At 70.8% G+C, this 47,179-nt stretch carries 39 protein-coding genes and 2 pseudogenes; 18 read left to right on the top strand and 23 right to left on the bottom strand.

Annotated features, from left to right (window positions below):
• Positions 1–187 precede the first annotated feature (187 nt).
• The 3 genes from sbnA to ACTH43_RS13210 are packed head-to-tail and all read left to right on the top strand — an operon-like array spanning position 188 to position 4,669.
• Positions 188–1,297: a 2,3-diaminopropionate biosynthesis protein SbnA gene (gene sbnA, locus ACTH43_RS13220; RefSeq protein WP_441445365.1), complete on the top strand. Its 1,110-nt coding sequence runs from the start codon at positions 188–190 to the stop codon at positions 1,295–1,297.
• Positions 1,298–1,313: 16 nt separating this feature from the next.
• The gene (locus ACTH43_RS13215; protein ID WP_441445364.1) at positions 1,314–3,191 is read left to right on the top strand and encodes an FAD/NAD(P)-binding protein; all 1,878 of its coding nucleotides are present in this window, start codon (positions 1,314–1,316) and stop codon (positions 3,189–3,191) included.
• A complete protein-coding gene (locus ACTH43_RS13210) occupies positions 3,188–4,669 on the top strand; it encodes a Y4yA family PLP-dependent enzyme (RefSeq protein WP_441445363.1) in 1,482 nt (493 codons plus the stop codon). The genes ACTH43_RS13215 and ACTH43_RS13210 overlap by 4 nt, the downstream gene beginning before the upstream one ends.
• A 19-nt stretch (positions 4,670–4,688) precedes the next feature.
• Here ACTH43_RS13210 and ACTH43_RS13205 read toward each other — a convergent pair whose 3' ends face one another.
• Together ACTH43_RS13205 and ACTH43_RS13200 are read right to left on the bottom strand one after the other, a co-directional pair.
• A complete protein-coding gene (locus tag ACTH43_RS13205; RefSeq protein WP_441445362.1) occupies positions 4,689–5,600 on the bottom strand; it encodes a TolB family protein in 912 nt (303 codons plus the stop codon).
• 42 nt (positions 5,601–5,642) lie between these two features.
• Complete coding sequence (locus tag ACTH43_RS13200; protein ID WP_441445361.1) at positions 5,643–6,530, bottom strand: helix-turn-helix domain-containing protein; 888 nt, start codon at positions 6,528–6,530, stop codon at positions 5,643–5,645.
• Between the two features lie 9 nt (positions 6,531–6,539).
• Here ACTH43_RS13200 and ACTH43_RS13195 point away from each other — a divergent pair.
• A pseudogene (locus tag ACTH43_RS13195) lies at positions 6,540–7,289 on the top strand (zinc-binding dehydrogenase); the annotation flags it as partial.
• 62 nt (positions 7,290–7,351) lie between these two features.
• Positions 7,352–8,560, top strand: a complete 1,209-nt coding sequence (locus ACTH43_RS13190) for an MFS transporter (protein WP_441445360.1) — start codon at positions 7,352–7,354, stop codon at positions 8,558–8,560.
• Positions 8,561–8,759: 199 nt separating this feature from the next.
• Here the strand turns inward: ACTH43_RS13190 and ACTH43_RS13185 are convergent, their stop codons facing one another.
• Positions 8,760–9,809 (bottom strand): NAD(P)/FAD-dependent oxidoreductase, encoded by a 1,050-nt coding sequence (locus ACTH43_RS13185; protein WP_441445359.1) that lies wholly within the window; start codon positions 9,807–9,809, stop codon positions 8,760–8,762.
• Positions 9,810–9,857: 48 nt separating this feature from the next.
• On the opposite strand from ACTH43_RS13185, the gene ACTH43_RS13180 reads away from it, so the two are divergent.
• The 3 genes from ACTH43_RS13180 to ACTH43_RS13170 all read left to right on the top strand — a co-directional run bounded on the left by ACTH43_RS13180 (position 9,858) and on the right by ACTH43_RS13170 (position 12,161).
• Positions 9,858–10,424, top strand: coding sequence for a helix-turn-helix domain-containing protein (locus ACTH43_RS13180; RefSeq protein WP_441445358.1), 567 nt, complete (start codon positions 9,858–9,860; stop codon positions 10,422–10,424).
• Positions 10,425–10,589: 165 nt separating this feature from the next.
• Positions 10,590–11,456, top strand: coding sequence for a PrsW family intramembrane metalloprotease (locus ACTH43_RS13175; RefSeq protein ID WP_441445357.1), 867 nt, complete (start codon positions 10,590–10,592; stop codon positions 11,454–11,456).
• A gap of 459 nt (positions 11,457–11,915) precedes the next feature.
• On the top strand, positions 11,916–12,161 hold the full coding sequence (locus ACTH43_RS13170) for a hypothetical protein (RefSeq protein WP_441445356.1): 246 nt from the start codon (positions 11,916–11,918) through the stop codon (positions 12,159–12,161).
• A 273-nt stretch (positions 12,162–12,434) separates the two neighbouring features.
• On the opposite strand, the gene ACTH43_RS13165 is transcribed toward ACTH43_RS13170, so the two are convergent.
• Positions 12,435–12,716, bottom strand: coding sequence for a hypothetical protein (locus ACTH43_RS13165; protein WP_441445355.1), 282 nt, complete (start codon positions 12,714–12,716; stop codon positions 12,435–12,437).
• A gap of 164 nt (positions 12,717–12,880) precedes the next feature.
• On the opposite strand from ACTH43_RS13165, the gene ACTH43_RS13160 reads away from it, so the two are divergent.
• From ACTH43_RS13160 to ACTH43_RS13150, 3 genes are all read left to right on the top strand, one after another.
• Positions 12,881–13,330 (top strand): FAD-dependent monooxygenase, encoded by a 450-nt coding sequence (locus tag ACTH43_RS13160; RefSeq protein WP_441445366.1) that lies wholly within the window; start codon positions 12,881–12,883, stop codon positions 13,328–13,330.
• Positions 13,309–14,538, top strand: a complete 1,230-nt coding sequence (locus tag ACTH43_RS13155; RefSeq protein WP_441445354.1) for an FAD-dependent monooxygenase — start codon at positions 13,309–13,311, stop codon at positions 14,536–14,538. Before ACTH43_RS13160 ends, ACTH43_RS13155 begins: the two co-directional genes overlap by 22 nt.
• A gap of 190 nt (positions 14,539–14,728) precedes the next feature.
• Positions 14,729–15,001 carry a type B 50S ribosomal protein L31 gene (locus tag ACTH43_RS13150; protein ID WP_441445353.1) on the top strand — a complete coding sequence of 91 codons (273 nt, stop codon included), beginning with the start codon at positions 14,729–14,731 and terminating at the stop codon, positions 14,999–15,001.
• 25 nt (positions 15,002–15,026) lie between these two features.
• Here the strand turns inward: ACTH43_RS13150 and ACTH43_RS13145 are convergent, their stop codons facing one another.
• From ACTH43_RS13145 to ACTH43_RS13105, 9 genes are all read right to left on the bottom strand, one after another.
• Positions 15,027–15,809, bottom strand: coding sequence for an NAD-dependent epimerase/dehydratase family protein (locus ACTH43_RS13145; RefSeq protein ID WP_441445352.1), 783 nt, complete (start codon positions 15,807–15,809; stop codon positions 15,027–15,029).
• An 85-nt stretch (positions 15,810–15,894) separates the two neighbouring features.
• Positions 15,895–16,911, bottom strand: coding sequence for a GDSL-type esterase/lipase family protein (locus ACTH43_RS13140; RefSeq protein ID WP_441445351.1), 1,017 nt, complete (start codon positions 16,909–16,911; stop codon positions 15,895–15,897).
• A gap of 145 nt (positions 16,912–17,056) precedes the next feature.
• Complete coding sequence (locus ACTH43_RS13135) at positions 17,057–18,229, bottom strand: Gfo/Idh/MocA family protein (protein WP_441445350.1); 1,173 nt, start codon at positions 18,227–18,229, stop codon at positions 17,057–17,059.
• 181 nt (positions 18,230–18,410) lie between these two features.
• Positions 18,411–20,366 (bottom strand): glycoside hydrolase family 35 protein, encoded by a 1,956-nt coding sequence (locus tag ACTH43_RS13130; protein ID WP_441445349.1) that lies wholly within the window; start codon positions 20,364–20,366, stop codon positions 18,411–18,413.
• Between the two features lie 89 nt (positions 20,367–20,455).
• Positions 20,456–22,471, bottom strand: a complete 2,016-nt coding sequence (locus tag ACTH43_RS13125; RefSeq protein WP_441445348.1) for a beta-galactosidase — start codon at positions 22,469–22,471, stop codon at positions 20,456–20,458.
• Positions 22,472–22,551: 80 nt separating this feature from the next.
• Positions 22,552–23,901: a serpin family protein gene (locus tag ACTH43_RS13120; RefSeq protein ID WP_441445347.1), complete on the bottom strand. Its 1,350-nt coding sequence runs from the start codon at positions 23,899–23,901 to the stop codon at positions 22,552–22,554.
• A 146-nt stretch (positions 23,902–24,047) separates the two neighbouring features.
• Positions 24,048–24,980 (bottom strand): carbohydrate ABC transporter permease, encoded by a 933-nt coding sequence (locus ACTH43_RS13115; protein WP_441445346.1) that lies wholly within the window; start codon positions 24,978–24,980, stop codon positions 24,048–24,050.
• A complete protein-coding gene (locus ACTH43_RS13110) occupies positions 24,977–25,861 on the bottom strand; it encodes a carbohydrate ABC transporter permease (RefSeq protein WP_441445345.1) in 885 nt (294 codons plus the stop codon). The genes ACTH43_RS13115 and ACTH43_RS13110 overlap by 4 nt, the downstream gene beginning before the upstream one ends.
• Positions 25,858–27,096 carry an ABC transporter substrate-binding protein gene (locus tag ACTH43_RS13105; protein ID WP_441445344.1) on the bottom strand — a complete coding sequence of 413 codons (1,239 nt, stop codon included), beginning with the start codon at positions 27,094–27,096 and terminating at the stop codon, positions 25,858–25,860. The genes ACTH43_RS13110 and ACTH43_RS13105 overlap by 4 nt, the downstream gene beginning before the upstream one ends.
• Before the next feature lie 459 nt (positions 27,097–27,555).
• On the opposite strand from ACTH43_RS13105, the gene ACTH43_RS13100 reads away from it, so the two are divergent.
• From ACTH43_RS13100 to ACTH43_RS13090, 3 genes are all read left to right on the top strand, one after another.
• Positions 27,556–29,253, top strand: coding sequence for a sodium:solute symporter family protein (locus tag ACTH43_RS13100; protein ID WP_441445343.1), 1,698 nt, complete (start codon positions 27,556–27,558; stop codon positions 29,251–29,253).
• Positions 29,254–29,275: 22 nt separating this feature from the next.
• Entirely contained in the window at positions 29,276–29,614 is a 339-nt protein-coding gene (locus ACTH43_RS13095; RefSeq protein ID WP_441445342.1) for a hypothetical protein, read from the top strand.
• A gap of 375 nt (positions 29,615–29,989) precedes the next feature.
• Positions 29,990–31,537 (top strand): S10 family peptidase, encoded by a 1,548-nt coding sequence (locus ACTH43_RS13090; RefSeq protein ID WP_441445341.1) that lies wholly within the window; start codon positions 29,990–29,992, stop codon positions 31,535–31,537.
• A 189-nt stretch (positions 31,538–31,726) separates the two neighbouring features.
• Here ACTH43_RS13090 and ACTH43_RS13085 read toward each other — a convergent pair whose 3' ends face one another.
• On the bottom strand, positions 31,727–33,220 hold the full coding sequence (locus ACTH43_RS13085; protein ID WP_441445340.1) for a dihydrolipoyl dehydrogenase family protein: 1,494 nt from the start codon (positions 33,218–33,220) through the stop codon (positions 31,727–31,729).
• 51 nt (positions 33,221–33,271) lie between these two features.
• Between ACTH43_RS13085 and ACTH43_RS13080 the strand changes: the two are divergent.
• The 3 genes and pseudogenes from ACTH43_RS13080 to ACTH43_RS13070 all read left to right on the top strand — a co-directional run bounded on the left by ACTH43_RS13080 (position 33,272) and on the right by ACTH43_RS13070 (position 37,947).
• Positions 33,272–35,243 (top strand): annotated as a pseudogene (locus ACTH43_RS13080) (glycoside hydrolase family 15 protein).
• Between the two features lie 90 nt (positions 35,244–35,333).
• Positions 35,334–36,812 carry an NAD-dependent succinate-semialdehyde dehydrogenase gene (locus tag ACTH43_RS13075; protein ID WP_441445339.1) on the top strand — a complete coding sequence of 493 codons (1,479 nt, stop codon included), beginning with the start codon at positions 35,334–35,336 and terminating at the stop codon, positions 36,810–36,812.
• Positions 36,813–36,969: 157 nt separating this feature from the next.
• Positions 36,970–37,947 (top strand): hypothetical protein, encoded by a 978-nt coding sequence (locus ACTH43_RS13070; protein WP_441445338.1) that lies wholly within the window; start codon positions 36,970–36,972, stop codon positions 37,945–37,947.
• Between the two features lie 50 nt (positions 37,948–37,997).
• On the opposite strand, the gene ACTH43_RS13065 is transcribed toward ACTH43_RS13070, so the two are convergent.
• The 4 genes from ACTH43_RS13065 to ACTH43_RS13050 all read right to left on the bottom strand — a co-directional run bounded on the left by ACTH43_RS13065 (position 37,998) and on the right by ACTH43_RS13050 (position 40,686).
• Positions 37,998–38,585: a PTS sugar transporter subunit IIA gene (locus tag ACTH43_RS13065; RefSeq protein ID WP_441445337.1), complete on the bottom strand. Its 588-nt coding sequence runs from the start codon at positions 38,583–38,585 to the stop codon at positions 37,998–38,000.
• A gap of 167 nt (positions 38,586–38,752) precedes the next feature.
• Positions 38,753–39,601 carry an aldo/keto reductase gene (locus tag ACTH43_RS13060; RefSeq protein WP_441445336.1) on the bottom strand — a complete coding sequence of 283 codons (849 nt, stop codon included), beginning with the start codon at positions 39,599–39,601 and terminating at the stop codon, positions 38,753–38,755.
• 63 nt (positions 39,602–39,664) lie between these two features.
• A complete protein-coding gene (locus ACTH43_RS13055) occupies positions 39,665–40,138 on the bottom strand; it encodes an NUDIX domain-containing protein (protein ID WP_441445335.1) in 474 nt (157 codons plus the stop codon).
• Entirely contained in the window at positions 40,135–40,686 is a 552-nt protein-coding gene (locus ACTH43_RS13050) for a PTS sugar transporter subunit IIA (RefSeq protein WP_441445334.1), read from the bottom strand. Before ACTH43_RS13050 ends, ACTH43_RS13055 begins: the two co-directional genes overlap by 4 nt.
• Positions 40,687–40,810: 124 nt before the next feature.
• Here ACTH43_RS13050 and ACTH43_RS13045 point away from each other — a divergent pair, with 124 nt between their 5' ends.
• Entirely contained in the window at positions 40,811–41,767 is a 957-nt protein-coding gene (locus ACTH43_RS13045; protein ID WP_441445333.1) for a sugar-binding transcriptional regulator, read from the top strand.
• Positions 41,768–41,947: 180 nt separating this feature from the next.
• Here ACTH43_RS13045 and ACTH43_RS13040 read toward each other — a convergent pair whose 3' ends face one another.
• The 5 genes from ACTH43_RS13040 to ACTH43_RS13020 form a co-directional block, all read right to left on the bottom strand.
• Positions 41,948–42,844 (bottom strand): aminodeoxychorismate lyase, encoded by an 897-nt coding sequence (locus tag ACTH43_RS13040; protein WP_441445332.1) that lies wholly within the window; start codon positions 42,842–42,844, stop codon positions 41,948–41,950.
• A 153-nt stretch (positions 42,845–42,997) separates the two neighbouring features.
• A complete protein-coding gene (locus ACTH43_RS13035) occupies positions 42,998–44,062 on the bottom strand; it encodes a hypothetical protein (RefSeq protein ID WP_441445331.1) in 1,065 nt (354 codons plus the stop codon).
• A gap of 169 nt (positions 44,063–44,231) precedes the next feature.
• Positions 44,232–44,714 (bottom strand): hypothetical protein, encoded by a 483-nt coding sequence (locus tag ACTH43_RS13030; RefSeq protein ID WP_441445330.1) that lies wholly within the window; start codon positions 44,712–44,714, stop codon positions 44,232–44,234.
• A 75-nt stretch (positions 44,715–44,789) separates the two neighbouring features.
• Positions 44,790–46,127 (bottom strand): DNA/RNA non-specific endonuclease, encoded by a 1,338-nt coding sequence (locus ACTH43_RS13025; RefSeq protein WP_441445329.1) that lies wholly within the window; start codon positions 46,125–46,127, stop codon positions 44,790–44,792.
• Between the two features lie 152 nt (positions 46,128–46,279).
• The gene (locus ACTH43_RS13020) at positions 46,280–47,074 is read right to left on the bottom strand and encodes a hypothetical protein (protein WP_441445328.1); all 795 of its coding nucleotides are present in this window, start codon (positions 47,072–47,074) and stop codon (positions 46,280–46,282) included.
• Positions 47,075–47,179: the final 105 nt, after the last annotated feature.

The following is a 47,179-nucleotide window of genomic DNA, read 5'->3' as shown; positions in this document are numbered from 1 at the left end:
CGGCGTCGCGGAGCGTGTCCACGACGTCCTCCAGGGCCAGGGTGTCGTCGGTCATCTGGGATCCTCCCGTGTCGCCGGTGCTGTCCCCTCCGACGGTACAAGCCTCCTCCTGCCCCGGGTGCGTAACCGACCGTTCGGTACCGATCACCCCTCGTCGTGAGACCCGCGATGCCGTACTTTGACAAAAGTGACCACAGACTTCGCGCAGCCAGCCCCGGAGCCCCGCCTTGGCGCATCCGGCGCCGTCGCCCTCGGCATCACCGTCGGCATCTCCGCCGCCGTGGGCCGCACCCCCCTGATCCGTCTCGACCATCTCTTCCCGGACTCCGGGATCGAGATCCTCGCCAAGCTCGAGTCCGTCAATCCTGGCGGCAGCACCAAGGACCGTCCGGCGCTGGCGATGGTGCGCGACGCCTTCGCACGCGGGCACCTCGTGGCCGGGGGCACGGTGGTCGAGTCGAGCTCCGGCAACCTCGGGGTCGCCCTGGCACGGGTGTGCTCCACGCACGGCGTGAACTTCGTGTGCGTGGTCGATTCCCGCACCAATGCCACCACGGTGGCCACCATCCGGGCGCTCGGCGGGCAGGTCGAGATGGTCTCGGAGCCCGACCCAGAGACCGGCGACCTGCTCACCGCCCGGCTGCACCGCGTCGAGCAGCTGCTCGAGCAGGTCCCGGACGCGGTGAACCTCTACCAGTACGGCAATCCTGAGAACCCCGGCGCTCACGCGGCCGGCACCATGGCCGAGATCGCCGAGGCCACCGGCCATCGCCTCGACGTGCTGATGGCGGCCGTGAGCACCACCGGCACGATCGCCGGGTGCACCGCGTACCTCCGCGAGAACTCCATGGACACCCGCACGGTCGCGGTCGACGCCGAGGGCAGCGTCCTGTTCGGCGGCACGGCCGCACCGCGCCCGCTGCCCGGATTGGGTGCGGGCGTGGTCACCGACATCTCCCGCACGGTCGATCCGGATCGCGTGGTGCGCGTCAGCGGGCTGGACTGCGTGGTCGGGGCGCGCCTGCTGGCCCGCCGCGAGGGCATCCTCGCCGGCGCCTCCACCGGCGGCATCGTCCACACGCTGGGCTCCCTGGTTCCCGAGCTCGCACCAGGCTCGCGGGTGGCGTTCATCGTGCACGACGGCGGCGTGCCCTATCTCAGCACGGTCTACGACGACGACTGGGTCGAAGGGACCCTCGGGGCCGACGCCGACGCCCTGGCCGACGCCACCGCATCATTGCAGGCCACGGCATCCCGGCAGGCCACCGCGCGACGTGGCGGACCAGGGCGTCCATGAGCACCCAGGACGCACCGTGACCGGCGCCGACGCGACCGGTCCCCGGCGACGGCTGGCCGTGGTGGGAGCAGGACCGAAGGCGCTGTTCGCCCTCGAAGCACTCGCGGCGCACCTCACCGCAGACCTCGCCGCCGGGGCCGGCGCCGGGGCCGTCAGCACCGAGAGAGCCGGCGCCGCCGTCGTCGACGTGACGGTGCTGGACCCCGCCGGGACTCCCGGGACCGGCGCCGCCTACGCCCTCGACCAACCGCCCTACCTCCGCCTGAACGTCTCCGCGGGGATCCTCGATGCACCCGCCACCGGGACGGGGACGTCGTTCCCCTCCTGGGTGCGCCGAGAGCACCCCGGGCTCGCCGAGGATCCGTATCCGCCGCGTGCCGTCGTCGGCGCCTATCTCACGCAGCGGTGGGGATGGATGGAGGACGCGCTGTCCCCGGCCGGCACCCTGTGCCACCACCGCTGCCAGGTCGTCTCGGTGGAGCCCCATGCTGGACGGTGGCGGGTCGGGATCGAGCAGCCCGCCACGGCCGACGGCGCGGAGTCATGGGACGCCACGGCCGACGGTTCGTCGCCCGGGCGCGCGGCGCCCACCCTGCTCGATCGGTTCGACGAGGTGCTCCTGGCCACCGGCCACGCTGCCCGCCACCTCGGCGCGCTCGCGAGGTCGTGGACCGGCCCGCTCCCCCTCCGACCTGCCGTGCTGCCGGTGGAGGCCATGCTCGGCCCCGAGCAGGTCCCGCCCGGTTCCCGGGTGGCGGTCCGAGGCGCGGCCCTGACCTTCCTCGACGCCGCGCTCGCCCTCACCGAAGGGCGGGGTGGCAGGTTCGACCCGCATCCCCGTCATGAGAGGACGATCGTCCACCTCCGGGGAGCGGAGGAGCCAGCCACCATCCTCCCGACCGCGCGCCACGGCCTGCTGCTGGACGCGAAACCCGATCCCGGCACGCCGCTGCCTCCCGCAGGCGCCGCCGTGATCGAGGACGGGAAGCGGCGTCTCCGGGCAGCGACCAGCTCCCAGGGGGAGATCGCCCCGGATGTGGTGCTCGATGTGGTGCTCGATGCCGCGACCGCCATGATCCGGGGAGCGGGCGCCTCCGCCGCCGAGCGGTACCGCGCGGTCGAGCACACCCTCGCCACCGGTGCCGAGCCCGATCTTCCCTCCGGCCCGGGCCGCGCCGAGCGCGCCCTGCGCCGCAGCGTGGCCGTGGCGGAGGGGGCCCGTGCGCCGGGCCCCGCCTGGGCGCTGGGCCGCACCTGGTCCGCGCTCTACCCGCTGCTCACCGCCGGCCTCCGCGGCAGCGACATGACTGCGGGCGAATGGGAAGCGTTTCGCCGCACCGCCCAGGTGCTGGAGCGTTTCGCCTTCGGTCCGCCGCTGGTCAATGCCCGCAAACTGCTGGCCATGCTCGATTCCGGTGCGGTGGACCTGTCCTGGCTCGATGCAGGCACCGCGATCGATACCCGCGGTCTCCAGGGGATCCCGCAGGGTGCCGGGGCCGCGGACCTCGTGGTAGATGCGGTGCTGTCCCCGCCCGGGGTCCTCGGGATCACCGACGAGCTCACGGAGAACCTGCTCCGATCGGGTCTCGTGAGCGTCCGCCCGGGACGACGCGGGGCGGTCGTCGATCCCGACGCCACCGCGCGCCGGGCCGACGGGAGCCGCGCGGAGGGGCTCGCGCTGCTCGGCCGCCCGACGGAGGACCACGTGATCGGCCACGACACCCTCAACCGGCACCTGCACACCGAGATCCGGCACTGGGCCGCTCGCCTCGCACGCACCCTCGTCTCACCCGTGGGCGAACCTGCGGCCGAGGCCGGTGTGCCGGGAGAATCCACTGCATACGCCACCGCGGCGAAGGTCGCCGCCGGAACGCACCGGGAGACCAGGGAATGACGACCGCACCGCGCACAGATGGCCTCCCGACGAACGACGCCCTGCATGAGGGGGACGACCTGCGCACGGGGTGCCAGGGCATCCCGTCCCTGTCGGCACGGCTCGAGCCGTGGATGCAGGAGCTGCTCGCGGATCCCACGGCGTGCGCGGCGCTGCTCGAGGAGCACGGCAGCCCGCTGAACGTGCACGACTTCAGCGCGCTCGCGCGCAACGCGGCCGAGCTGTCAGACGTCGCCGAATCCGAAGGCGTCGCCCTGCGGATCTTCGTGGCCCGCAAGGCCAACAAGACGCTCGGGCTGGTCCGCGCCGCGCACGCGGCCGGGCTGGGACTCGACGTGGGCAGCCATCGCGAGCTCTCCCAGGTCCTCGACCTCGGCGTGCCCGCCGGCGACGTGGTCGTCACCGCCGCCATCAAGCCGGCCCCGCTGCTGCGCTTCGCGCTGGATTCCGGAGCGATGCTCGTCCTCGACAACCTCGACGAGGCCGCCGCCGTCGAGGCAGAGATCGCCCGCGAGCCGCTCGCCCCGCCGCGGCCCGTCGCGCTGCGTCTCGCACCGACGCCGAGCGACGTCGTGGGTCCCACCCGCTTCGGCGAATCCGCCTCCACCTGGCAGGGCTGGGCCGGGTCCCGGGAGGTCTCCCGCGGCGGACTCCAGATCCAGGGGATCCACTTCCACCTGCACGGCTACGACCCTCTCGCTCGGGCTCACGCCCTCGGCGAGGCCCTCGGCCTGGTCGACTCGCTGCGGTCGAGCGGACACCCCGTGAGCTTCATCGACATCGGCGGCGGGATCCCTATGTCCTACCTCGATGATGCCGAGCAGTGGGCGGCGTTCTGGGAGGCCCACGACCAGCAGAGCGACGATCCGACGGATTCTCTGACCTGGCGCGGGGAGCCGCTGCGGCAGGTCTATCCCTACCACCAGCAGGTGGTGCGCGGTCAGTGGCTGCGCACTCTCCTCGGAGCGGAGGTGCAGCCCGGAGTCCGCGCCGCCGACGCGCTGCGGGAGCGGGAGCTGGAACTGCGCTGCGAGCCCGGTCGGTCGATGCTCGACGGCTGCGGGATGACCCTCGCCCGCACCGTGCAGCGCACCACCACCAGCGACGGGATCCCGCTGATCGGGCTGGAGATGAACCGCACCCAGTGCCGTTCCACCTCCGACGACTTCCTGGTCGACCCGATCCTGGTGAGGACCGGCGGGGAGCCGTCGGCCCCGGTGGAAGCGTTCCTCGTCGGCGCCTACTGCATCGAGGCCGAGCTGATCCTGCGCCGGCGCCTGAGCTTCCCGGGCGGGGTGGCGATCGGCGACGTGGTGGCGCTGCCGAACACCGCCGGTTATCTCATGCATATCCTCGAGAGCGCCTCGCACCAGATTCCGCTCGCCTCGAACGTCGTCAGCGGCCCGGACGGGATCCGGCGGGACCGCATCGATGCCGTCGCGCCGCAGCGCCCGTGGACGGACGCACCGCGCGACTGACCGGTCGCCGGGTCAGGGATCAGCCCTGCAGCGGATAGTCCACGTAGGCGATCCGGCGGGAGTCCGGGGCCCAGCTGTTCACGTTCATGGTGCCCTGCCCACCGAACACGGCGGTCAGATCACGGATCCCGTTGCCGTCGGCCGCGGCCAGGCGCAGGATCACCTCGCGATCCGCCGGGTGCCCTTCGGTGCCGGGCGGGAAGCTGACGTAGGCGAGGCGGGCACCGTCCGGGGAGAGGTGCGGGAACCAGTTCACGCGCTCATCATCGGTGAGCTGCTCCATCCCGGTGCCGTCGGGGCGCATGCGGAAGAGCTGGGCGTGCCCGGCCACGGTGCGGGACCGCTCGGAGTTGAGGTAGATCCAGGCCCCGTCCGGGGAGTACTCCGGGCCGTCGTCGGGGAACTCGTTGTCGGTGAGCTGGGTGCTCTCCCCGCCCTCAGCGCGGATCGTGAACAGGTTCGGAGGCACCCAGGACCCGTCAGAGCGCCGCTGGACGCCGGTGTAGGCGAGCGTGGCACCGTCGGGACTGACGCCATGCAGGTAGTGCAGGAGCCCGTCCCCGAGGGTGATCTGCTCGGCGGGGCCACCGGTGAGCAGGGCTCGGTAGATGTGGCTGTCGTCGGCGGAGACGAACACGTGCTCCCCGTCGGGATCGAGCACGTGGTCGTTGTTCAGGGGTTCCATGCCCTCGAGCGGGATCCGCTGCGGTGCACCGCCGGTCCGGTCCGGGCGGTCCAGGTCCCCACCGCCGTCCAGGTCGAGGCGGAACAGGTGGCCGTCGCCGTTGAGGATCAGCGCTGCACCGTCCAGCGTCCAGTTGGGTGCCTCGTACAGCACCTCCTCGGACTCGTGGAGGATCTGGTCCTCCCCGGTGTCGACGTCGAGCACGTGGATCCGTGAGCGCTGTCCGGGGGCGAAGGTGCGTGGCATGGGAGTCCTTGTCGTTGACGATTCGCGCGAAGCAGGAGGGCTCTATCTTCCCTGGCCCTGCTGCGCCACCCCGTGGCCTGCGGAGGCCTGGCGCTCGGCGCGCTGGGTCGCGGCCCAGCTCGCGAGCAGCCGCATGCGCTGCGCGGACTGCGAGCCGGGCTCGGTGGAGTAGACGATCACGGCACGGCCGGGCTCCGCCGTGATGGCGAGCTCCTCATAGGTGACGGTCAGCTCGCCGACCACCGGATGCTCGAACCGCTTGAGGCCGGAGCCGTGAGTGCGCACGTCATGTGCGCCCCACAGTCGACGGAAGGTATCGCTGCAGGTGGAGAGCTCTCCGACGAGGTCCTGCAAGGTCGCGTCATGCGGGATCTTGCCCGCTTCGACCCACATGCTGCTCACGCACATCTCAGCGAACCGGTCCCAGTCCGGGTAGAAGTCCCTCGATGCCGGATCGAGGAACTGGAAGCGGGCGAGGTTCGGGGAGCGCCCGCCCTCGCCGTCCCCGATCAGCGGAGCGTAGAAGGCGCGTCCCAGCTCGTTGGTCGCGAGCAGGTTCTGGTACTGGTCCCGCACGAAGGCGACGCCGTCGGTGAGGGAGTCCAGTGCCCATTGCAGGCCGGGCCGCACCGGGGCGGGCGTCGCGGCGCTGCGCCGTCGAGGCCTGCCGGAGGTGGGGATCCCGTCGGCCGCAGGTGCCAGATCCAGCAGGTGGATGCTCTCGGTCTCATCGAGCTGCAGGGCCGTGGAGACGGCGTCCAGCACGGAGGCCGAGGCGCCGGCGATCGCGCCGCGCTCGAGCTTCGCGTAGTACTCCACGCTGACCCCGGCGAGCATCGCGACCTCGCTGCGGCGCAGGCCCGCCACGCGCCGGTTGCCGTCTGCGGGCAGTCCCGCCTGCTGCGGGGTGACCTTCGCGCGGCGGGTCATGAGGAACTCGAGATCTGCCTCGAGGGCCACCCCTCCCGCTGTGTGAACGCCATCTTCGTGGACGGCGCGATCGGCACCCAGGCCGAGAAGGCCCGGATCCCCTTCGCCGACGGCACCCTGGTCGCCACCCCCGGCCGGCCCGACGCGGACCTCATCCCCTCACTGCTGGCCACCTCCGACGTGCTGGGCACCGGCTGGTTCGCGGCCGACGCCGCCCAGGCCGGCCCCGGAAGGATCGTCGCCGTGGTCGGTGACGGCGCCGTGGGCCTGATGGGAGTGCTGGCCGCGCAGCAGATGGGCGCCGAGCGCATCATCATCTTCAGCCGCCACCCGGACCGGAAGGCGCTGGCCCGCGAGCACGGTGCGACCGACATCATCACCGAGCGCGGTGACGAGGGCGTGACCCGGCTGAAAGAGCTCACCGGCGGGCTCGGCGCGCACTCCACGATCGAGGCCGTCGGCACCCAGGAGTCGATGATGCAGGCGATCCGCTCGACACGCCCCGGCGGCTCCGTGGGCTTCGTGGGCGTCTCGCATGATGTCCAGCTGCCGGGCGGTGAGCTGTTCTTCTCCGCCGTCCATCTCCATGGCGGGCCGGCTCCGGTGCGCCGCTACCTGCCCGAGCTGATCCAGCTGGTCTGGGACCGGAAGATCGACCCGGGCAAGGTCTTCGACCTCACGCTGCCGCTGGCCGATGCCGCCGAGGGCTACCGGGCGATGGACGAGCGGCGTGCCACCAAGGTGCTGCTCACCCTCTGACCTTCCGCCCATTCCCTGCTCTCTCCGCCCTCGGACTCTCTCCGCCTCCGAAAGGCACCTCCTTGACCGCGACGCTCCCGCCCGCCTCGACCTCTGCCGCACCGACCGCCCTGCCCCCGGTGATCTACGTGCTGACCGCCGGGACCTTCCTCATGGCCACCACCGAGTTCGTCTTCGCCGGCCTGCTCACCTCGGTCGCCGGGGACTTCTCGGTGACCGTCGCCCAGGCGGGCCTCGCGATCACCGTCTTCGCGGTCGGGATGATCCTCGGCGCGCCGACGATGGCGCTGGCCACCCTGCGCGTGCCCCGTCGCGTCACCCTCACCGCAGCGCTCGTGATCTTCTCCGCCGGCCACGCCGTCGGTGCGCTCACCGGCAGCTTCGGCGTGCTGCTGGGCACCCGCTTCGTCACCGCCGTGGCCACCGGAGCGTTCTGGGCGGTCGCCTCGGTCGCCGCCGTCGACGCCACCGGACCTCGGATCCGCTCCCGCGCGCTCGGCATCATGCTGGGCGGCGGCATGCTCGCCAACGTGCTCGGAGTGCCGCTCGGGGCGCTCGTCGGGCAGTTCATCGGCTGGCGCGGCACCTTCTGGCTGCTCGCCGTGCTCGCTGCCGTGCTCGCCGCGGCAGTGGCCCGGATGGTGCCGGCCGCGAGCAGGTCCGGGGCCCTCCCCTCGGTGCGGGCCGAGCTCGCGTCCCTGCGCTCGGGAAGGCTGTGGCTGGTGCTGGCGACCTGCGCGATGGTCACCGGCGGAGCGTTGTCGATCTACAGCTTCATCTCCCCGATCCTCACCGACGCCGCCGGGATCCCCGAGCTGGGGGTGCCGGTCGCACTGATGGGCTTCGGCCTCGCGGCACTGGTCGGCTCGATCCTCGCCGGCTGGATGGGCGACACCCGTCCGTTCGCCACCCCCGTGCTCACCGCGGCAGCGACGCTCGTGATCGCCCTGGCCCTGCTGCTGCTCCCCGCGCAGCCGGCGCTGATGCTCCTCCTGTTCGTGCTGCTGGGGCTGGTGAGCCTCTCGGCGAACCCGGTGCTGGTAGGGCTCGCGAACCGCTACGGCGGCGAGGCCTCGACGCTCGCCACCTCGATGCCGACGGCGATGTTCAACCTCGGCACGGCGATCGGCACCGGACTGGCGGGGACGGCTCTCGGCAGCGGGCTCGGGGTGCAGGGGCCGCTGCTGGTCGGTGTCGTGGGCGCCGCGCTGGTCCTGGTGCCCCTGGGCCTGCTGGTGCTGCGTGAGCGGGGCCTGCGCCGGGTGCGCTGAGCTCCCCCGGTCACGCTGAGCACCCCGGTCACGCTGAGCACCCCGGTCACGCTGAGTTCACCCGGTCACGCTCCACCGTTGCAAAGGCGGGGGAATGGGTCCCGCGTCCTCCAATCCGCCAGCTCTGCAACGTTCGACCGTGCGCACCGACCGCGCGAGCGCTCTACGGGGCGCGGCGTGCTCAGGCGGCGCGCCGGGCTCAGGCGGCGCGGCGCGCCCGGTGCGCGGCGATCGCCGCGTCGGCGTCGGCCATCACGAGCATGCCCTGGATGTGCCCGCCGGCGAGCGCACCGCCCGCGGCCGAGGCCCCGACCTGCGCCATGGGGTCCGCAGCGTTGCCCGCGACCCACACCCCGGGCACCTCGGTCGCTCCGGCGAAGCCGGTGGCGATCTTCTGGCCCATCCCGCCGGGCAGCTCCTCGATCTCGAGACCGAGGTCCTCGAGTCCGTCCAGCCGCGGGGTCATGACCGTCGCGACCGTGAGCACGGAGCGCGGCACCAGCTCGCCGCCCTCGAGCCGCACCCCGGTGATGCCGCCATCCTCGCTCGCGACGATCTCCTGGATCGGGGACTCGCGCACGGTGATGCCGAGCGCCTCGCAGCGCTCGCGGGCATCGTCGTCGATCTCGATCCCGGGCGCGAACACGGTGACGTCCTCGGTGAGGGCGCGGAACATGAGCGCCTGGTGGAGGGAGGCGGGCCGGGTGGCGATCACGCCGATCGCCTGGTCGCGCACCTCCCAGCCGTGGCAGAAGGGGCAGTGCACGAGTCCGCGCCCCCAGTGCTGGGCGAGTCCCGGGATCTCGGGCAGCTCGTCGCGGATCCCGCTGGCCACCAGCAGCCGGCGCGCGGTGAGGGTGCGGCCGTCGGCGAGGACGAGCTCGAAGCGCAGGTCGCCCTCCGCCGACGGTGCGGCGGCGCGTGCGGAGGCGACCTCCCCGGCGACGACGAGCCCGCCGTACTGCCGCACCTCGGCGCGGCCGCGGGCGAGGTAGTCGGCCGGAGGGGTGCCCTCGTTGCCGAGCAGGGCGTGGATCCCTTCGGCCGGGGCGTTGCGCGGGGTGCCGGAGTCGATCACGACGACACTGCGGCGGGAGCGGGCGAGCATCAGCGCGCCGTTCAGGCCGGCGGCCCCGCCGCCGATCACGGCGAGGTCGACGAGCTCGGCGGGCAGACCCTGGGACTGGGACTGGGACTGGGACTGGGACTGGGACTGGGACTGGGACTGGAGAGCGTGAGGTGCGTTCATGCTCGCCACGCTAGACACGCCTTGCCGCGCCTGCATAGCATCTTGCCCATGACGCAAACTTCTGAGGGTGTGGATGGCCTGGTGCGCCAGCGGCTGCGTGCCCTGCGCCACGCCCAGGGCCTCTCGCTCGGCGAACTCGCCGCCCGTGCCCACATCAGCCCCTCCACGCTGTCGAGGATCGAGAACGGGCAGCGCCGCCTGGCGCTCGATCAGCTGGTCACGCTCGCTCGGGCGCTGGACACCGGCCTCGATGAGCTGGTCGAGATGCAGACCGAGGAAGTGGTCTCCCACCCGAGCTCCGACCACGGCCTGGACACGCTCCGCTGGCGCATCCGCCACTCCCCCGACTCGGTGATCCTGCGCAGGCGAGTGACCGGTCCGCCGCCGGAACTGTCCCGGATGCGCGCCCATCCCGGACACGAATGGCTGGTGGTCCTCTCCGGGACGCTGACCCTGCTGCTGGGCGAGCGTCGCTACCGGGTCGGCACCAACCAGTCCGCCGAGTTCGACACGATGCTGCCCCACGCCTTCGGCGCCGAGGGCGGACCGGCGGACGTGCTGATGCTCGTGGACCCGGAGGCGCGAAAGGGGCACCGGGAGGACGATGCTCCCTGATCCCCCCTGGGCTCCCCGACTCGCGCCACCACGTTTCCCGGCTCACACGCCACAAGGCGCTCAGGACAGGAACCACAGGCGCATACTGGCCTTGACGCCGCCGCGATGACGACGCCTCACCCCGGGTGAGCGAGAGCCTCCCGCGACTGGACGAAGGATCTGGCGATGTCCACCCAGCCCATTGACGCATCACGGCCCACCGTCACAGCGCCGCACCCATCGGCCCCCGTCGCATACCCCTGGTACCTGCGGTTCTCGTGGCTCCTCACCCTGGGCATCGGGATCCTCGCCTATCTCGCGACTTTTACGATCATGCTCCTGACCAGGAACCCGACCATGCTGCCCACCATCTTGCTGGTGGGCGCGGCGACGATCCCGCTCACGGTGCTGCTGCTGGCGCAGTCCAGCAAGGTGGGCGCGCTCGTGCCCACCCGGATCGTGCTGCTCACCGCCGTGCTGGGCGGACTGTTCGGGATCTGCGCCGCCGGTCTTGAGGAGGCCATCGCCGGACTCGTGCTCGGCAGGGCGTCGATCCTGCTGGTCGGCATCATCGAGGAGTCGGCGAAGCTGGTGGTGCCGCTGATCGTGCTGGCGCTGGCCCACCGGGTCACCCGCGGCGGCGGGATCGTCATCGGCATCGCCTCGGCCACAGGCTTCGCAGTGCTCGAGACCATGGGATACGGCTTCAACGCGCTGCTGTCGAAGAACGGCGGCCTGGGGGCGCTGGATGCGACGCTGGTGCTGCGCGGGATCCTGGTGCCGGCCGGTCACGTGGCCTGGACCGGCTCGATCTGCGCGGCGCTGTGGTACCTGGTCGAGACCACCCACAAGGGTCGCGGTGTGCTCGCCCTGGTCGTGTCCTACGTCGGCGCGATCATCCTCCACACCGCCTGGGATGCGACCACAAACGGCGTGCTGCACATCGCCATCGGGCTGATCAGCGTCGGGGTGCTCCTGTGGCTGATCATCGCCGCGCACCGAGCCTTCGTGCGACGCGCCACTGGCGAGGAGTCATCGCTCCGCCAGGGGTGATTGCAACATCAGATCCCGCCACGGATATGGCGTCGGGAATAAAGCACTGGGCTTCCCGGTTGTTCCCTGGTAGCGTCCTACGAGTTCATGGGTGGTCGAGCCTGTGAGCCGGACCGACGACGTGTCGTCACCTGGCGGAGAATCCCGCCACCTGGACGTGAGACCCGTCCACTCGATCACTGCGAACCCCGCAGCTCGCGCACTGCCATGACGGCAGCACACCCCGAGCTCGCCTCGCAGGGCCTGCGCCCTCGCGTCGCCTCCATCCCGCCGACTCGGCGGCCTCCCGTGGAGCTTCGCGACCGGTGCGCGCCACCGGCCACGGCCCGCCCCAGCGGCGCCCGGCCAGCGAACGTCCGCCCCAGCGGACAGCTCGCATCCTGCGCACCTCGCGCATCCCGGCACCCTGCCGGACCCAGACATCCGTCGGCCCAGGGCCGACTTCGAAGGAGTAGTCCCATGCAGTACCAGACCATGAATCCCGAGCATCGAATGCAGTCCCCCCAGCCGCATCTCGTCGTCTTCCGTGACCAGAGCGCGGGCCTGCGCTACCTCACCCGCTCCACGCGCACGTCGGAGCACACCACCACCTGGGAGGACGGGAACATCTATCCCGTCGTCGAGGTGGACCTGTCCTCCGCGGCGCACCTGGCGCGCCAGCAGGCGCGTCACCCCCAGCGTGAGCTGGCCGGCGCCGCAGCCTGAGTCGGGCCGGCTGAGCTGACCGGCTGAGCTTGGCCGGCTGAGCTTGGCCGGCTGAGCTGACCGGCTGAGCTGAGCTTGGCCGGCTGAGCCGGGGCCCCAGGGGGCCGAGCCCCGAGCCGAGCCCTGAACAGAAGAGCGAGCCGTAGGTTGCGTCCCCCATAGAGCCGTATGAGGAGAGCAACCTACGGCTCGCTCGCCGTGGGCCATCCGAATCGGCCCCGGCCCGCCTGTTCAGGCGGGCCTGGGCCGAGTCAGGGTGCTGTGGGGGCCGGTTCAGGCCGCCGCGGCCCCGCGCTTCTTGGAGACCAGGTCGAAGGCGACTGCAGCCAGCAGCACCAGGCCCTTGATGGTCATCTGCCACGAGGGATCCACGGCCAGGATCGAGATGCCGATGTTCAGCACACCCCTGATCAGCGCACCGATCATCGCGCCCGAGATCTTGCCGGCGCCGCCGGTGACCGCGGCGCCGCCGATGAAGCAGGCGGCGACCGCCAGCACGATCGGGAGCCCGCCGGTGGGCTTCGCCAGCAGGTAGGCGAAGAAGCCCAGCACCACGACGCCCGCGGCGGCCTTGGCCCAGTAGACCTTCGCCGGCTCGACTGCGACCCGTGCTTGCGCATCTCACCGCGACGGCGCAGCCCGGACAGGATCAGGCCCGCGGCGCCGAGAGCGTCGATCAGCAGGGTGACGCCGTCACAGCAGGGGTCTACCGTGGCATCATGGCCCGCTCTCGGGCCGCCGCGAGACGAGGTGCCACCGTGATGAGCACGCCGGAACCACCACTGACAGAGACCGACGTGCTGATCGTCGGCGCCGGGCCGACGGGCGTGATGGCGGGCCTGGTCCTCGCCCGACGCGGAGTATCCGCCCTGGTCATCGACCCGAAACCGGGGCCCACCCGGGAGTCGCGGGCGATTGTGGTCCAAGCCCGGAGCATGGAGATCCTCGATCAGCTGGGACTTGCCCAGCATGTGCTGCAGGACGGCCAGAGCGCCGTTGCCCCCGCCTGCGCGGCGGGCGAGACCCGGCCGGGATCGAGTTCGCCGCCCGGCAGCAGGGATGGACCCCGTTCCCCGGCGCCCAGATCTTCGAGCAGAGCCGCACCGAGGCGCTGCTGGGCGAGACGCTCGCCACGGAGGGTCGACCGGTGCTGTTCGGGCACCGGCTGATCTCCTTCGAGGTGCAGGCCGCAGAGAGCGCTGTCAGACCGGAGGGGCTCGCCGAAGGGCCGGTCGAAGGGGCCGCCGAACGGCCGGTCGAGGCGCTCGTCGACGGTCATGCCGAGGGTCCGGTCGAGGCGCTGGTCGAGGGGTCGGACGGCCCGCTGCGGATCCGCTGCCGTTGGCTGATCGGAGCCGACGGGGCGAGCTCGCCGGTGCGCCACCAGCTGGGCCTCGACTTCGAGGGCGTGACCGACGATGCGACTTTCTGCGTCGCCGATCTGCGCGGGGTCGAGGACGCCCCGCCCGATGCATTGTCGGTGCGTCTCGGCCAGGAGCGTTTCGCGCTCCTCTTCCCGCTGGGGCCGAACGGTCATGTGCGGCTGATCTGGCTGCACGGCGATGCCCACCCCGAGCAGGAGGAGGCTCTGGCCGGCGCACGGGAGGATCTCGGCATCCGCTATGAGCGGGTCGACTGGTTCTCTGCCTACCGGGTCCATCACCGGGTCGCCGCGGAGTTCCGGACGGGCCCGGTGTTCCTCGCCGGGGACGCGGCCCATGTGCACTCCCCCGTGGGCGGTCAGGGTATGAACACCGGCCTGCAGGATGCCCATCACCTGGCGAACCTGCTGGCAGATGTCACCGCAGGGCACCTCGACGAGGCGGCGCTGGACCGCTACGAGGACGAGCGTCGACCGGTCGCACTCACCTTGATCCGGGCGACCGACCGTGCCTTCGGGGCGATCGCCCGGACGGGCCGGCGCACAGCCTTCCTGCGCCGACGAGGCCGGGATGTGCTCGCCGTGCTCGCGCCGCGGCTGCTGCGCACCCCGTTCGGTCCGTACGCCGCGGGGCTGCTCGGCCAGTACCGGATCCGGTACCACGCGGTCCCGAAGGGACAGTCGCCGCCGCGCTGGGCGCGCGACCGGGCCGTCGGCCTGCGACTGCCGCCGACGCAGGAGAACGCGGCAGCCCTGGGCGCAATGGCCTGGCAGCTGCACACCTACGGGATCGTGGCGGCCCGGCCCACCTCCGCGCCAGACTGGATCGAGGGACCGCTCACCTTCCCGCCGGACTCGCTCGGACGACTGCACGACGACCACCTGTACCTGGTGCGACCGGATGGTTACGTCGCCGCGTCCTGGCCCGTCCATGCCGGAGCGGTGGCAACAGCCGACGTCGACGCGGCGCTCGCGGCATACTGCGCGATCCGCTGAGCGGCGCTCACGGCGCACTGCGAGATCCGCTGAGCCGCTCACTCCGCAGCTGCGCTGAACGGCCCAGCCTCCCCATGACGACCGGTCCGAACCACCCCGGACCCGGTCGGCTGGAAAAGTGCTCCCCCGAGCGGGAATACTCAGCCCCGCCCCACCGTTGAACTTTCAGTCATCAACGGAGGAGATCCTCATGCAGAAGAACATCCACCCCGACTACCGCCCCGTCGTCTTCCGTGACCGGAGCGCCGGGACCGCCTTCCTCACGAACTCGACTCGCACCTCCGAGCGCACCATGACCTGGGAGGATGGCCGCGAGTACCCGGTCGTCGACGTCGAGGTCTCCTCGGCCTCGCATCCCTTCTGGACCGGACGCGGTGGCGTGGTAGACACCGCAGGCCGCATCGAGCGCTTCCGCCGCCGCTACGCGGGCAAGGTCGTCACCGCCCACGGCGCCACGGCCTGAGGCCCGCGCACAGAGAGCGACCTGGTCAGGCCCCGGCACCGAGCACGTGCCGGGGCCGCCAGTCGAGCAGCTGCTGCGCCGCGTCGTCATCGATCGCGTGGGGCGCTGAGGTCACGGCGATCGCCTCGTAACGGCCACCGCGGTCCCGGTGCAGCGCAGCCCATACGGCGGCGACCAGGTCCTCGGGATGCATCGCTGCGTGCACCGTGCCATCGCCCATGCGCATCAGCTGCGCGTCCTTCTCCGGCTCGACCGGGGTCTTCCAACGCGGCCAGTCCTGCGCGGTGGTCGGGAACGCCAGCCGTAGAGAGGTCACCGCGATCGGCCCCTCCTCCGGAGTGGGCGCCTCACCCTCGGCCGAGATCCGCAGTGCGCTCTCGGCGAGGCGCTGGGTGAGCCCGTACAGCAGAGTCTCGTCCGGTGCCGCACCGGCCGGGACCGGGTCGATGCAGTAGCGGGAGAAGACGGACAGAGAGCTGATGTGCACGAAGGACCGGGCTCCGGACCGGCGGGCCATGCGCAGAGCGAGCAGCACCGCTCCGACGTTGGTCGAGATCGCCTCCGCCGTGCCGGGCAGCTGCTCGGCTTCGGTCCCCCGCGGCAGATGAGCGGCCAGATGGACCACCGCCTCGACCCCCTCGAGCGTTTCGGCGAGCGCGACAGGATCGTCAGCCGGCGCGACGATGTCGCGGACCCCGTCGACAGGTTCAGTGCTGCGGTCCAGGACGGTCAGCTCGTGCTGGTGCCGCCATGCCGCGACCAGGGAGCTGCCCACGCCGCCCTTGCCGCCGATGAGTGCGATGCGCATGGGGGCATCGTGCCACGACGGTTCCGACGGTTCTGACGGTTGCGACGGTTGCGACGGTTGCGACGGTTGCGACGGGGAGCGTGCCTCAGTCGAGCAGGCCCGCCAGCCGCGGCGCGAGCCGCTCGGCCATCACCCGATAGCCCTCCGCAGTGGGATGCAGCAGGTCGCCGAGGAGCTCCATCTCGTCGAAGCCGAGGATCTCGGTGCCGTCGATCAGGCTGATCAGCGGATCGAGGCGCTGCAGCACCTCGACGCTGCGATGGACCAGGTCGCGGATCTGACGCTGGGTGAGACCGACGGCGTTGGGCTGGTCCTCGCGGTGGGGACCGGCGGCGATCGAGCTCATCACCACGATCGGCGCCTCGGTCAGACGGCGCACGTAGTCGACGAAGCCGATCATCGCCGGGGGCAGGCTGCGCTCGGAGAAGGTGTTCGCGCCGTAGACGTTCGCACCGAGGCACAGGGTGACGAGATCGGGACGCGAGCGGCCGATGGTCTCGGCCAGCGGCGGGTCCAGGTGGCACTGCCCGGACATGCCCAGTGCCGTGAGCTCGTAGGAGTTCTGGGCGGCGACCAGCGCGGGCCAGGTCCCGGTGGGGCTGTCTGCCTGGTTGCACTGGGTGATCGAGCTGCCGTGGACAGCCCAGCGGGGGCCGCGGGGCGGGGCCGGGGCCAGCTGGGTGACGGAGTGCAGGAGCACCTGTTGGACAGTGGTCGGGGCGGCGTGAGGCAGCCGGAGCTCCACCCGGGCGAGCTTTCCCGGCAGCTCGATGCGAGCGGTCACGTTCCCACCGGCCTCCCGGGTCGCCACCAGCTCACCGTCCACCACGACATCCAGGCACCGCGCCGAATTCGCATGCGCCTCTGTGGTGGTCAGCTCGACCTCGAGGGCGCTGGCATCGGTGTCGACCGCCAGGCGCACCCCGTTGGGGATCCGTGCCAGCTCCTCGACCTCGGCGTTCATGATCCGCTCGAGCTGCGCCGGGGCCACCCGCCAGGGCTGGGCGCCGGCGGCCGTCTGAGTCCAGGTCGCGGCACCGGACCACGCTTCGGGAAGGTCGGTCGGCATCACGCGACGAGTGGTGGGGACGGCACTGGTCATCGGGGCTCCTTGCACGGCAGCGATGCCGTGGGCGGCGGGCTGAGATCCGACAGCGATGCTACAAGCCACGGTGCCGTCACGACCGCCTGCGCGACGACCGGAGCAACAGCGAGCGGGACCGCCTGCGCGGAGGACCTGACCGGGCTCAGACCTGCCCGTCGTCGAAGTAGTCGCGCAGTTCCTGCGGGACCGGCGGCACGTCCAGCGGCACCCCGCCGCTGCGGATCGACTCCGCGCCGTACACCCCGGTGGCCACGGCCTCACGTGCGGCAATGGCGGAGACCTCGGTGGTCCCGCCGGAGCGGGCGAAGCGCAGGAACTCGGCGACCAGGCTGGGATCGGCGCCGCCGTGGCCGCCGTCGGCCCGGGCGATGACCTCGACGGCGTCGGGCCGGCCGGGGCCCGAACGGCGCGATTCCCAGATATGGATCTGGTCCCCGCTGCCGTCCCCCATGTTCTCGATCCTGCCCGCGTCCCCGATCACCGTGTAATTGCGGAAGTAGTCGGGCGTGAAGTGACACTGCTGGTAGGAGGCGAGCACGCCGTTGTCCAGCGTCATGTTGAGCATCGAGATGTCCTCGACATCGATGACGGGGTTCAGCTCCTTCTGAGCCGTGGGTGGCCAGATGTCGGCGTCGTACCAGTCGCGCATCAGGCGGTCGGAGTTGTCGCGCCGATCGGTAATGTCGCCATAGACGGCGAGGTCACCGATGCCGGAGACCCGGCGGGTGTAGCCGCCGGCGAGCCAGTGGATCACGTCGATGTCGTGGGCGCCCTTCTGCAGCAGCAGGCTCATCGACTTCGCACGCTCGGCGTGCCAGTCCTTGAAGTAGAAGTCGCCGCCGGCACCCACGAAGTGCCGGCACCAGATCGCGCGCACCCGGCCGATGCGGCCCGAGTCGACGATCGCCTTCATCTGGCGCACCACCGGCATGTGGCGCATGTTGTGGCCGATGTACAGCCGAGCCCGCTTCTCCTTCGCGAGCGCGAGCATCGCGTCGGTGTCCTCGACGCTGATCGCCATGGGCTTCTCGCAGAAGGTGGGGATCCCCGCCTCGAGGGTGGTCAGCGCGACCGAGGCATGCGCGAAGTCAGGGGTGAGGATCATGACCGCGTCGACCTCATGGTCGGCCAGCAGCTGCTCGACGGTATCCACGGTCGGGATCTCCTCGCCGAGCGCTTTGCGAGCGTTCGCCTTGCCGAGCTCGCTCGGGTCGGCGACGACGGTGATCGCCGAGCCCTCCCCCGGCTGGTGGGCACGCAGGGCCAGGTAATGGCGGGATCCGAAGCCGATGACGCCGATCCGGAGGTCTTTCATGAGGGGACCGCTTTCGAGAGGAGCCGGGACAGCACCGCTTCATCGTCACAGCTTCGTGTGAGGAGCGCAGTGCCCAACTGTTGTTAACCGATTTACAGGTATTGTGGGAGCATTTCCGATCTGGGGCACCCTGTCAAGCAGAGCCGGTCGGGCCTGCAGTGTTCTGCAGGAGCGCGTGCTCTCAGTCGTCGGTGCGCCCGAATCGGTGCTCCGCGGCGAGCGCGAGCCGCGTGGGCTGCTTCTCGAGATCCAGCAGCAGCACCTCGTTGCGGCCCTCGCGCACCAGCGGTGCGGGGACGTAGAGGGTCAGCTGGGGACCGATGTTCCAATAGCGGCCCACGCAGAAGCCGTTCACGTAAGCCACCCCGTGGCCAGCGCCGGAGACGTCGAGGAAGGTGTCGGCGGGACTCTCCGCCTCGAAGGACGCGCCCACCAGCACCGGGAGCGCGTCGGCATCGGATGCTGCAGCGTCGTTGGCTGCAGTGGCGCGTGGTGCGGCGTCGGATGCTGCAGTGTCGGCCCCGGCGGTGAGCGCCGAGTGGGGCCCGGCCGTGAGCGAGGGAGCGGCCTCGAGCAGCGCGGCGAGCTCTGCCCCCATCTCCTCAAGCGGCCAGGAATCGGCCTCCCAGCCGTTGAGGAAGCGGATGGTCTGCCAGACACCGCCGAGGATGCCCTTGCGCTCCCCGAGCTTCGGTCCGAAGTTCACGCGTCCCAGGTTCTCCACCAGGATCTCGACGCGCACGGTGCGGCGCCCGCCGTCGGGCAGCAGCCGCCCGAGGAACGGGGTCAGCTCGATCGTGGCCGGGTCGATCTCGCTCTCCTCGTTGCCGACCACGCCGGTCGCCCCGAGGTAGACCCCGTCCACATAGACCCAGGCACGATCATGCAGGTCGTAGAGCTTCAGCGGGGAGATCTCGGGGCGTCCTTCACGCTCGACCGCCGCGATCTCGATCTCCCGGGAGAGTCGCAGAAGGCCCCGCTCCAGCCCGACATCCTCGAAGGCGGGCGGCGTGGGATGCACCTCGGCGGCGCGGGTGAACCGCTCGGTGCCGCGCAACGAGGCGAGCTTCTCGACCCTCACGTCTCCGGCAGGCAGAGTCGCCGGCTGCGCGACGAGCTCCAGCTGCTCGAGGTGCTCCTCGAGCGGGGGCAGCTCACGATGCTCCGCGATCACCTCCCGGAAGGCGCGGAACTTCTCGGTCAGCGCACCGTTCTCCGCGATCGGGGCGTCGTAGTCATAGCTGGTGGTGGTGGGCTGGAGGAAGCCGAAGTGGTTGGCACCGGCCTGCAGGCCGAAGTTGGTGCCGCCATGGGCCATGTAGAAGTTCACGCTCATGCCGTGATCGAGCATGTCGGCGAGCTCCCCGGCGGCGTCCCCGCCGGTCCGTTCGTGGTGCCCCTCGCCCCAGTGGTCGAACCAGCCGTTCCAGAACTCCATGCACATCTGCGGCTGGGCGGGCAGCTCCTCCTCGGCCATCGCCAGCACCTCCAGAGCACGGGAGCCGAAGTTCACGGTCGCGAGCGCGCCGTCGACCGCGCCACCGGTCAGCCACATCCGTGCCGGCCCGTCGGAGGTCACCAGCAGCTCCTCGATGCCGCGCGCGATCAGACCGTCGCGCAGGTGCGCGAGGTACACCGTGTCGTCACCGAAGCTGCCGTACTCGTTCTCCACCTGCACCATCACCACGTTGCCGCCGCGAGCCGCCTGTCGGTGGGCGATCACCGGAATCAGCTGATCGAACCAGGCGTCGACCAGCTCCAGATAGGGGGCGTTGCGGTTGCGCAGGCGGAGGTTGCGGTCCGCGAGGATCCAGCCGGGGAAGCCTCCGTTCTCCCATTCGGCGCAGATGTACGGGCCGGGGCGCACGATCGCGTCGAGGCCCTCCTCCGCGGCGATGTCGAGGAAGCCTCCCAGATCCGCGAAGCCCTCGAAGGTGGTGACGTCGCGGGCCGGCTGGTGCACGTTCCAGGCCACGTAGGTCTCCACTGTGTTGCAGCCCATCGCGACCAGGCGGCGCAGCCGGTCGCGCCACTGCTGAGGATGGACGCGGAAGTAGTGGATCGCGCCGGAGACCACCACATGCGGCTCCCCGTCACGGAGGAACCCGTCCGGGGTGGGCTGGAGCAGGGCAGTCATCGTCGAAGGTCCTCTCGGGTCACACGTCTTCCATCAGTGTCTCAGGAGCGGGCGGCAGGGCAGGCAACGCCCCGACGCCCCGCAGTCGCTCAGCTCTCGCGGATCACCGCGACAGCGCCGACGGGCACGGTGTGGGCGCCGTCCGCCTCGGTGTCGCGCAGCAGCTCCCGACCACTGACCTGCACCACCTGATCGCGATCGGAGTGGTTGAGCACGAAGAGATAGGTGGTGCCGTCCTCGGCGAAGCGGCGCACCGCCTCGACATCGCGGTGCAGGCCGGGCACAGTCGGTTCCACGCCCGCGGCGCCGACGACCTCCGCCACCAGCGTCTCGAGCCCCTCCGCCACCGGATGGGCGGCCACGTACCAGGCGGCGCCTCCCTCCTCCCCCACGGCATTGCGGGTGATCGCGGGCCAGCCGTGCAGCGGACCATCGGCCCAGGAGCGCATCGCTTCGGCACCCTCGAGGTGCGTCTTCTCGCTCCACATGTCCGCGGCGGTGCCGTCATCCAGGTGCAGGATCTCGCCCTCCTGCAGGGCGTAGAACTCCTCGGTGCGCACGCCCAGCAGGTCTCGGAATGCGCCCGGGTAGCCCCCGAGGTAGATGTGCTCGTTCTCGTCCACGATCCCGGAGAAGAAGGTGATCACGACCTGCGCTCCGGCACGGGCGGCCTCGTCCAGGCGCTCCGCCTCCTGGGCGCTGACCGTGTAGAGGGTCGGAGCGATCACCAGCTCGTAGCCCGTCAGATCAGCGCTGGTGGGGACGATGTCCACCCCGATGCCGAGGTCCCACAGCGCGGTGTACCAGCGCAGCATCTCCTCGCTGTAGCGCAGGGCCTGGGTGGGGTGGGAGTCCAGCTCGCTGGCCCACCAGGAGGGATAGTCCATGACCAGCGCCACCCGGTTCAGCACACGGCTGCCATGGACCGGGGCGAGGGACTCCAGGGCGCGGCCCAGAGCCACGGTGCCGCGCCACACGTCGGTGTCGCGCCCGCCGTGCGGGACCATCGCCGAGTGGAACTTCTCGGCGCCGGCCTGGGACTGGCGCCACTGGAAGAACATCACCCCGTCGGCCCCGCGAGCGACGTGCGAGAGGGAGTTGCGCAGCATCTCCCCGCGACCCTTGGTGCGGTTGCGGGGCTGCCAGTTCACCGCGGAGGTGGAGTGCTCCATGAGGATCCACGGGTCACCGCCGGCGACGCCACGGGAGAGGTCCGCGGCGAAGGCCAGCTCGATCTGGCCGCGCGGATCGGCCGCGATCAGGTAGTGGTCGTTGGCGACCACGTCCACGTCTCCCGCCCAGGAGTAGTAATCCATCCACTTCGTGGCGCTCGAGAGCATGAAGTTGGTGGTGGCGGGGACGTGCGGGGTGACTTCGCGCAGCACGTCGCGCAGCGCCCGGTAGTGGGTGAGCAGCTCGTCGCTCGAGTAGCGGGCGAAGTCGAGCTGCTGGGTGGGATTGGCGTAGGTGGGCGCGGCGCGCGGCGGCAGGATCTCCTCGAAGGAATCGTAGCGCTGGGACCAGAAGGCGGTGCCCCAGGCGTGGTTCAGCGCCTCGATGCTCTCGTAGCGCACCTCCAGCCAGCGACGGAAGGCTGCGGCGGCGTGGTCGGAGAAGTCATGGGGCACGTGACAGCCCAGCTCGTTGTCGACATGCCAGAGCGCGAGCGCGGGATGCTCCCGGTACCGCTCGGCCATCACGCGGGTCATCCGCAGCGCGTACTCGCGGAACAGAGGCGAGGAGACGGCGTAGGCCTGTCGGCCGCCCTGGCCGAGCACGGTGCCGTCCTCGGTGACCGGGAGGATCTCGGGGTGGTTCCGGGTGAGCCACGGCGGCGGGGAGGCGGTCGCAGTGGCGAGAGCGACCTTGATCCCGGCGTCGGCGAGGTCGTCCATCACCTCGTCGAGCCAGCCGAAGTCGTACTCGCCCTCGCGCGGCTCGAGCATGGCCCAGGAGAAGATCGCGACGCTGAGCAGACTCACGCCGGCCTCGCGCATCAGCTCGATGTCCTCGAGCCGGACCTCCCGGGGCCACTGCTCGGGGTTGTAGTCCCCGCCGTAGGCGATCCCGTCGACTCCGAGCGGCCAGGGGCGTGCAGCGGTCATGTCTCCTCCATTGCGAGAACGATCCAGAAGTGCGTGCGACCAGGCTAGTCGCCGGCACCGCTGCAGCTCGGGACTGTCCGTCAGCGGGTCTCGGTGGGATCGCCGATCCAGCCGACCACCAGCGGGGCGAGCGTGGAGCGCTCATAGGCGAGGAACAGGAAGGGCGAGTCCAGCACGAGCTCCTGGTCAGGGATCTGGGCGGAGGTCTCGGCCATCACCACCGCGGTCGCCGCGGCGGCCTCCATCCCCTGCTCGTCGATCGTGATCACGGCCTTCTGCAGCACCTCGTCGATCACCAGGTCCACCGCGCCGGTAATGCCCGAGAAGTCAGCCTCCTTGCCGAAGGCGTCGGTCATGCCGAGGCTCTTGAGCGTGTCCTTGAGCGCGGATTCCCAGCCGATGTCAAAGGCGGGGACGGCCAGCTGGGTGGAGGCCTGCGAGTCCTCGAGCCCGCTCAGCAGGGCGGCGAGACCAGAATCCTTCCCGGATGCGGCCTCCGCCCAGGCATCGAGGACGTCGGTGAGGTCACCGGTGGGCTGCACGAGCGCGAGCGCGAGGTCTTCGCCGTAGGTGCCCAGAGAGGTCGCCCGGCACACTTCGTCCTCGTACCAGGTGGAGGTGCTGCCGTGGAGCATCTCGGCGCTCAGCTCCGAGCCGTCCGCAGTGGTGAAGGTGCCGCCGCCCTTCGTGAGCTCCTCGGGCCAAGCGGCCTTCAGGTGCAGGGCGTTGACCAGCACGAGGCGGGTGTTCGAGTCCAGGATGCCCTCGGGGATCAGCTCTTCGATGAGGTCGTCGGTGGAGTCGGCGACCCACTCGTTGATCTCCTCCCGGGCCTGCTCACGCTCGGCGTCGTCGGTGAAGTCCGCCTCGAAGAGCCCGCTGCCGAACCAGGTGGCAAGGTCTTCGAGGAAGGTCTCCTGGATCTCGAAGCCCTCCTGGAGCCAGGTCCCGTTCACGAGCGAGGCACGGGCCGGCTCGGGCGCCTCGTCGTCATCGAGCTCCCGCTCCTCGTCGCCGACGGTGGCCAGCAGCTGCGAGAGCGTGTTCGCACCCTCGGCGAGGACCTCCATGCTCCCACCGAGCACCTCTTCCATCTGCTGGAGGGTCTGCCCGGCCGCCCCCATGCCGACCATCGTGAGCGCGACCTGCGCGGACAGCGGCGAGCAGACCGCGTTGACCTCCGCGCGGTCGATCGCGCCGAGCATCCTCGCGGTGAAGGGAATCGCGACGCCGCCGGCATCGTCCGCCGGGCCCGGCGCGGCCCGTGGCAGCTCCGCGGCGAGATCCGGGCCCTCGCCCTCATCCTGCCCTCCGCACGCGGCCAGGCCCAGGGCGAGAGGCGGCAGCAGCGCCGAGGTGGCCAGCAGCGAGCGACGGCGCACCTGGGGGCGCCGCAGCTCGGGGTGTGCGGAGGCAGAGGTGGTGCGCATGCCTCTATCGAACGATGCGCAGGCGCCCGTGGCAAGGGCCGACGCCTCCCGGCGCCTCACCGCCCCCACATGACGCTGGTCGGGCACCGGCGCCTGAGCATCGGTGCCCGACCATGGGTCAGGCTGTAAGGGTCAGGCTGTAGGGGTCAGCCCTTGACCGAGCCCTCCGTGAGGCCGCCGCGCCAGAAGCGCTGCAGCACCAGGATGAGGATCGCCAACGGGATCACCGAGAGCAGGGCGCCACCGATGGTGAGCTGGTAGAACTCCGGCAGCCGGTCCGTCTGGGCCCGCCAGTTGTCCAGGCCCAGGGTGATCGGGTAGAGCTTCTCGTCGGCCAGCATCACCAGCGGGAGCATGTAGTTGTTCCAGATCGCGACGAACTGGAACAGCAGGATGGTCACCAGAGCCGGGGTCAGCTGCGGCAGCGCGAGGCGATGGAACAGGCCCAGCTCCCCCACCCCGTCGATCCGGCCCGCCTCGAGCATCTCCTCGGGCACCGCGGCGCTCGCGTAGATCGAGGCGAGGAACAGCCCGAAGGGGCTCACCAGCGAGGGGATCAGCACCGACCAGTAGGTGTTGGTGATGCCCATCGAGCTGAACAGGAAGAACAGCGGCAGGGCGACGGCGGTGCCGGGGACCAGCACGCCTCCCAGGACCAGCGCGTACACGAAGTTCCGGCCCCGGAAGCGGTACTTGGCCAGGGCGTAACCGGCGGCGGTGGCGAAGTAGGTCGCCAGCACCGAGCCCACCCCCGCATAGAGCAGCGAGTTCAAGCCCCAGCGGGGAAAGATGCCGCCGTTGGCGTCGAGCACGGCACGGAGGTTCTCCAGCAACTGGAAGTCCTCGCCGAACCAGAAGCCGCCGGTGCCGAACAGATCCTCGGTGGACTTGGTGGCGTTGATCAGCACCCAGTAGACGGGGACCAGGAAGTAGAGCGCCACGATCACCAGCAGTGCGGTGATGATGATCGTGGTGGTGGGCTTGCGGCCCGCATCACGAGAACCGGCGCGGGAGTCCTTGGCCGAGTCCCTGCGACGCCCTGCGGGGCGAGTCGTGGTGGTGGTGTCGGCGGTGCTCATGAGCGCTTCTCCGTCCAGTTGGAGACTCCCAGCGCAACCGCCGAGAGCAGGAAGGCGGCCAGTGCGATGATCACGGACTGCGCCGCCGCCATGCCGATGTCGTTGTACTGGAATGCGAAGGCGTAGGCGGACATGTTCGGGGTGTACTCCGAGGTGATGCCTGCGCTCATCGTCTGCAGCAGCCGCGGCTCGGCGAACAGCTGCAGGGTGCCGATGATCGAGAAGATGATCGTGAGCATCAGGGCGGGGCGGATCAGCGGCAGCTGGATCGCCATCGCGACCCGGAACGAGCTCGCACCGTCGAGCTTCGCGGCCTCGTACAGATCACCGGGGATCGACTTCAGCTGCGCGATGATGATCAGCATGTTGTAGCCGGTGTAGGTCCAGGTCACGATGTTCGCGATCGACCACAGCACCATGCTCGGGCCCAGGAAGTCGACGTCGATCCCGACCACTGCGAGGACGTCGATGATCGGCGAGAGACCGGGGATGTACAGGAAGGACCACAGGATCGTGGCGATCACGCCGGGGATCCCGTAGGGCAGGAAGTAGGTGGCGCGGAAGAAGCCCGGCCACTTCGCCGAGGCGCTCTCCAGCAGCAGCGCCAGGATCGTGGCGGCCACGATCATCACGGTCACCTGCACCACGCCGAACAGGATCATGCGCCCGATCGACTCGATGAAGTTGACGTTGGTCAGCGCGGCGAGATAGTTGTCCAGGCCCGCGAAGACGCTCTCGGTACCGCCCTCGCCCAGCAGGCCCTTGCGCTCGACCCGGGTGAAGCTGTAGCCGATCGCCATGATGATCGGGATGATCATGGTGCCGATGAACAGGATCAGGAAGGGTGCCAGCAGCACCCATGGGGCAGTTCTCGATCTCATCGTGCCTCCTCCGCGTTCAGGCCGATGGTGCGCATGATCTCGACGATCTCCGTCTGCGCTGCGGCGAACATGTCTGCGAGCGGGACTTCGCCGGTGACGGCGGTGGTCATGCCGTCCCCGACGATGGCCTGGACGCGCTGCATCAGCGGTGCCCAGGTCCACTCGAGGTTCTGGCCCTCGGCCATCGGGACGATGACGTCTTCGTTGTAGTTCTGTCCGGAGAAGAAGTCGTCGGGCTGCTGGCGGATCTTCCCGATGTAGTCGGCCGCCGGGGACCAGCCGATGCCGGAGTGCTCGATCATGGCGTCGATCCCGGCGGGGTCGGTGCACATCCAGGTCAGGAACTCGAGCGCCTCGGCCGGATGCGCGCTGGTGGAGGAGACCGCTGCGGCCGATCCGCCGTGCCCGCCCGAGGCATAGCCGTCGGGCCAGGTGGGCATGGGCGCCACGGCCCATTTGCCCTCGCCGCCGGGGATGGTCTTGGCCAGCGCATCGGACCAGGACCCGCTGATGGAGGCGAGCACGTTCCCGTCGGCCGCCGCGGCGTACCAGGGGGTCGCGAACGAGCCGTATCCGGTGCCCACCAGCTTCTCGGCGAAGATGCGGTCCCAGTACTCGGCAACCCGCATCGAGGCGTCGCCGGTCATGTCGACGATCCAGCCGTCACCCTCGGGACGGAACCAGTTCGCGCCGGCCTGCATCACCCAGGCGATCGGGTGGGAGCCGTCGGAGGGGTCCAGGCTGATCAGCATCTTGCCGGCCTCGGAGACGATGCCCGCCGTCTCGTAGAACTCATCCCAGGTGGCGGGGACGGAAAGGCCCAGCTCCTCCTCGAGCACCTCGCGGTTGTAGAAGGTGGCCACGGGGCCGGTGTCCTGCGGGACGCCCCAGATGGTGTCGCCGACCTTCGCCTGGCTGATGGCTCCTGGATCGAACAGGGACTCCTGCTCGTCGAAGCCGTAGCGGGAGAGATCCACCAGGGCGCCGGCGAGGGCGAACTCGGGGATCTGGCGCAGCTCGACCTGGGCGATGTCCGGGCCGCCGCCGGCGGCGATGGCGGAGAGGATCTTCGCGTAGCCGCCGGTGTTGCCCCCGGGTATCCAGGTGGCGTCGACCTGGATCCGGTCCTGCGACTCGTTGAAGACATCGCAGACGTTTTGCAGGTCCTTGAGCCAGGCCCAGTAGGAGAGGTGCACCTTGCCCTCCGCGGGCGGAATGGTGGGTGCTGCATTCACCTCACCGGGGTTAGGCGGCGCGCAGGCGGCGAGGCCGGCGGCGACTGCCGCTCCGCCCCCCGCCAACGCGGCTCGGCGTGAAAGACGTGGCGTCATCGCTCTCCCTGTCACAATTCGTCGGTGAATTCCACCCGAGCATAGCGTCGATCCGGTGGATGGCAAGGATGCTACCGTGAACGTTCACGATTTGAGAAGGGGGCGCGATCCGGCGCGCCGCGCAGCCCCGCCGAGCCCCTCACCGCGCGCTGCCCCGGGCCCCGCAAGAGCCCCGCTCAGGGCCCCGCAGATGCGGTAAGCACCACACTGCCGCCCTCCTGGCCCGCAGTTGCCCGCATCCGGCGCCCATGACGAACTACCCGGTGGTAACGTCACGCTCCGGCACCTCCAGATGCCGCATCACCTGCGCCCGCCGCGGCCTTCGCCGCCACCGCGCCCTCCCCGTCCCCAAGGAACTGCTTCATGGTCGACCTCCGCCTCGACGCCCAGTGGATCGACTACGCGATCATCGCGTTGTACTTCGCCTTCGTGCTCGGAGTGGGCTGGTACGCCAAGCGCGGCGTCTCCACCTCCATCGAGTTCTTCCTCTCGGGCCGCTCGCTGCCCGCCTGGGTCACCGGCCTCGCCTTCATCTCCGCCAACCTCGGCGCCGTCGAGATCATGGGCATGTCCGCCACCGGCGCCCAGTACGGCATGCCGACCATGCACTACTTCTGGGTCGGCGCCGTCCCGGCGATGCTGTTCCTGGGCGTGGTGATGATGCCCTTCTACTACGGCTCCAAGGTGCGCTCGGTCCCCGAGTTCATGCGCATGCGCTTCGGCACCGGGGCGCACCTGGTGAACTCCATCAGCTTCGCCGTCGCGCAGCTGCTGATCGCCGGCGTGAACCTCTCGCTGCTCGCCACCATCGTGAACCGCCTGCTGGGCTGGCCGATGTGGGTGGGCCTCGTGCTCGCCGCCGCGTTCGTGCTGTTCTACATCACCGTGGGCGGGCTCTCCGCCGCGATCTACAACGAGGTGCTGCAGTTCTTCGTGATCGTCGCAGCGCTGCTGCCGCTGACCCTGATCGGCCTGCACCGCGTGGGCGGGTGGAGCGGGATGAAGGAGCGCATCGCCGGTGACGGCATGCTCGGCGAGGAGCAGCTGCACACCTGGCCCGGCCAGGCGCTCTCCGGCTTCGACAGCCCGGTGCTGTCCGTGGTGGGCATCGTGTTCGGCCTCGGCTTCGTGCTCTCCTTCGGCTACTGGACCACGAACTTCGTGGAGGTCCAGCGCGCGATGGCCAGCAAGTCGATCACCGCCGCCCGGATGACCCCGATCATCGGCGCCTTCCCCAAGATGCTGATCCCCTTCATCGTGATCGTCCCCGGCATGATCGCCGCGATCCTGGTCGGCGAGCTCACCGAGTTCAAGCAGCTGGACGTGGGCGGGGACGCGGCCGGTGCCGCGGCCACCGGCGTCACCTACAACGACGCCCTGCTGCTGCTCATGCGGGACGTGCTGCCCAACGGCCTGCTGGGCGTGGCGATCGCCGGCCTGCTCGCCGCGTTCATGGCCGGTATGGCCGCGAACATCTCCGCCTTCAACACGGTGGTCAGCTACGACCTCTACCAGCAGTACGTGAAGAAGGACGCGCCCGACGGCCACTACATGAAGGTGGGCCGCATCGCGACCGCCGCGGCCTGCGTGATCGCGATCTTCACCGCACTGATCGCCGGGCAGTTCTCGAACCTCATGGACTACCTGCAGACCCTCTTCGGATTCTTCAACGCCCCGCTGTTCGCGACCTTCATCCTGGGCATGTTCTGGAAGCGGATGACGCCGACGGCCGGCTGGGCCGGCCTGGTCTCCGGCACCCTCGCCGCCGTCGCCCTGTGGAGCGCCTCCACCTTCTTCGGCGTCTTCGAGCTGCCGGGCCAGGGCCTCGCCTTCGTGAGCGCCGCGACCGCGTTCGTCGTCGACATCGTGGTCTCGGTGATCGTCACCCGGTTCACCGCCCCGAAGCCCGCGCATGAGCTGAAGGGCCTGGTCTACTCGGAGACCCCGAAGGCAGACCTCGTGGATCCCGAGGAGAAGGACCTGCCCTTCTGGCGCCGTCCCGCCCCCATGGCCGGCATCGCCCTGGTCCTGGTCATCATCCTGAACATCGTCTTCGCCTGAGCGCGGACGGAAGAGAGAACCCATGAGCACACACAAGGATCAGAACCCGACCGCGGACCGCGGATCCGGCACCCCCGAAGCCGCTGCGGTCCGGACCGCAGGCGCCTTCGACATCCGCAACTTCATCGGCTCCCTGCTGGGCCTGTTCGGCCTGGTCCTGCTGGGGATGGGCCTGTTCGCCTTCACCCCCGTCGAGGCCGCGAAGACCGGCGGGCTGAACGCCAACCTCTGGGCGGGACTGGCGATGCACATCGTCGGGATCCTCTTCATCCTGTGGACGAAGCTGGACCCGATCCGGATGGTCGTGCGCGAGAACGAGGACGGCGCGGAGGAGCCCCGCGACATCGCGGCGCTCGACTGAGCACGTCCCTCCCTGGCCTTGCCCCACCTTCCTGGCCCCGGACACACCGGGCAGGAGCCAAGACCTCGCGGCGAAGGACGCGCTGGAGGAGCCCGGCCCCAGACACGCCGTGCGCTCGCCATCGAATCCACCGATATCTTCCGTTCCTGGAAGATATCGGTGGATTCGCGCGTTCCACGCCTGCGTGTCGCGGCGCGACGAGCCGCGGGCGACCGGGCCACCAGGTCACCAGGTCACCAGGTCACCCGGTCACCCGGTCACCCGGTCACCCGGTCACCAGGCGCCATCCCCCGGGTGCGCGCTCCCCACCTGGTCCTTGCCCTGCGCAGCTCGCATACCATCGATGCCGACACCGCATCCGATGAAGGAGCATGAGTGACCGACCAGCCCCGCCCCGCCAGCACCCACGAGAACACCGCCACCGTCCCGTCATCCGCCGCCGAGAAGCCCGCCCGTGAGGACCACCTGGTCACCACGCTGCACTCGCTCGCACTCCCCGACGGGACGCTCGACTACACGGCCACCGCCGGCACTGTGGTGCTGAAGGAGGAGCCCGAGGGCGAGGAGTACGGGCGCGGCGCCGCCTACGCGGAGCTGTTCTCCGTCTCGTATGTCGCCCAGGGCGTCGAGGGTGCGGGGCCGCGTCCGGTGATGTTCGCGTTCAACGGCGGTCCGGGCGCCTCGACGGTCTGGCTGCATCTGGGCCTGCTGGGGCCGCGCCGCGTGGATTCCGGGGATGCCGGCTCCCCGACCGCTCCCCCGCACCGACTGCTGGACAACCACGAGACGATCCTGCGCGACGCCGATCTCGTGGTGGTCGATGCGATGACCACCGGCTACTCCCGTCCCGCACCCGGGCAGAAGCCGGATCGCCATCACGGGCTCACCGCCGACCGCGATCTCATCGCCGCGTTCATCATCGACTGGCTGAGCCGCAATCAGCGCTGGACCTCCCCGATCCACCTGGCCGGGGAGTCCTACGGCACCACCCGCGCCTCCGCGGTCGCCGCGCACCTGATGGACCGCTACTACGTGGCCGTTGCCGGGATCGCGCTGATCTCCCCGGTACTCGACTTCGGCACGATCGTGTTCTCCGAGGGCAACGACAGCCCGTACATCCATTACCTGCCCACCTATGCCGCGATCGCCCATGCGCACGGCAAGCATGAGGGCCGGCTGCTGCAGGACGTGGTCGACGAGGCGGAGGCCTTCGCCGAGCAGGAGTACCCGGCGCTGCTCGCGGCCGGTCTGCGCCTGGCACCTGAGCAGACGCAGGAAGCCGCGGCCCGCATCGGCGCACTGATCGGGGTGGACCCGGACTGGGTGGAGCGCGCGGACCTGCGCGTGGAGCATCTGGCCTTCCTCGCCGAGCTGCTGCGCGATCAGGGCCTGGTCACGGGTCGCATCGACGGTCGCTTCACCGCCCCGGCCGGGAACGGGAACTCCGCGAGGATGGAGACCGATCCGTCGATCGATCAGCTCGCCCCGTCGTACACCGCGGCGATCAACCAGTATCTTCGCAGCGAGCTCGAGTTCTCCTCCGACGTGATCTACGAGATCATGTCCGGCCGTGTCCATCCGTGGAGCTACAAGGATTTCGAGAACCGCTCGGTCGAGGTCGCCTCGGACCTCTCCCGGCTGCTGCGGAAGTCCCCGCACACCAAGGTGCTGGTCTCCCACGGCTATCACGACGCCGCGACCCCGTTCCACGCCAGCGAGACCGTGCTCGCCCAGCTCGCGATCCCGCGCGAGGACTACAGCGAGCGGATCCGCATCGAGTACTACGAGGCGGGGCACATGATGTACTGCCACGAGCCCAGCCGGCTCGCCCTCTCGCAGCACCTGAGCGAGTTCGTCACCGGCGCGGAGCCCGCAGGCACTGACGACGCGGAGGCCGATGTGGACGCAGACGCCTCGGAGTGACCTGCCCGGACCGGGCGGCCCTGCTCGCGGAGCCGCCTCCTGCCCACCCAGTCGTGAGTTCCGTGCGGCTAGCGACCCCGGAACTGCACACTTCTCACGACTCGATCAGGAGTCAGCACCAGATCAGGTCTCAGCACGGCACTGCGCCTCACTGCGCCGCACCTCGCGTCTTCCCGACCCTGGCTGCGCTCAGCCCAGCAGCGGTGCCAGCTGCCCGAGCGTCTCGTTGAGCGCCTCGGTCGAGGAGGGGTGGGTCCAGATCCCGTTCTTGAGCTGGGTCGCGGTGGTGCCGGTGCGCATCGCGAGCGCGAGAAGGTTGATGACCTCCTGGGCGTCGACGTGGAACAGTCGCGCGCCGAGGATCTGATCGGTCTCCGCGTCGACCACGATCTTGACCAGGCCTCGTGGATCGGCCACCGCCTTCGGGCGCGGCATCGCCTTGATGGTCGCGACCTGCTGGCTCGCCACCAGGATCTTCCGCCCCTCGGCGAGCGCCTCGGTCTCGGTGAGGCCGACGGCCGCGAGCGGCGGGGTGAGGAAGATGGTGGTCGGCACCGCGATGCGGTCGGTGGTGGTGCGGCCGGACGCGCTGCCCCCGGACGCGCTGCTCCCGGAGGTGCTGTTCCAGGGCGCACTGCTCCCGGAAGTGCTGTTCCAGGAGGTGCTGCGGTTCCCCTCGCCGGTCAGCTGGGAGAGCACCACCCGGAAGTCGTCGAGGGACAGGTAGGTCTGCTGCTCACCGCCGTGCACGTCCCCGATCGCGAACACGCCCTCGGCGCTGGTGCGCAGGTGCTCGTCGACGGTGATCGCGCCGCGCTGGTCGGTCTCTATCCCCGCGGCCTCGAGCCCCAGCCCATCGGTGGCGGGGCGTCGGCCGGTCGCGAGCAGCACCGCGTCGGCCTCGATCCGCTGCTCGTGTCCCCCGCCGTCGGCCACCACGGTGGCGCCGGACGGGCCATCCTCGATCGCCTGCGCCGAGGCGGAGTTCAGCACGGTGATCCCGTCTCCCTCGAGCACGGCGGCGACCTCGCCGGCGACGTCCGCGTCCTCTCCGGGCAGCAGCCGCTCGCGACGGTTCAGCACTGTCACCTCGGCCCCGTAGCCCGCGAACATCGAGGCGAACTCGAGTCCGATCGGTCCGGCGCCGATGATCACGAGGCGGGCGGGGAAGGGGTCCACATGCTGCAGCGAGGTCGAGTCATGCACCCGTGCGGAGTCGAGGCCGGGCAGGTCCGGACGTACCGGAGAGGCGCCTGTGTTCACGATGACAACTGGCGCGGTCACGGCCAGGCTGTCCGCCCCGCCGGTGACCTCGACGGTGCGCTCGCCGGTGAAGCGGGCCCGGCCGTCGATCAGGGTGACGGCGTCGAGATCGGCGAGCATCGCATGGTTGACCTCGCGCATCTTCCCCACCACGGTGTCGCGGCGGGTGACGGCACGGGCCCAGAACTGCTGGGGGTCCTCGCCGTCCCGTCGCTGCTCGGCGTCGTGGATCAGGGTCTTGGTGGGCACGCAGCCGATGTTGATGCAGGTGCCCCCGTGCATGGACTCGAACTGCTCGATCACCGCGACCCGTCGGCCCGCGGCCCCGAGCGTGGCGGCGAGGGTCTTGCCTCCCTTGCCCCAGCCGATCACCAGGATGTCGAAGGAGAGGGTCTGGGCGGTGCGCTGCGCTGGAGCCATGAATCCATCGTAGACCTCCCCGATCCGCCCCCGCCGTGATGGACTGGCAGCATGGCTGCACCCCTCATCGAAGACCACGCCCTGCTCTCGGATCAGCGCACCACCGCGCTCGTCACGCGCGAGGGGGATATCGACTGGCTGTGCCTGCCGCGCTTCGACTCCGACGCACTGTTCTGCTCGTTGCTGGGGACGGAGGAGCACGGGCACTGGTCGTTGCGCATCGCCGACGGCGAGGTCCTCTCACGCCGCTACCTTCCCGGCACGATGGTGCTGGAGACCACGTGGCGCTCCCCCACCGGCACGGCGACGGTCACCGAATTCATGCCGGTCGCCGGAGGCGACGCCTCCACCCCCGAGGCGGAGAGCTCCGACTCGGCCTTGCCAGGCACCGGACCGGCGGACCAGTACGAGGACGGGGACCAGGACGGCGACCAGAGAGACGCTGAACCCGATGACGAGCGCGACGACGAGGGCGAGGCCTCGGGCTCTGCGTCCGGCTCCTCCCCCGGCTCTGCGGGGTCCCTGCGCGGTGACACCGAGGATCACGCCGATCTGGTCCGCCTGGTGCGCTGCACCGGCGGCGAGGTCGAGGTGGTCCAGGAACTGAAGATCCGGTTCGAATACGGGCTGGCAGCGCCCTGGGTGCGCCGGGGCGAGGATGTCGCCGGGGAGAAGGTGCTGATCGCGATCGCCGGCGGTGACGGGATCGCGCTGCACGGACCGGCGCTGACCGCCGGAGAGAACCGCTCCCATCAGGGACGCCACCGCCTTGGCGCCGGGGAGGAGACCGCCTGGGTCCTCACCTGGTTCCCCTCCTGGCTCGAGGTGCCTCCGGTGCAGGACACCCGCAGAGAGCTCGAGCGCACCATCGCGGAGTGGACGGGCTGGCTGGGACAGGTGCGGGTCGATGAGGAGCATGCCCAGCCGGTGGCCCGCTCCCTGCTGGTGCTGAGGGCCCTGACCCATCGCCGCACCGGCGGGATCGTCGCCGCGGCCACCACCAGCCTGCCGGAGGACTTCGGCGGGGTGCGCAACTGGGACTACCGCTTCTGCTGGCTGCTGGCTGCGGGACGCGGCGCTCTCGCTCGAGGCGCTGCTGACCCACGGGCACGTCGACGCCGCCGCCGGGTGGCGGGAATGGCTGCTGCGCGCGATCGCCGGGGATCCCGAGCGGCTGCAGATCATGTACTCGATCACCGGGGACCGGAACCTGCTGGAGCGGGAGCTTACGCACCTGCCCGGCTACGAGGAATCCGCGCCAGTGCGGATCGGCAACGGTGCCGCCGGTCAGTTCCAGGCCGACGTGGTGGGCGAGGTGATGATCGCCCTGGCGATGATGCGCGATGCCGGCGTCGAGGAGACGCAGTGGTCCTGGCCGCTGCAGAAGGCGCTCGTGCGCTTCACCATCGACCGCCTGGACGAGCCCGATCAGGGTATCTGGGAGATGCGCGGGGAGCCCGCCTTCTTCACCCACGGCCGGGTGATGGTCTGGGCGGTGTTCGACCGCGCGATCGATGCGGTGCGCCGCCATCACCTGCCGGCGAGCGCCGAGGATCTGGCGCTCTGGGAGCGGCTGCGGGAGCAGGTGCGCGAGGAGGTGCTGACCCGCGGCGTCGGCCCCGACGGCGCATTCACCCAGACCTACGACTCCACCGAGGTGGACGCCTCTCTGCTCCAGATCCCGCACACCGGGTTCCTGCCGGCGGATGATCCGCGCGTGCTCGCCACCGTCGCGCGGATCGAGCAGGACCTGCACGTGGAGAACGGGCTGATCCTGCGCTACCGCACCCAGGGCCAGGACGGCCTGCCCGGCGATGAGCATCCCTTCCTGGTGTGCTGCTTCTGGCTGGTCGAACAGTACGCCTCCTCCGGCCGCACGGCCGATGCCGAAGCCCTGCTCGACACCCTGCTGGCCGAGGAGTACGACACCGGGGCCCGCCGCATGGCCGGGAACTTCCCCCAGGCCTTCAGCCATCTGGGACTGATCCGGGCCGTGGATGCTCTGGCCGTGGCGCGCGCCTGACCGGGCGGCGCCCGGCCGGACGGTCGGCGAACGCTCGCACGGCGGGTGCAGACTGGGAAGGACCCCCGACGACCACAGGAGGAGCACCCCATGACCCACCGCCCTGCCCTCACCCCCGCCACGATCACCGAGCTGCTCGAGCGCACCCCGCGCAGCTCCTTCGTAGGCGGCAGCTTCCTCGGCGGCACGCCCTCGCTCGAGGTGATCGACCCGGCCACCGGCCAGGCACTCACGCAGGTCGTCGACGCCGACGCCGCAGCGATCGGCATGCAGGCCCTCGAAGCGGCGCACACCGCCCAGGAGGACTGGGCCGCGACCACCCCGCGGGAACGCTCGGAGATCCTGCGCCGCGCCTACGAGCTGTGCCACGAGCGGGCCGATGACCTGGCGGCGCTGATGACTCTCGAGATGGGCAAACCGCTCGCGGAGGCCTATGGCGAGGTCACCTACGGCGCGGAGTTCCTGCGCTGGTTCAGCGAGGAGGCGGTGCGCCTGCCCGGCCGCTTCCGCCACGCCCCGGCCGCAGACCACGCGATCGTGACGGTCGCCCGGCCCGTCGGCCCCACCCTGCTGATCACTCCGTGGAACTTCCCGCTCTCGATGGGCACCCGGAAGATCGCCCCGGCGCTCGCGGCCGGCTGCACCGTGGCACTCAAGCCCGCCCAGAAGACTCCGCTGACCTCGCTCGCGCTGATGGCCATCCTCGCCGAGGCGGGTGTCCCGGACGGGGTGGTGAACTGCGTGGTGACCAGCGATTCGAAGGGTCTGTCCTCCACGCTGATGGCTGATCCCCGGCTGCGGAAGGTGTCCTTCACGGGCTCCACCGGCGTGGGCCGCACCCTCATCGCGCAATCCGCCGAGCACGTGCTGAAGACCTCCATGGAGCTGGGCGGCAACGCCCCGTTCCTGGTGCTGCCCTCCGCAGACGTCGACACCGCGGTGGAGGCGGCGATGCTCGCGAAGTTCCGCAACAACGGTGAGGCCTGCACTGCCGCGAACCGCTTCTACGTCCACTCCTCGGTGGCCGAGGAGTTCACCGCGAAGCTGGTCGAGCGCACCGAGCAGCTGGTCCTCGGCCCGGGCGCGGAGGCGGGGACCACCCTCGGCCCGCTGATCGACGAGGCCGGGCTCGAGAAAGTCGAGGAACTCACGGCCGACGCGGTCGACCGTGGCGCACGGGTGCTCACCGGGGGCACCCGGGGTGAGGGCCCGGGCTTCTTCTTCCCGGCGACCGTGCTCACCGACGTGCCGCGCGAGGCGCGGATCCATCGCGAGGAGATCTTCGGGCCGCTGGCCCCGCTGACCGTGCTCGATGACGTCGAGGAGATGACCGCCGCGGCGAACGACACCGAGTTCGGGCTGATGGCCTACGTCATCGCGGAGGATCTCCGCGAGATCACCGCGGTGACCGGCCGGCTCGAATCGGGGATGGTCGCGGTGAACCTCGGGGTCGCCTCCGATCCGTCGGCCCCCTTCGGCGGGGTCAAGGAGTCCGGGCTGGGCCGTGAGGGCTCCCATGAGGGCCTCACCGAATTCCTCGAGACCACCTACGTGCGCCTGCCGCTGTGAACTGGTAGGACGTCGGCCCGCTCGTCGGAGGTCGGCGACAGAGATTTCAGCAATCGATTGCACCAGGGCTCGCGAGTCGCTACGGTCGTGCCGGAAGGTCCCATCAACGACCCCCGCCTCCGTCCAGAGCCGGGCGCGGCGACACAAGGAGCTCGACGTGCGCACCATCTCCCGATCCGCAGTTGCCCTGTCCACCATGGCCCTCGCCTCCGCCAGCCTCGCGCTCGGCGCCGGCAGCGCAAGCGCTGCCCTGACCACCTACTGCGACGGGGAGGCATCGGGCGTGACCGTCCCCGGCGACCTCGTCGTCGCCAAGGACTCCTCCTGCGTCCTGACCGACGTGACCATCGAGGGCGAGGTCCGCGTCCAGGCCGGCGGCGATCTCCTGGTCACCGACACCTCGGTCGCCGAGCGGGTGGTCGTGCAGGCTGATGGCTACTTCGATGGGACCGGCGCCGAGATCGGCGGCAACATCGTCTCCCGGGGCGGATACGGCGTATACCTCGACGCCTCCACCGTGGGCGGCAGCTACGTGGGCCGGGCGGCCGAGGACGCTGAGCCCTTCCTCTACTCCTATGACACCGCGATCGACGGCCGCGTCACCGTGGCCCAGGGACTCGTGCATCTGCAGACGGTGACCGTCGGCGGTCACCTGACCAGTGAGAACTCCCTCTACACGGATATCCTCGACTCCACCGTCGCCCGCGATCTCACCGTCACCAGCGCCGCCGAGGGAACCGCGCTGTGCGGCAGCGAGGTCGACGGCGCGGCCACCTACACCGGCAACGCCGGCGTGCAGATCGGGACCGGCGGCGCGCTCATCGACTGCGAGGACCCCAACTACCTCGGCGGAGACCTCACCATCTCGGACAGCACCGACGGGGTGGACGTCACCGACAACATCATCCGCGGCGACCTGACCGGCTCGGGCAACGACCCGGCGCCCACCGGAGCCGACAACCGGGTCCGCGGCGCAGCCAGCGGTCAGTTCGCCGAGCTGGCTCCGGCCGCTCGCACCATGAGCACCCAGTCCTCGACGCAGGATCACCAGCAGGAGCTGGACGACAAGCGCGCCGAGCGGCGCGGCTCCGCCGAGGAGGCCGCCGAGCTCTCGGGCCCGGCTGACCTGCGCTGATCGCCCCGGTGCGGTCGGCCTCTGCGAAGCAGCCGCAGCACCCCGGCGCCTCAGCCCGCGAGCCACTCCCGGGCGCGGCGCTCGAGATCCGCGTCATCGGTCGCGGCGAGCAGCTCGCGCACACCCTCGGGCTCCTGCAGCCGGGCCACCAGGTCCTGGAGCGCGGTGAGCTGGCTGTGCGAGTCGGAGAGCACCAGCATGACGATCAGCTCCGCCCAGATGGTGCGCTCCCCGGACGAGCCGATCTCACCGAACGCCACGGGGTCTCGCGGGATCGCGATGGCGAGACCCGGGGTCAGCACATGCTCCGGGTCGGTGTGCGGGATCGCCGCGGGCACCAGAGTGGGCAGGCCGGTGGGCTGCTTCGCCTCGCGCAGCAGCACCGCGGCTTCGAAGGAGTCGGTGACCGCGCCGATCTCCCGCAGCCGGGCGGACAGCGCCCTCAGCGCGACGGGAGCATCGTCTGCCTCGAGGCCGACGATCGCGGCGCCGGGCAGAACGGTCGCACCGCCCAGCGACACCTCCGCGGTGCTGTCACCAGCGGTGCTGTCAACGGCGGCGATGTCAACGGCAGGGTCGGCCGTGCTGTCAGCAGCAGCGTTGTCAGCAGGGGCGCCGTCGGCGCTGTCCTCGTTCATGCTCCGGCTCCTTCATGCGCCACACTGCGCTCTGCCTGCTCCACGACCTCAACGGTGAGGTGCGGTGGGCTGTCGATCCTGCGCTGTCCCGACGCCGGTCCTGTCCCGGCGCCGGCCGCAGCAGGATCCCCAGATCCTAGTGCGCGTCCTGCCCGGAGGGCGCCGGTTCAGGCGCCCTGGTGCCCGGCGAACTCATCAGGGTTCGGGCCCCGGCGGGCGCCGGCACCCTTGTCCAGCGCGTTGATCTGCGCGATCTCGTCCTCGGTGAGGGTCAGCTCGAGGGAGGCGAAGTTCGAGTCGATGCGCTCGGGGGTGACGGACTTCGGGATCACCACGTTGCCCAGGGCCAGGTTCCAGGCGATCAGCACCTGCGCGGGGGTGGCGCCATGGGCCTCGGAGATCTGGGTGATGACGAGATCCTCGAGCTCGCCGCCGCCCTGACCGAGCGGTGACCAGGACTGGGTGACGATGCCCTTGCCGGCATGGAACTGACGCAGCTCGGACTGGTGGAGGTACGGGTGCAGCTCGATCTGGTTGAGCACCGGCAGCACACCCGTCTCGGACTCGAGCGCGATGATGTCCTCGATTCGGAAGTTCGAGGTCCCGATCGAGCGGATCCGGCCCTGCTCCTGCAGCTCCACGAGCGCCTTCCAGGTCTCCACGGCGAGGCCCTTGGAGGGGGCGGGCCAGTGGATCAGGTAGAGGTCGAGCTCCTCGAGGCCGAGATCCTCCATCGTCGCGTCGAAGGAGGCGAGGGTCTTGTCGCGACCCTGGTCCTGATTGGGGACCTTAGAGGTCACGAACACCTCGTCGCGGGCGAGGCCGGAGGCCTTCAGGGCCTGGCCCACCCCCGCCTCGTTGTTGTAGCCGCGGGCGGTGTCCACGTGGCGGTAGCCGGCCTCGAGGGCCCTGACCACGACCTCCGCGGCGACCGCGTTCTCGACCTGCCACACGCCGTAGCCGAGCTGCGGGATCGAGCGGCCGTCACGGAAGGCGATGCTGGGCGAGGTGGTCATGATGCTCCTTGCTCTGGGGGCACGGCAGGTGGCCGCGTAGGTCAGCCCTTCCAGACTAGCGGCTCAGGCCCGGCTCACTCCCAGGGAGATCGGCCGGTCGCTGGGGTCGGACTCGAGCCAGCGGGCGAGCGCGGGCGGTTTCACGTCGTAGCCGCCGAGGCGGTCCAACGGCAGCCAGGCAGTGCCCGCCTGGCGGCCGTCCGGAGCGGTGCCCTCGCCGGGCTCCTCCCCCTCGGCCAGCCCGCACCAGTAGGCCACGTTGACCTGATGGAAGGGCGCGATCGGGGAGTCGTCGCGCACGCTCCGCTCGGTCATGAACTCGTACAGGCAGGCCACCTGATGCACCTCGACGCGTGCACCGATCTCCTCCTGGCACTCTCGGATCAGGGCGGTGGGCTGGTCCTCGCCGTGCTCCTGGCCGCCGCCGGGCAGCTCGAACATCTCGTGCCCGGCGGGGTGGACGTAGCGGTTCATGAGAACCTGCCGGTTCCGGACGATGAGCGCCTTCACGGCCACCCGGGGAGTCCTGGAGCTCATGCGCCGGCCCCCTCATTCCCGCTGGCGGGCGGGGCCTGATGCCCGGGCGGAAGGATGCTCGCCAAGCGCAGCTCGAACCGTCGGCGCAGCTCCTCGTCATCGGTGGCATCCAGCAGGTCCTGCACGGCGGTCTCGTCGCTGAGCAGGCCCATCAGCTGCTGCAACGCTGCGAGATGCTCACGGGTGTCGGTGAGCAGCGGCATCGCCACCAGGCGCACCTCGACGGTGCCCTCGCGGGTGCCCATCTCCCCGAACGTCACGGGGCGGGCGAGCGTCGCCACCGCGAGTCCCGGCGCCACCACGTGCTGCGGATCGGCATGCGGGATCGCGGTGGGGATCGGTGTGGGCAGGCCGGTGGGATAGGTCCGCTCCCGGGTGCGCAGCGCCTCGGGGAAGTCGACGGTGACCGCCCCGGCGTCCAGCAGCCGGCCCGCGAGGGAGAGAAGCACGTCCTCGCTGTCGGAGACGTCCAGGTGGGCCAGGACCACGGTCAGGACGAGGGGCGTGGCGGGCCCCTCGGCCGCAGGCGGCGTCGGATCTGTGCTCATGGTTCCTCCCCGGGTGGCGACCCCCTGATTCTGGCACCTTCCCGCCGCCCGCCTGCGTACCCTGGGCTGATCCGGCCGGGCGCGTCCTGCGCGCGCCGCCAACCCCATATGACCAGGAGTGCCCATGCCTGCCCCTCGAGACTCCGCCGTCGTGGTGCGGGCGGCGCGGCTCTATTACGAGCAGGGTCGATCACAGACGGAGGTCGCGCAGGAGCTGGGGCTGTCCCGCTCGAACGTCTCGCGGATCCTCACCCAGGCGCGGGACCGCGGGATCGTGGAGATCACGATCCATGACCCGGAGGGTCCGCCGCGCCGTGACGAGGCCCTCGAGGCGGCGCTGCGGGCCGCGTTCTCCCTCCGTGCGGTGCATGTGGTCTCCGCCCCGCGGGCCACGGCGATGGAGTCCGTGGCTCGCGAGGGTGCCGCGATGCTCGCCGAGCGGGCGGCGGGCGTGCGCAGCATCGGGGTGTCCTGGGGGCGGACGGTCCAGAACGTGGTCACGCAGCTGGAGACCCTCCAGCTGCGGCCCATTCCGGCGGTGCTGCCGCTGGTGGGCGGGCACAGCGCACTGGACCAGTTCGATTCCGGGGACTCCGTGCTGAAGGTGCTCGCCTCCCGTCTGGGGGCGACGCCGCAGACCCTCTACGCCCCGGCGGTGCTCGAATCTGCGACCACGGTGGCGACGCTGCGCGCCGAGTCCAGCATCGGCAGGGTGCTGGCGGCGGCCGCGCAGGTGGAGCTCGCGCTCGTGGGCATCGGCTCGCACGGGGTGCATTCCTCCCCGCACGTCCTCGAGCTGATGCGGCTGAGCGACTCCGAGCGGGCCGTCTTCGAGGCCCAGCAGCCGGTGGGTGATGTCTGCGGGCGCTTCATCGACGCGCACGGAGTGCCCCTGGGGGCGCCGACGGATCAGCGGGTGCTCGCGGTGACCTTCTCGGAGCTGCTGCGGATCCCCGAGGTGCTGGGAGTGGCCGCCGGGGCGGAGAAGGCGGAGGGGGTGCTCGGAGTGCTGCGCAGCGGAGCGATCGACACCGCGGTGTTCGACGTCGACCTCGCCCGCGAGGTGCTGGCCCGGGCCTGAACGTGCTGACGGACCGGACCGGACCGGACCGGCCGATTCCGAGCCAGATCCGGCCATTTCTGGCTCGGAATCGGCCGATCCTGGTGGCGCGCTACGGCAGCGCAGGGCGGGCGGCGGGCCGCGGCAGCGCAGGACGGACAGCGCGCCGCGGCAGCGCCGGGCGGTGGCAGCGCAGCGGCGTCAGGCCTGTCCCTTGAGCACGTGCTCGAAGCGGGCGGTGAGCTCGTGGTCCACCGGCAGCTCGGCCTCGTCGAGGTGGGTGATCGGGGCGGCCAGCCGGGTCGAGGACAGCAGCCAGGCACCGTCGGAGCCGGTCACGTCCTCCACGGTCATCAGCTGCTCTGTCACTGCGGCGCCCTCATGCTCGGCCAGCCAGTCGAACAGCGTTTTCACACTGGTTCCGGGGAGCACACCGGCACTGGCCGGAGTGGTGAGGAACTGCCCGTCGCGGCGCACCAGCAGCGTGGACGTGGGTCCCTCGAGCACATAGCCGTCGCTCGCGACGAACAGCACATCGGCCGCGCCGCGCCGCTTCGCTTCGCGCACGGCGGCCATGTTCACGGCGTAGCTGAGGGTCTTCGCGCCGGGCAGCAGCCAGGGGCTGGTCCCGGCGACGGCGGTGGACAGGCCGCGGTCCAGCGCCGCCACCCGCATCCCGGCCCGGTACGGGGTCCAGTCGTCGGAGACACGGGCGTGGATCCAGCAGGTGGGGACGCCGACGCCCTCGATGCCGCGGGTGTACATCACGCGCACGCTCAGCTCGGCGACCGGATCATGGGCGGCGATCGCGGCGTCGACAGCCTCGGACAGAGTGGCGAGGTCCGGTGCGGGCAGCTCGACCTGGGCGGCGCTGCGGGCGAGCCGCGCCAGATGGGGGCCGACGTTCACGGGCACGCCGTCGAAGGCGCCGATGGTCTCGAAGACGCCATCGCCGCGGGTCGCGACGAGGTCGGTGACCGACAGCTGTGGGACGGTCGCGTCGGCCAGGTGGAAGCGGGCGCCGCCGTCCGTCGGGGCGCCGGTGGCACCCGGGACGAGGACGAGGACCGGAGCGGGAGAAGGGCTGGTCGTGGTCATGTCACGGCTCCTGATCGGGGGGCCTCACGGGGGTGGAGGCGGTCCGTCCAGGGTAGACCCCTGACCGGGAGGGCACGCTGCGCCGGGGCCGAGAGGCTGCGCCAGGGCCAACGGGCCGCCATGGCGCCGAGAGGTCGTGCGGACCCCGATGGGTCAGGAGTGCCCGATGCGGTCGCCGATCACGGAACCGCTGGCAGCACCCGGGTCGAGCGCGTCGCCGAGCATCTCCAGCAGCCGCTCGAGCAGGGAGCGCGGCCCCTGCTCCCCGTCGTTCGTGATGCGTCCGGCGGGTCCGGAGCCCGCGCTCTGCGCAGGACCGTTCTCCAGAGCCTGAATACCCGCCGAGCGGTCACCAGCCGGCGCTCCCTCGCTGGCCCCCTCAACCCCGGCTTCCGCACCGGTACCGGACTCCCCGCCCGCGCCGCCGCCACCGGAGCCGCCGCCCGAGCCTGATGCGCCACCGGACCCGGAACCGCTGCCGGAGCCGCCCGCGGACTCGCCACCGCTGCCCCCTGCAGCGGAGTCCTCACCTGCGGCGTCCCCACCTGCGGAGTCCTCACCGCCAGCGCCCCCCAGCGCGGCGGGCTCGTCAGAGAGCAACGAATCCTGCGGGGTGATCTGACCGGATTCTCCGATCAGGTTTCCGAGACCGCCGGCGAGGCCGAGCCCGGCCAGCAGGCCCTCGAGCGCGAGACCCATCCCGATCGCGCTGCGGATCATGTCGGCGAGCAGGCCACCCAGCAGGCTGCCGAGGAAGGCGCCCAGGAACGCCGCGCACCCTTCCGGGGTGCTGAGCACCTCGCGCAGCAGCTCCGCGAAGGGGCCGCCCCGACCGGGGCCCGTACCGCGCAGCGCGTCCTCCACCATCCCGAGCAGGTCGCGCAGGAACTCTCCGGGGCTCGACCATCCGCCGCCCCCGGACCCGCCGCCGAATCCGCCGAGGGGGCCGTCCGGTGCGGAGGCGGCCTCCTGCTCGTCGGCATGCTGGGCGAGTCGGCGCGCCCGCTGGCGCAGCTCGACCTCCTGGTCCTGCAGGGAAGGACGCACGACGCCGGACCAATCGGCACGGAAGCGATCGGCGTCCTCTCCGATCCATTCGATGTTCTCGATGCTCGAGGTCAGCAGGGCCTCGAGGTCAGCGAGCGCTTCCGCTCGGCGCGAGTACACCGTCCCCATCGTCCGCAGAGCCTCGGTGTCCGCGCCCCAGAATGCGTTCATCAGCCGCCGGTCCCCTTCTTCATCCCCATGACCGGCCGCGCCGGATCCCCCACTTGTCGGTCCTACGGTAATGACTCCCCGACCCGAGGGCCATGGGGAGGACTACCCATGCTCCGGCCTGCACCGATGCCCGAGAGCAGGTAGCGGACAGGCCGTGCTCGCACAGCAGTCAGGAGCCCCTGAGCAGCTCCCGCACCCAGGAGGGCAGGCGACCCTCGCCGACGCGGGCGGCGAGCAGGTGCGCGTAGGCCGTGTCGATCCCCCCGCGCCCGTCGAAGCTGCCGGGGTCCCGGTCGTAGTTCATGTCCGTCTCGAGCCGGATCCGTTCCGGTTCCTGCGGGCTGCGGCTCGCCTCCAGCCGGAGGGAGACGAAGGCCTGCTCCTGCTCAGCGGCGGCCTGCTGGAGAGCATCCAGCAGCAGGGTGATCTGCGAGTCGGTCGCGAAGGCGGCATCGCCTCCGCCAGTGGTTCCGTCGCGGTCCGTGATCACGAGCCGGCCGGCCCATTCCTCGCCGTGAGGGATGAAGGCTGCTGCGACGGCAGCCCAGTCTTCGGAGAGCTCGAGCGAGCTCAGCAGCACCCCGGCGAGGTCATGGACGAGAGCGCCCTGGCGTGCCATCGGAGAGTCGGACGGAGGCGGGGTCTGGGTCATCAACGGAGATTCCTCCACACGGGTCGGTTCGCAGTGTCGTTCAGGAGTGCCGGTCAGGAGTGCCGGTCAGGAGTGTCAGCCGGGGAAGCGGGCTCCGTCAGGATAATTGGGCAGGTGCTCCTCCACGATCTGCTCGCCGTTCTCGTGGATCCGCACGTCATAGCCGCTGGGCACGTACTCCCAGGGCTCGCTGCCCTGCTCCGGGCTGACGCCCTCGGGCTGCTCCTCGCCCCAGGTCACGCGGGTCTCGTACGAGTAGGAGCTGCCGTCGTCGGCGATGCCGTCGGCCATCAGCGATTCAAAGGAGTAGATGGTCTCCGCCCCGCTGCGGGCCTGGTTCACCTCATCCCACTGCCGGGTGTAGTTGATCTCCTCGCGGATGCCGCCGAGCTGGCGGGCCAGCATGTGCCCGGCGTTGAACTCGACCGGTTCGGAGGTGCCGTCCCCGGCCATGTCCCAGCGCTCGGCGATCTTCGACTGGATCGACTGGCTCCGAGACATCTCGCGGTCGACGATGACGTCGGGAACGTACATGTGCTCGGTGCGCCCCAGCTCATCGGTGCGATAGAAGGTCGAGTCGTTGACGTGATACGTCGCGTCGGGGAACACCTCGCGGAGGTTGGGGTTCATCTCCTTTCCCCCGCCAGTGGCCTCGATGTAGGTGATGCGGCCCTCGCCGTCGGTGTAATAGGTGCCGTGGTCTCCCACGTCGTAGGTGGTGTCCGGGGAGAGGTCGAGCGGGGCACCGTCCGCGTCCAGGCCGAACGGTTCGTCGTCCGCGACCGGGGCGAGTTCATGGTCACCGTCCACGGTGACGGTGGAGGCGGTCTCCGGTGGAATGAGCTCCATGCCGGAGTCGGGGAAGGCGAGCCCGCTCTCGCCGACCGCCGCGGAGACGTCCAGGGTGTTCACCGCAGCCCCAGCGGTCTTGGCATGCATGGTCGGCGGGACGCCCCCGGCCATCAGCCGGAGATCTGCGGCAGCGAGGGTCGCCATGGTGCCGACGGCGGCGGAGGCTCCGGCGCCCCGGAGCAGGTCGGTGCGGGATATGGGCGGTGGTGGGGATACGACGGGCGGCGCCGCGTCCCGGCCTCCTCCCCTGCCCGCAGGCCCCTCTCGTCCCACGCCGCCACCTCCGGCGGTTCCGGCGGAGGAGGTCTCGTCCTGTTCCCAGGCATGCGCATCGAGCTCTCGCTCCTGCTGCCGGAGCCGGGAGACGCGCGCGAGCAGTCCCGGGCGCACCTGACCGCTCCAGTCCGCGCGAAAGGACTCGGCATCCGGCCCGACCCAGTGGACGGCGTCGATCACCGCGCCGAGCCGAGCGGCGAGGTCGTCGATCCGTTCGCTGCCGCCGCCGAGAGCGCCGGCCGTCTGCCGCAGCACCTCGGTGTCTGCTCCCCAGAAACCGGTCACGTCATCTCCCCCGCTCGTGGCCACGTGGCATTCACGCTACGGAGCGGCGTCGTGCCGCGGGAATGGGGAGTTCTCCCCATCAGGCGTGGCGGCGCCGAGAGTTCACCGGTGCGCCACCGGACGGCCAGGGCGAACCTGGCCGCCCGCGGAGTTCAGCCTCCCAGCACCGCGATCACGCGGCCGTGCCGGCTCCAGGCGACGTGCGTCTCGAGCGGGTCACCGGGCACCTCGAGCTCCATCAGGTCCACGCGCGCGCCGACCGGTGCTTCACGCAGATCGGCGACGGCGAGCGCGCCGACCGGCAGGTCCGAGAGACCCGAGGCCGCAGGGTCCTGCAGGGGCACCTCGACGCCCTCGGCGAGCTCGGTCATGCCCAGCAGCTCGGCGAACAGGTGCTCGTCCATCAGCTGCTCCGCGGCGTCGGTGCGGGCATCCTTCGAATCCTCCGCGACCGGTCCCCGCTCGGCGAGCGTGACGAGGGTGGCCTCGAGCGCATCGGCGAAGCGCACCAGATAGGCGCCGAGGTCGGGGGCGGCCAGCTGCAGGGCGAGGTCCTCGCCGATGCCGTAGACCGCGCCGGGCGTGCCATCCGGGTCCAGGGCGAGCACCACGGCCGCCTCCGGCGTCTCGTACAGGGGGTAGAAGGAGGTCGCGTCGCCGAGCAGGGTGTAGGGGCCCACGTCGGTGCGGTCCTCGATCTGGAGGGTGAGCATCGTCAGCCCGCGCACGATCACCCCGCCCAGCTCGTCGGCGATCTGCTCGAGGGCGGGCGGCGGATCAGCCGAGACCTCCTCCTCGGTGACGGCGAGGCCGGGGATCGCGGCGGCGTCCTGCTCGTAGATGTTGACCAGCGAGGCCAGTCGGTCCAGGACCGGGCGCACAGAGGCCAGCGGCAGCACCTCGGCGTCGGTGGGCCAGGGCAGGGAGGAGTTCATAGGCGTGCTCACACGCTCAGTGTGTCACGCGGGAACGGGCCGGTTCAGGGCAGTGCCGGTGAGCCTGGGCTCCTACCGCTCGTCCCTCGCAGCACGTCGCCCAGGCAGGACCAGATC

The organism is Brachybacterium sp. (assembly GCF_052095815.1).
Lineage (GTDB): Bacteria > Actinomycetota > Actinomycetes > Actinomycetales > Dermabacteraceae > Brachybacterium.
This window is presented reverse-complemented; position numbering and strand designations above follow the sequence as displayed.

What these genes read in the sequence shown, in the direction of transcription:
- ACTH43_RS13175 (WP_441445357.1), top strand. Translation starts at nt 10,590, where the DNA reads ATGTCCACCCAGCCCATTGACGCATCACGGCCCACCGTCACAGCGCCG.
- ACTH43_RS13125 (WP_441445348.1), bottom strand. Translation starts at nt 22,471, where the DNA reads ATGACCGCTGCACGCCCCTGGCCGCTCGGAGTCGACGGGATCGCCTAC.
- ACTH43_RS13170 (WP_441445356.1), top strand. Translation starts at nt 11,916, where the DNA reads ATGCAGTACCAGACCATGAATCCCGAGCATCGAATGCAGTCCCCCCAG.
- ACTH43_RS13145 (WP_441445352.1), bottom strand. Translation starts at nt 15,809, where the DNA reads ATGCGCATCGCACTCATCGGCGGCAAGGGCGGCGTGGGCAGCTCCCTG.
- ACTH43_RS13200 (WP_441445361.1), bottom strand. Translation starts at nt 6,530, where the DNA reads ATGACCCGCCGCGCGAAGGTCACCCCGCAGCAGGCGGGACTGCCCGCA.
- ACTH43_RS13180 (WP_441445358.1), top strand. Translation starts at nt 9,858, where the DNA reads ATGACGCAAACTTCTGAGGGTGTGGATGGCCTGGTGCGCCAGCGGCTG.
- ACTH43_RS13160 (WP_441445366.1), top strand. Translation starts at nt 12,881, where the DNA reads ATGGCCCGCTCTCGGGCCGCCGCGAGACGAGGTGCCACCGTGATGAGC.
- ACTH43_RS13115 (WP_441445346.1), bottom strand. Translation starts at nt 24,980, where the DNA reads ATGAGCACCGCCGACACCACCACCACGACTCGCCCCGCAGGGCGTCGC.
- ACTH43_RS13050 (WP_441445334.1), bottom strand. Translation starts at nt 40,686, where the DNA reads ATGAGCACAGATCCGACGCCGCCTGCGGCCGAGGGGCCCGCCACGCCC.
- ACTH43_RS13205 (WP_441445362.1), bottom strand. Translation starts at nt 5,600, where the DNA reads ATGCCACGCACCTTCGCCCCCGGACAGCGCTCACGGATCCACGTGCTC.
- ACTH43_RS13055 (WP_441445335.1), bottom strand. Translation starts at nt 40,138, where the DNA reads ATGAGCTCCAGGACTCCCCGGGTGGCCGTGAAGGCGCTCATCGTCCGG.
- ACTH43_RS13100 (WP_441445343.1), top strand. Translation starts at nt 27,556, where the DNA reads ATGGTCGACCTCCGCCTCGACGCCCAGTGGATCGACTACGCGATCATC.
- ACTH43_RS13065 (WP_441445337.1), bottom strand. Translation starts at nt 38,585, where the DNA reads ATGAACGAGGACAGCGCCGACGGCGCCCCTGCTGACAACGCTGCTGCT.
- ACTH43_RS13210 (WP_441445363.1), top strand. Translation starts at nt 3,188, where the DNA reads ATGACGACCGCACCGCGCACAGATGGCCTCCCGACGAACGACGCCCTG.
- ACTH43_RS13085 (WP_441445340.1), bottom strand. Translation starts at nt 33,220, where the DNA reads ATGGCTCCAGCGCAGCGCACCGCCCAGACCCTCTCCTTCGACATCCTG.
- ACTH43_RS13120 (WP_441445347.1), bottom strand. Translation starts at nt 23,901, where the DNA reads ATGCGCACCACCTCTGCCTCCGCACACCCCGAGCTGCGGCGCCCCCAG.
- ACTH43_RS13185 (WP_441445359.1), bottom strand. Translation starts at nt 9,809, where the DNA reads ATGAACGCACCTCACGCTCTCCAGTCCCAGTCCCAGTCCCAGTCCCAG.
- ACTH43_RS13110 (WP_441445345.1), bottom strand. Translation starts at nt 25,861, where the DNA reads ATGAGATCGAGAACTGCCCCATGGGTGCTGCTGGCACCCTTCCTGATC.
- ACTH43_RS13075 (WP_441445339.1), top strand. Translation starts at nt 35,334, where the DNA reads ATGACCCACCGCCCTGCCCTCACCCCCGCCACGATCACCGAGCTGCTC.
- ACTH43_RS13040 (WP_441445332.1), bottom strand. Translation starts at nt 42,844, where the DNA reads ATGACCACGACCAGCCCTTCTCCCGCTCCGGTCCTCGTCCTCGTCCCG.
- ACTH43_RS13140 (WP_441445351.1), bottom strand. Translation starts at nt 16,911, where the DNA reads ATGACCAGTGCCGTCCCCACCACTCGTCGCGTGATGCCGACCGACCTT.
- ACTH43_RS13035 (WP_441445331.1), bottom strand. Translation starts at nt 44,062, where the DNA reads ATGAACGCATTCTGGGGCGCGGACACCGAGGCTCTGCGGACGATGGGG.
- ACTH43_RS13030 (WP_441445330.1), bottom strand. Translation starts at nt 44,714, where the DNA reads ATGACCCAGACCCCGCCTCCGTCCGACTCTCCGATGGCACGCCAGGGC.
- ACTH43_RS13095 (WP_441445342.1), top strand. Translation starts at nt 29,276, where the DNA reads ATGAGCACACACAAGGATCAGAACCCGACCGCGGACCGCGGATCCGGC.
- ACTH43_RS13130 (WP_441445349.1), bottom strand. Translation starts at nt 20,366, where the DNA reads ATGACTGCCCTGCTCCAGCCCACCCCGGACGGGTTCCTCCGTGACGGG.
- ACTH43_RS13045 (WP_441445333.1), top strand. Translation starts at nt 40,811, where the DNA reads ATGCCTGCCCCTCGAGACTCCGCCGTCGTGGTGCGGGCGGCGCGGCTC.
- ACTH43_RS13135 (WP_441445350.1), bottom strand. Translation starts at nt 18,229, where the DNA reads ATGAAAGACCTCCGGATCGGCGTCATCGGCTTCGGATCCCGCCATTAC.
- ACTH43_RS13150 (WP_441445353.1), top strand. Translation starts at nt 14,729, where the DNA reads ATGCAGAAGAACATCCACCCCGACTACCGCCCCGTCGTCTTCCGTGAC.
- ACTH43_RS13060 (WP_441445336.1), bottom strand. Translation starts at nt 39,601, where the DNA reads ATGACCACCTCGCCCAGCATCGCCTTCCGTGACGGCCGCTCGATCCCG.